Here is a 50,265-nt window from a genome sequence, read left to right as displayed (position 1 = left end):
GCTCCCATGCAGAACCTGGCCCATAGTGCATCCTTTGATTCGGACGACAATGATGAACCATCAAAGCCTGGGATCAAACATCTAGAGAAACGGGCGCACGAGCGAGCGCAGCAAAGGCGAGGGCTCGTCATCGCCGGTCGAAGCGAGCGCGCGTTCATAGCGCCGGTAATCCTCGATGGCACCGGCATGGTCGTTCCTGGAGAGGCTCTCCTGGATGAGCGTCCCATGGAGTTTGGCCGATTCCGGGTAGAAATCGAGGGCACGCCGGCACGCCTGGCGTGCCCGATCCGCGTTGCCTTGGCTCTGCCAGTGTTTGGCGATTCGCACGGCAAGCTCCACCAACCCGTCCCGCACCCGGTCGGCCGCGGCGTTCGACCAGGCGGGCGCCGGGCCATTCGAGAAAAGCGGACCGAAAAAGCTTTCCAGCAGCGCTTCCTTCTCCTCGATCGTGCTGTCTCCTTGGCCCGACAGCACACGTTTCAGCCGGTCTTCCCAATCCTGTAGATCGACCCAGACCTTGTCGGCAGCGAGTCGCAAACGGCCTTCTCTCAGCGTTACGAAATCGCCTTGCCCGAGCAATTTGCGCAGACGATGCAGCGCCTGCTCCAGAGCCGCCTTGGCCTGGTCGCCGTCGAGGTCGGGCCAGAGCCAATCCTGCAGGGTTTCCACAGAAGAGACCTGGTCCCTCGACAGGCAGATAATGCGCAATATGTCGAGCGCGCGGGTAGGTTTGGCACCGGGCGCGACCTCGGCGCCATCGATCTCGAGGCGGTAGCCTCCCATCAAGTGGATCCTGAGCGGCCAAGGCCACTGGGCGGGTCGGCCAGCGGGCGGGACCAGATATCGCGCCCGAACGACGCGGCGGCACAGATCGACGTCGATCTTTCGCTCCAGCGCATCGGCGACCAGATCGGCCAATAAGTCCGGCAGGTTGAGCAGGATTGCGGAGGGGTTGACCTGGCGCAGCGCCTCCATGAATTCAGCCAGACGAGCGCCATAGGACGCGCCGCCGTTCCACTTCTGCTCCAGAGCCTGGGCGGCCAGAATGCTCAGTTCGACACGCTGGCGGGGGCCGCCGCTCAGCCTTTCGACGATCTCCTGGAGTAGCGTAGTCGCCTCCGCCGGACGCCGGTCGGCAAGCAGAACCTGGTATTTGGTGACGTAATGCGGCCAGCGTTCGATCATCGGCTCATTCGCCCGCTCGATCGCATCCATGAAGACATCGCAGTCGAGATAGGCCTTGGCGAAGTCGCCATTGCGCGTGTGCATCGCCGCGTGGCAGTCGGCGACCACCGCGACCTGGGTGGTGAACCTGCTGTCCGCGATCTCGCCCAGCCGGGAGACAAGCGCATTGAATTCCGAGAACTTGTTGTGAAGCTTCATCAGCAATTGAAGCTGATAGAGGGCGCTGAACTCGACGCCCCGTAAGGCGTGCTGCTCGCCTATCGCCGTTGCGCGTCGCAACGCATCCTCGGCCGATGCATAGACAAAACCGCGCCGCGAATAGGGGAAGTAACGGCCGCTGGCCGAGCCAAAGGACACCAGCCACATGCCGAGCACCAGGGGCGGGATATCCGGATGTTCGAGATCGGCGGCAACGCTGTCCACGGCATTGGCAAAAATGTCGCGCTGCCCCGACGAGGTCGCGTAGTCGATGAGCGCTTCGCTTGCCAGCAGGCGCAACTCGACCGAATCTTCTATCGGCAGACGTGTCAGGCGCTGCTGGATATCATTCACGAGGCGCTTGGCGTCGTGGGCTTCGAATTCGCCGGGTTCGGCGAAATCGATGGCCCGCAGGATGCCGAGCCTGACCATCATGAGTTCCTCCGGATCCAACTCCGGCAATCCCTTGGCAAGAAGCTGTGAGGCTCGGCGCGTCCAGTCCGCCAGCCCCTCATGCGTACGCCAGCTGGCGGTCTTGACCACGACCGCCCGCGCGACGGTCAGGCATTGGCCGCGCATGTCGGTGTTCTCGAATGCTTGCCATGCCTTGGAGAAGTGCGGTTCGGCCTTCGCATCGTCCGATGCGAAGGCGACGCCCAGCCAATAATGAACCCACCCGTCCATCTGGTCGGGGGGCAGCCTGTTGCACCATTCGACGAAGCTGGCCCGGCGCCCTTGCGAGAGAACGCCGTTGGCGCACACCAGAATGAGCTGGCGTGCCAGCGGCCAGGCGCCCGCCTGCAACGCCAGGACGATTGCCGCGTCGGTTTTGCCTGCCTCGTGCAGGACCTTTGCAGCCTGCTCGCGCAGCCTGGAACGGTCCGCTTCCGTCACGCGCCGGTCCAGTAGGCCGGCAAGGTATTCGCGCAACAAGTCATGCAGCTGGAAGGCGGCGCCGCCCGGACCGTCGCGCGTGATCAGCAGCTGGCGATGCTGCAGCCGCACCAGCAGGCGAGCAGCCTGCGGCGAGCCCAGGAACGCATCGGCAAGCTCAGTGCTGATCTCCGGCAGAACGTTGAGCCTGATAAGCAGATCCTGGTCCTCCGGCGCGATGTCGCGCAGGAAATAACGTCCGACAATCTCCCGAAGGCCGGCGCCTCCGGCAAGGCCGGTCTGCGAAAGCGGGTAGTACATTCCGGCGTTGGCCAGCAGGAGAAGGCCCACCGCCCAGCCGCGCGCCTCCGAAATGTCGCCGACCTCGGACGGCGATTGCGAGCGGGCGGCGACGAGGTTGCGTGCCTCCGCAGGCGAAAACTCCAGCAGCGTTTGGTTGAGGACCGGCAACTGTCCCGACAGCACGAGGTCGGCGACATCGCCCTCGGGCAGCATCCGCGATGTGCAGATGCAGCGGATGGTGTTGGGGCGTTCGCGCAACAGGATCGCCAGCGTCCGGCGGAAGCCTGGCGCGTCGGCACGATGCAGATCGTCGAGGACCAGGATCGTGCCGGGATCAAGCCGCGAGAAATAAGTGCGGAAGAACAGCCGCGCGAAATCGTCGGAATTGTCGGCATATTCCGGACCGAAGACGGGCATGCCGGCATGCCCGCCGTCGAGCGACAGCGTCAGGTAGTGGAAAAGGCGCGCAACGTCCTGGTCCTCGGTGTCGACCCGATACCAGTTGTACGCCGATTCGCCTTGCTTCAGCCCGCCTCGCTTCAGCCCGCCTTGTTCCAGAAAGTCGATCACCGCGGTGGTCTTGCCGTATCCACCAGGCGCAGCCAGCCAGCATGCACCGCTGTCGAGGGCCTGCGAAAGCAGCGCCACTACGCGCGGACGGCTGACAATTCCCACTGGCCGGGGTGCCGAGAGCTTTGCTATCTCGCGCGGCGCGTCCCGGAAGGATTTATCCATTGTGAGGACTCTCGCAGCGCAGTCGCCTCGCGAAAACAGGTAATCGGTTCGCCCGCAACAACAAATCGCCGGCCGGCGTTGTGCTCGCCTGACGTGCCGTGCTCGCCGGCAAGGTCGCGGTTATCCCTTGTGTGACATGATATGCGAAACCCCGACACTCACGTCGGCGGTGTGTCTTGCCATCACTGCGTTCATTCGCATTGCAATCGTCGCATAGCCGCTTCGTTCCTGGTCGGTAACTTCCGAGGGCTTGAAGAGCCAAGGAAGGGGTGCAACCTGCGCGTCCTCGAAATTGGCCGGCAGATTCGATGGCAGGGCCTTTTTTCCCAAAGGCAGCTCTAGCCCAAGGTCACTAAATTCCTCCTCGAGGCTGGCGTGCAGATGAGAAAGCACCACATAGATCGCCAGCCTTGATCTAGTCCTTTCTGTGTTGTTTTGATTGTACTCTTGAAGAACCTCATCGAACGATGGCGATACGTCGGTTTCAGCAGCGGTAGCTCGTGTTGCAACAGCACCGGCCAGGGCAGTCGCTGCCACTCCTGTAAGACCTACAAAATCACGTCTTGTCGTGCTGGTCATAGTGAATTCCCCTCGGTTTTGAAGACGGGCCAAGTCTGGCAAGGACGAGGCGCAGTGGCAATAGGCCGCATACGCTACTGGTGTAGAGGACCTTTACGCCGCCGATGTGAATCCACCCGACGATGACAGTGCCAAGCCGGCAGAGGGCCCGCGATGCATTCGGTTGCTTCAGCTGAGGATAGCCATGAAATCCAAGCGGGTCTTCGGCATGCAACCAGGTAAGGGATTCGAAAAATCCGCTGGTGGAGCTGAGGAGGATCGAACTCCTGACCTCGTCATTGCGAACGACGCGCTCTCCCAGCTGAGCTACAGCCCCGTCCAGCGGATGGGGCTTTTATCGGCCGCTGCGGTTTCCTGTCAAGGCTGCGCTTGCTGCCGAAATGCCGTTCGGCCGTTTGTCCGGCTTCGCCATGCTGCGGAAGGCGGCTCTTGCCGCTTTCCCCTACAGTGGCTACATGTCGGCAACAATCGGAGACCGGCATGATCGCCCTCATTCAGACCATTGTCATGGCGCTTGACCTTTACTGGTGGATCATCATCGCCTCGGCGATATTTTCCTGGCTCTACGCCTTCAACGTCGTCAACTCGCGCAACCAGTTCGTCGACACCATCAGCAACATGCTCTATCGGCTGACCGAGCCGGCGCTGCGGCCGATCCGCCGCTTCATGCCCGATCTCGGCGGCATCGACATCTCGCCGATCATCCTGCTGCTGATCCTGTTCTTCATCCGGCAGTTCCTGCTCACCACCGTGCTTTCGCTGGTCGTCTGAGTTCAGGCGTCCCATGAGCGCGCCGTTCCGCACGCGCACCGACGGCATCGACCTATTCGTCCGGCTGACGCCGAAAGCGGCGATGGACAGGCTGGAGGGCATCGAAACATCGGCGGATGGGCGAAGCTATCTAAAAGCCCGCGTCCGCGCCGTGCCGGAAAACGGGGCCGCCAATCGAGCGCTGGAAAAGCTGGTCGGCAAAGCGCTTGGCGTGCCGGCATCGGGCGTCTCGATCGCCGCCGGCGGCACTGCTCGGCTGAAGACGCTGCGCGTGCTTGGCGATCCCGCGGCGCTAGCGAAACGCATCGATACGCTGGGCACGCCTGCGCCATGATCTCGGCTCGCTCACTTACCCCGCAAAAAAGGCCGGGCTGCAAAGCCCGGCCAGATGTGAAGGTCGAAAACCTTCAGAGGGGAACGCGCCGGACGAATGGGAGGAAACATCCGGCGCGGATTGCATATGGGTCGGCATTGCTGACGTTTTAATGACCGGAGACCACTATAACAGCTTCGTGAACCCAGGCTGGAGCCGTTGTCTAGGCCGCAATCACTCCTTACGCGATGTCGTCGCGGATGCAGGCCTTCAGATGGCGGTCGGCTGTCGCCCGCAGCGGCGGTACAGCCCCGGCGCAAGCCTCCAGCACAAACGGGCAACGGGTTCGGAAAACACAGCCCGACGGCGGGTTCGCCGGACTGGGAATGCCGCCTTTGAGCACCTGCCGGCCTTGCCTGGCCAGCGGATCGAGCGACGGAATGGCTGACAGCAGCGCGCGCGTGTAGGGATGCTGCGGCCGGGCATAGAGTTCGACCGCCGGCGCAACCTCCATGATGCGCCCGAGATAGAGCACGATGACCGTGTCGCAGATGTACTCGACCACGGCCAGATCGTGCGAAATGAACAGCATGGTCAGACCGAGCCGGAGCTGCAGGTCGCGCAACAAATTGATGATTTGCGCCTGGATCGAGACGTCGAGTGCCGAGACCGGCTCATCGGCGACGATGAATTCCGGCTCGAGCGTCAGCGCCCGGGCGATGCCGATGCGCTGGCGCTGCCCACCCGAGAATTCGTGGGCGTAGCGGTGATAGGCGTCGACCGGCAACTCGACCGCAGCAAGTGCCTTCTTCGCCTTCGCCCGCCGCTCGGATTTCTTGCCAATGGCTTGAATGTCCAGGCCTTCGGTGAGGATCTGCCCGATCGTCATGCGCGGCGACAGGCTGGTGAAGGGATCCTGGAAAATATACTGCATCTTGCGGCGCTGGCGGCGCAACTGGGCCGCACTCAGCCTGGTGATATCGGTGCCGTCATAGTTGATTTCGCCGGACGTCGGCTCGATCAGACGCAGCACCGAGCGGCCGATCGTGGTCTTGCCGGACCCGGATTCGCCGACCAGGCCGACCACCTGGCCACGCCTGATATCGAAGGAAATATCCTCCAGCGCCCTAACGACGGGTCCGCGCGAGAATGCAGTCGGCGCAAAATGCTTGGTCAGGTTTTTGACCGTGAGAAAGGGGGCGTCGGCCATCAGAGCTCCTCCCAGCGCAGGCAGCGGCTTTGTTGGGTCGGCGTCGCCGCAAACAACGGAGGAACCGCGGCGCGGCAGGCGGCGATGGCCATCGGGCAGCGCGGCGCGAAGGAACAGCCCTTGGGCAGCAAGGCGAGCGAGGGAACATTGCCGGCAATCGTCGGGAGCGGCGTTCCCGCCGCCTTCAGCGCCGTGGCCTCACCGAGCCGCGGCACCGAGCGCATCAACCCGGCCGTATAGGGATGACGCGGACGGGTGAACACTTCGCTCACCGGACCTGTTTCGACGATACGCCCGGCATACATCACCGCCACCCGGTCGGCGATTTCGGCGACGACGCCGAGATTGTGGGTGACAAACAGGATGCCCATGCCGCGCTGCGCCTGCAGCGCCGCCAAAAGATCGAGGATCTGGGCCTGGATAGTGACGTCCAATGCCGTTGTCGGCTCGTCGGCGATCAGCAAGCCCGGATCGCAGGACAGGGCCATGGCGATAGTGGCGCGCTGGCGCATCCCGCCCGAAAGTTCGTGTGGATACTGCCGCGCCCGCCGCTTCGGATCGGGAATGCCGACCTGCTCCAGCAGCCGCACCGCGTCTGCTTCTGCCTCGCGGTGCGATTTGCCGAGATGGATGCGGATCGGTTCGGCGATCTGCTCGCCGATCGTGTAGACCGGGTTCAGGCTGGTCATCGGCTCCTGGAACACCATGCCGATCTCGTTGCCGCGTATCTTGCGCAGCGACTCGGCGTCGAGGCTGGTCAGCTCGGTGACCGTGCCGTTCTTGCGCCGCAGCGCGATCGATCCCTCGGCAATATGTCCGACCCTTTTCGGCAACAGGCCGATGATCGACAGGCTGGTGACGGACTTGCCGGATCCGGATTCGCCGACGAGCGCCAGCGTCTCGCCGAAGCCGATCGTCAGGTCGACATCCGTTACCGCCGCGATGTCGCGCCCCGCAATGCGGAACACCGCGCGCAGGCCGGAAATCGAGAGGATCGGCGCGACACTCAGCGGAGCAGCCCCACGTCGCGAAGGATCATGTCGATCTTCGCGGTTTCCTCCCCGTTCAGGCTGCGTTGCGGCCGCGCCATGGTGTTCGAGGCGATGATGCCGAGGCTCTTCATCGCTGCCTTGAATGCGCCGACGCCGGCCGAGCCGGCGCTTGTCCTGCCAAGCGAGATCCAGACGATCTCGAACAGTTTCAACAACCGCTCCTGCTCCAGGCGGGCTTCAGCGTACTGGCCCGCCTGGGTCAGCTTCCACAGCTTGACATAGCCATGCGGGTCGACATTGGCGAGGCCCGGCACGACGCCATGCGCACCCATGGCCAGCGCGCTGTCGACCAGGATCTCGGATCCGGTCATGCCGAAAAAACCCGGGTCGTTTGCCATGTCCTTGAGCACGTAACGCAGATTGCCGTCATCGCCGCTGGAATCCTTGATGCCCGCGATGGCGCCTTCCCTGGCGAGGCCGACCGTGGTCTTGCGCTCCAGCTTGACATGGACGCAGACCGGGATGTCGTAGGCGATGACAGGGAGATCGATCGCATCCTTGATATAGCGGAAGTGATCGGCGATCTCGGGCTGGCTGGTGCGGGTGTAGAAGGGCGCGGTGACAACGACGGCGTCGGCGCCGGCCGATCTGGCGATGCGGGCGTGGTTGATGACACGATCGGTCGTCGGATCGATGACGCCGGCGAAGATCGGAACCCGGCCGTTATTGACCTTGACCGCATGCTCGAGGATGGCCCTGCGGCCCGCTTCGTCGTGGAAGACCACCTCGCTGGTCGAGCCGAGCACAAACAGCCCGTGAACACCGCCGTCGAGCAGGTTCTCGATAGTGCGCGTGAACGACGGGAAGTCGATGCTGAAATCGGCATTGAGCGGGGTGACGACAGGTGGCACGACGCCGGTAAACAGGGGCATTTTGATGAACCTTTGAGGTCAGTTGAGATCGGAGCGAGGGTCGAATGCGTCGCGCAAGCCGTCGCCGATAAAATTGATGGCGAGCACGGTGAGCACCAGTGCGGCGCCCGGGAACAGCCATTGCCAGGGGTAATTTTCCAGCACGACGGTGGAGCGGGCGAGGTTGAGCATGTTGCCCCAGCTGGCTTCGGGCGGTGCGATGCCGAGGCCGAGGAAGGACAGGCCGGCCTCAAGCAGGATGGCGTTGGCGATCTGCAAGGTGGCGTAGACGACCAGGATATCGATGCAATTGGGCAGGCCGTGCCGGAACAGCAGATGCGGCAGCCCCGCCCCCATGCCGCGGGCGGCGACGACGAAGTCGCGCTCGCGCAGTTCGAGCAGCCGGGCACGCACCATGCGCGACAGCACCGGCCAGGAGAGCAGGGAGATCACCAGGATGGTCGGGGCGATGCCGGTGCCGGCGATTGAGGCCAGCACCAGCAGGAAGATCACCGGCGGCAGCGTCATCGCCAGGTCGACCAGGCGCATCACCGTGCCGTCGACAAGCCGCCCGCCAAAGCTGGCGACGGCGCCGACCAGGAAGCCGATGACGGTCGAAATGGCGACCGAGCTGACGGCAACCAGCAATGAGATCCGCCCGCCTTGCAGCAGCCGGGCCATGACATCACGCCCGACGCCATCACTACCCAGCCAATGAATGGCCGACGGCGCCTTGTTCATTGCTCGGAGGTCGATGGCGTTCGGGCCGAGCGGCCACCACAGAGGATAAGTCGAAACCGCCAGCAGGATCGGGATGACGATCAAAAGCCCGGCACGCGCCGCGCGGTTTTCAAAGAAGCGGTCGAGCGCGCGGCGAAGCGGCCCTTTGGTTTGCGGCGCGGCTATCGGGTCAACTGTAGGATCTGGCGCGGTGATTGCCATTAAGCCACCTGAATGCGCGGGTCGACGACGGCATAGACGACGTCAGTCAACAGGTTGACCAGGATGACGCAAACGCCGATCACCAGGGTAGCGCCCATGATCACCGGGTAGTCGCGGGTGCCGACGGCGTTGACCAGAAGCAGTCCCATGCCCGGCCAGTTGAACACGCTTTCCAGGAAGATGGCGCCGCCGATGGCGATGCCGACCGTCGAACCGATCAGGGTAATGACCGGCAAGAGCGCATTGCGGGTGGCGTGCTTGATGATCACCCAGAACTCGCGCACGCCCTTGGCGCGCGCCGTCCGCACGTAGTCCTGGTTGAGCACTTCCAGCAGCGAGGCGCGCATGTAGCGCATGATCAGCGCGGCATGGCCGATGGACAGCAGGCAGGCGGGCAGGATGAGGTGTGCAAGCACATCCGTCGCCGAGAACGGCCCACCCGCGGTCTGCATGCCGCCGGACGGCGCCCAGCGCAGCAGCACCGAGAAGAAATAGAGACCGAGCAGCGCCGTCAGGAAAGCTGGGCTGGAGATACCGATGAACGACAGCACCGACAGCGCGATGTCGGACGGTTCATTACGGCGCACGGCGCTGAAAATGCCGGCGGAAATGCCGAGCACGATGGCGATCGCCAGGCCCGTGCCCATCAGCAGCGCCGTCGGGCCGATGCGTTCCATGACCAGTGGCAGCACGGCAACGCCGCTGCGCTGGATCGAATAGCCGAAGTCACCGCTCAGCGCCGCGCGCAGCCAGGCGAGATATTGCACGGGAAGCGGCCGATCGAGCCCGAGCCGTTCGCGCAGGCCCTCGAGGTCGGAAGCCGACATGGGGACCGATGGGTTGATATAGGCGTCGATCGGATCGCCCGGCGCCAGCCGCAACAGGATGAAGATGAGGACGCTGAGCGCGACCAGCATCAGCAGTCCGGTGGCGCCGCGGCGGGCGATGAAGCTCAACATGGGCTTTCCGTGGCGGTGGCAGACGGCGCCAAAGTGGTCCCGCCTGCTCGCTTGGTTGGGTTTCTTACTGGATGTCCCAGCGCTCGGGGTGAGCTGCGTAGGGGCCGCCGCCCGGCGCAGGCGTCCAGACGAAGTCACGCAGCTTGTTGGAGGCCACACCATAGCGGTTGGCCACCCACAACGTCGCCCAGGGCAGCTCCTTGTTCATCACCTTGCAGACCTCCTGCCAGGAGGCGTCGAGCTTGGCCGGATCGGTCTGGCCGAGCGCGGCGTCCAACGCGGTGCTCAGGTCGTCGAACTCGATGCGCATGGTGTTGAAGCCTGCCGGCGGGATCTGCGACTTGTTGAGGCCGGGATTGAGGCCGGCCGGGTTGGGGCCGTTCTGCAGGCCGGCATAGACCATCGGAAAGGCGTTCCAGTCCGGCGTGCCTTGCTTGTAGACGATGCCGTTATAGGTCGGCGTATCGACAACCCGCGGCACCACATTGATGCCGACCTCGGCCAGCATCGACTGGACAGCGGCGATCACATTGGCCGCTTGCGGCGAGCCGTAATAGGTCAGCAAGGTGATCGGCTTGTCGCCGTTGATCTTGTCCCAGCCCGCCTCGCTCAGCAGCGCCTTGGCCTTTGCCGGATCGTAGGCATAGGGTTCGAGGCCTGCGGGAACGAGATGCGGCGCGACATAGCCGCAATTGGCTGGCTTGGCGGCACCCCCGTAGAGGCTGTCGATGATGGCGTTGCGATCGATCGCGTGCATGATCGCCTGGCGGACACGGATGTCCCTAAACAGGTCGACCTTCTGGTTCAGGCCGATATAGTTGACCACGTACGAGGCACCTTCGATCACCTTGAAATTGCTGTCGCTCTTGAACGATGCCGCATCGTCGGGCTCGACATAGGTGAACTGTATCTCGCCGGCACGGAGCGCGGCAACGGCCGCCGCCGGCGACTCGAAATAGCGGTTGATGAGCGCGTCTACCTTCGGCTTGCCGCCGCGATAATCGTCATCGGCTGCCAGTTCGACATATTGATCGGTCACGTACCGCTTGAACTTGAACGGGCCGGTGCCGACCGGAGCGGTCGACCACCAGGTGCTTGTCGCCAGCGATTCTGGCGGCAGAGCGGCCAGGGCATGCTCCGGCAGGATCATCAGCTGCGAGAGAATGGATAGAAACGAGCCGTTCGGTTTCGATAGCTTCACCACTGCGGTGTGGTCATCCGGCGCATCGACCGAGGCGATGTTGGCGAGGCGGGCGGCAAACAGGCTGCCGGAGGCCTTGTTCTTGGCAAGCTCGAGGGTGAATTTGACGTCCTTCGACGTGAACGGCTTGCCGTCATGCCAGGTCTCGTTGACCAGGTTGAACGTATAGCTCAGCTGGTCGTCGCTGATCTTGTAGTTCTTGGCGAGGTCGCCTTCGATATCGGTCAGCCCGACATTGTAGATGACCAGCGGTTCAAAATAGGTGCTGAGCCAGGTGTAGCCGCCGGTCGCGACCAGCGGGTTGAAGTTCTTGGGAAAACCACCGGGGCCGACGTCGAAGCCGCCCGTAATGGTCTTGGCGCTTTGTGCCTGGACACTGGTCAACGGGGCAATGCTGGCGAGCAGCAGCCCGGCGACTGAGAATGCGATGATCCTGATGCGCATGGTTTCCTCCCTCGGCATATTCAGGTTGTTCTTCAGCTTGCTCGGTTTTTGGCGATAACCTGCTGGATCCCCCGGTAATGGTCGTCGAGCCGCCCACGCGCCTGGTCGACATCCTTGGCGGCGACAGCCTCGACGATCTCGTGATGGTCGCGCCATGTCGCCAGCGGCGTCGGATTGTCGAGATTGGTGAAATTCGAGGCCTTGTTGAACGCTATCCAGAAGATGTCGATCAGCGCGCTCAGCATGTGATTGTTCTGGCAGCGGAACAGCAGCTGATGGAATTGCTGGTCCTCTTCGGCGAAGCTCTCGTGGCGCTCGGCACGTTGCCGCATGCGCTCGGTCAACTGGCGCAGCGCCTCGATGTCCTCGGCACTGATCATCTCGATCGTCTTGGCGATGAGGCCGGTTTCCAGTACGCGGCGGATTTCGCGCAGCTCTTCGACATCGCGCAGCGAATCCTGCAAACCGTATGCCAGGTTATCCAGCAGCGGCTTGAATGAGAACTCCTTGACGAACACGCCGATGCCGCGCCGCGTCTCCAAGATGCCGATCGACTCCAGCGCCTTGATGGCTTCCCGCACGGAGTTGCGGCCGACGCCGAGCCGCTGCGCCAGGAACGTCTCCGGCGGCAGGGGATCGCCTGCCTTGAGCTGGTTGCTTTCGATATAGGCCCTGAGGCTTTCCTGCACGGTGACGTGAAGCAGCGGCGGTCTACTCAACGGTTCGATCGACTTCAGTTCCGCCATCCCACTGCTTTCATCGTCCGCCGGATTAGTCTGCCCGCCGCTTGTCGTATAGCTACTTGTAGGATATCCTGCAAGCCCATAACAAACCTGCTGCCTCCGAATGAAGATTGCCCTCGCCGGCTCGAGCCACTGGCACGCCGAAATGCACCTCGACGCCGCACACATTTACGGTGCGGAGATCGCCGGTATCTGGGACGAGGAACCTGGCCAAGCGCATGCGTTCGCCGCACACCACGACCTGCCGTTTATCGAAGATTTTGCGGAGATACTCTCCAGCCCGCCGGATGTGATCCTGTTGATGGGGCACCCTTCGATGGTGCCGGCGCGGGCAGGCGCGATCATCGCGGCAGGGATACCGCTGATCCTGGAGAAGCCTGCGGCCAGCCGTACGAGCGAACTGATAGCGCTGCGCGAGCTTGCCAGGCAGCACCAGGCTTTTGTCGCTGTTCCCCTGCCCAACCGTTTCGGGCCGGCCGTTGCCGGCTTTGAACGGCTGCGCCGGCAAGGTCGCGCTGGCCCGGTGGCGCATTGCCAGTTCCGGCTGGTCAACGGCCCGCCGCAACGCTACATCGCCGACGGTGTCGCCTGGGTCCTCGACCCGGCGGTTGGTGGCGGGGGTGCGTTGAGGAATCTCGGCATACACGGCGTCGACGCGGCACTCAGCCTCGCAACCGGCAAGCTCGGCCTGAAAAGCGTTTCGATCGCGAACCGCATCCATCCCGGCCCGGTCGAGGATCACGCTCTTCTGGTGCTGGAAGACGAAGCCGGAGCGCTGTTCATCGTCGAGGCCGGCTACACCTTTGCTTCGATGCGCCCCGGCGGTGACTTCGAGTGGCGTATCGTCAGTGCCAATGCCACCCTCATCGATCATGGCGACCATGCCACCTGCGTAACGCTCGACGATGCAGCAATCGTCGACTTGCCGGTTGAACTGCCGGCAATGCGCTATCGTCTGTTCATGCGCGATACGCTTGACCGGCTGGCCAGAGAGGCGCCTCCGCCGGTGTCCATCGAGGATTATGTTGCGGCGATGTCGCTGATCGACGCCGCTTATGAAAAGGCACGACCATGATTGGAATAGGAATTATCGGCGCCGGCGATTTCGGCGCAGCCCATGCGCGGGCAATCGGCGAGGTTGGAGGCATTCGCCTCGTCGCCGCCTCTCGAGGAAATGCCGACGCGCTGCAGCGCTTCACCGCCGAGCATGGCGGCCGCGGTTACGCCGACTGGCGCAAGCTGCTGGACGACAAGGAGGTGAACACGGTGCTCATCGCCAGCCCGCACCACCTCCATGCGGAAATGGCCATCGGCGCGGCAAACGCCGGCAAGCATATCCTGCTCGAAAAGCCGATGGCGCCGACGGCGGCTGCCTGCGATGCGATCAATGCCGCTGTGGCCGAGAGCGGCGTCAAGCTGATGGTCGCCCATCTCATGCATTTCGCCCTGCCCTGCATCGCAGCCAGGCAAATTCTTGAGGGAGGCGAGCTCGGCCGGCCGCTCGCCGGATCGAGCTGGATCATCAAGCTGTGGATGGAGCACAATCGCCGCGACTGGCATCTGCGCAAGGCGACCGGCGGCGGCATGCTGTTGACTGCCGGCATCCACGCGCTCGACCGCCTCGTCTGGCTGATGGATGACGATGTCGTGTCGGTGAGCGGCATGCTCGGCGCCAAGTTCCATGACCAGGAAGCAGACGACAGCGCCTTGCTCGGACTGCGCTTCGCCGGCGGCGGCATCGGCCAGGTGCAGAGCGTCGGCTATCGCACCGGTGCTACCACCTACGCCATGGACCTGGTCTGCGAGCAGGGAACGCTGCGCATCGACATGGACCGCGCCACGATGCTTGGCCGCGATACGGTCTGGACCGAGTTGCCCGGTTCCTTTGAGCCGAACTGGATGCATAACGCGCTGGTGCGCGAATGGAGCGCAATGCGCGATGCCATTGCCGATGACACGCCGGTGCCGGTCGACGGCTCCTATGGCCGCAAGATGATCGCCATTATCGAGGCTGCCTTCGCGTCGAACGAAACCCGCCGCGAACACGATATCGCCGGTGCACGCTGACCTCGACGACCACCTGGCCCGCTTGCCCGCACATGCGCCGCGCGGCGTATGGGGCGCGGTGATGCTGGCCATCGACGATCGCGGAGCGATCGACTGGCAGGCGACGGAAGAGACGATCGCCCGGCTCTGCGCCTCAGGCGTCGACGGCGTCTATTCCAATGGCACGGCCTGCGAATTCCATTGCCAGACCGAGCCCGAATTCGACCGGCTTTGTGAGTTGGTCGCAACCATAGCCGGCCGCGCGCGCCTTCCTTTCCAGATCGGCATCAGCCAGTCCAATCCACGCGTCGCGCGCGAGCGGTTGACGCGGGTGGCCGCGCTTCGCCCGACAGCGGTGCAATTCACGCTGCCCGACTGGTGGCCGCCCAGCGACGACGAGGTCATGCGCTTTGCCGGCGGCCTCTGCGACGCTGCGCCCGAAACGGCGCTGGTGCTCTACAATCCGCCGCATGCCAAGCGCCGCCTGACGCTCGACGGCATCGCCAGGCTGCGTGCGGCCGTGCCATCGCTGGTCGGCGCCAAGCTGCCGGGCGGCGACGCGGGCTGGTATGCGGATATGCGCCGCAAACTGGACGGATTTTCCGTCTTCGTCCCCGGCCATACGCTGGCAACGGGCTATGCTGGAGGGGCTCACGGCAGCTATTCCAACGTTGCCTGCCTCAACCCGAAGGACGCGGTGCAGTGGTGGCGGATGATCCGTACCGATATGGTCGCCGCTGCCGAGGTCGAGGCCCGCATACAGGCCTTCCTCGCCGCACATGTCCTACCGTTTCGCACCCGTTACAATGTCAGCGATGCGGCACTTGACAAGGCGATGGCGGCGGCTGGCGGGTGGGCGCCGCTCGGCCCGCGACTGCTCTGGCCTTACAGCTCCGTTCCCGATCAGGAAATCCCGACACTGGCCAGGGCAGCTCACGCAGCTTTCCCGGAATGGTGGTAGCGCTCGATTTCACGAAACCGGTTTAGTAAAGCGGTTTACAAGCGTAAATTCCTGTGCTGAACTCTGCCCATCGGCAACGCTGGGCGAAGTCGCCTCATGAAGAAACCCACAGCATCCACGATCAGGAACGTCGCACATGCGGCCGGCGTCTCGGTCACCACCGTGTCGCGTCACCTGAACGGCCGCATCAAGCTGCCGGCGGAAACCAGCGAACGCATCAGGGCGGCGGTGGCGGAACTGGAATATCGCCCCAACGCCATCGCGCGACGGCTGAGCAAGGGTCGTAGCGAAACCATCGGCCTGATCGTTTCCGACATCTCCTACCCATTTTTCGCCGCCATCGCGAGTGCGGCCGAAGAAGAGGCAAGCCGGCTCGGCTACAGCCTGGTGATGTTCAACAGCCGCAACATCGCCGCCAAGGAACTGAGCTTCCTGTCGCGCATCGACGACGCGCAGGTCGACGGTATCCTGCTGATGACCAACCATCCGGACGATGGCGCGCTGGTCCAGAAGATCAATGCCTGCAGCAACGTCGTCCTGGTCGACGAGGACGTTCCCGGCGCCATTGCGCCGCGCCTGTTTGCCGATAACCGTCGCGGCGCCAGGCTGGCGACCGAGCATCTTCTGGATAATGGCCACCAGGCGATCGCCTTTGTCGGCGGCCCGCCGGCGCTGCTCAGCAGCAGGGAGCGGTTCGGAGCCTTCGAGGAATGCCTCGAACGCAGAGGCCTGCAGCTCGATCCCGGCTACGTCTTTTTCGGCGACTATGACGAGGAGTCCGGCCTGCGCGCGATCCGGCGGTTCGCTGCACTGGACAACCCGCCGACCGCAATCTTCGCCTCTGCAGACATGCTGGCGCTGGGGATTTTGCAAGGCTGTCGCAAGCTCGGCATCAGCGTGCCCGCCGATCTGTCGCTGGTCGGTTTCGACGACATCCGCAATGTCGACCTGCTCGATCCGCCGCTGACGGCCATCCGTCAGTCGGCGGAGGAATTCGGCCGTCGAGCCGTCGGCCTGTTGATCGACCACATCAACGGCGTCGACATACCGGACGCGGCGCCGGTTGCGGTGAAACTTGTCGTGCGCCACTCCGTGGGCGCGCCGCGCAAGACGCATTGGAAACTGGCTGGAAACGCCTCAGCGGAAAACCGACCGCCGGCAAGAGTGGGAATTTGAACAGAGACGGATCAAATCCGCGAAGACATGCAGTCCACCATCAACAATGGGAGAATGAAAAATGACAATCTCGCATTTCGCACAAGACGCGGCGCAGATCGCGCTGGAAAAATTCAACCGCGGTGAGATCGATCGCCGCTCTTTCCTCTTTGCTCTCGGCGGCCTCGGACTTGTGACCGCCTTCAAGCCCGGCGTTGCCCAGGCCGACGCCTCCGAAATCGTCGTCTGCAACTGGGGAGGGGCTGCGGCGGACGCCTTCGCCAAGGCCTATGGCAACCCTTTCACCCAGAAGAGCGGCATGAAAGTGGTGATCGACGGGGCAGGGCCTGCGATCGGCACAATCCGGGCCATGGTCGAGTCCGGCAAGGTCATCTGGGATGCCACCGACGGCGGCATGATCGATTCGCTGACGCTGGGCAAGGGCAATCTGGTCGAGAAGATCGACTACACGATCGTCGACAAGTCGCAGGTGCCCGAGAATTTCGCCGGCGAGTTCGGCATCTCGAACTACGTCTATTCGAACGTGCTCGCCTACGATGCCGACGCAACCAAGGGTGTCGCGCCGACAGGGTGGGCCGACTTCTTCGACACGGCCAAATTCCCCGGCAAGCGCACAATGTGCAAATGGATCCAGGGCCAGCTCGAATTCGTCCTCATGGCGGACGGGGTCGCGCCCGCTGACCTCTACCCACTCGACGTCGACCGGGCGTTCAAGAAGCTGAAGCCGATGCTCGCCGACATCATCTTCTGGGAAGGCGGTGCGCAGACCCAGCAACTGTTCCGCGAGGGCGAAGTGGCGATGGGCAACATCTGGCACACCCGCGCCAATCTCCTGCACAAGGAGACCCCCGACAAATTCAAGTGGATCTGGGAACAGAACATCCTTTCGGCCAGCGCGTGGTCGGTTCCGAAGGGCAATCCCGCCGGCAAGAAAGTGTTCGACTTCATCAATTCGACGCTCGATCCGGCCGGCCAGCTCGTGCTGCTGCAGATCATGGGCAATGGACCGTCCAACCCCAAGACGCTCGCCTTGATGACGCCGGAGGACGCCCTCGTGAACCCGACGACGAAGGAAAATGCTGCCTCGCAGATCATGCTCAATCCCGCTTATTACGCGGAACACGAGACCGAGCTCCAGAACAAATACCTGGACTTCATCTCGAGCTGAGAGGGCGAGCCAACAAGGAAAGGCCGCCTCCGGCAAAGTTGGCGGCCTATGTCCGATGCGAAATTTCAAAACAACAGCTCTGCTGCTGACGGTTCCCGCCAGCGTGGTGGCAATCGGCCTGTATGCGGCGCCGATCCTGCAGGTTCTGGCGTTGAGCCTGACCGAGCCGAAGCTCGGCCTTGCCAACTACCAGAACCTGTTCGCCAACGCAGCGGTCGGCCGTGTCGTCATGACGACGCTCAAAGTGTCCGTCATGACGACGGTGATGACGGTGCTGGCAAGCTATGTCGTCGCCTTCGCCATCATCCATATGTCGGCGGGCTGGCGCCGCATCTCGCTGTTCCTGGTGCTGGTGCCGTTCTGGATATCGGTGCTGGTCAGGGCGTTTTCCTGGATCACCATCCTGCGCCGGCGGGGCGTCCTCAACAGCGCCTTGATGGATATGGGCGTGATCTCCACGCCGCTCGACCTCGTCTACAATCTTTTCGGCGTCACCATCGGCATGGTGCACTATATGATGCCGTTCGCCATCCTGCTGCTCTATGCCAATCTGTCCGATATCGACCGCCGCATCATTCAGGCGGCACGGTCGCTGGGCGCGCGTCCGGCAACGATCTTCTGGCGCGTCTGGCTGCCGCTAAGCCTGCCCGGCATCGCGTTGGCGACACTGTTCGTGTTCGTTTTCTCGCTTGGCTTTCTCGTGACGCCGGCCCTGCTCGGCGCCGGCAAGACCCTGATGATCGCCGAATACATCTCGGTGCAGATCTCGAGCACCTCGCGCTGGGATCTAGCGACATCGCTGTCGACCATGCTGCTTCTGGTGGTCGGCATCATCGTCTTTGCCGCCATGCGCAGTCCTGCGCTGCGCGCCGCCTTCGTCGCCAGGCCGCAGCAATGAAGCCGCGGCGCATCCTCGAGATCGGACTGCCGCGCCTTGTGGCATGGTGCTTGCTCGGCTTCCTGTTCGTTCCGATCCTGGTGGTGATCCCGGTCGCATTGACCGACCGCGATTATCTGTCGTTGCCGCAGGACGGCATTTCGATGGAGCATTTCGCGGCGCTCGCCGACTGGAGTAAGGGTTGGCTACCCAGCATGCTGACCAGTGCCGGTATCGCGCTTGCCTGCGCTGCGATCGCCACCGCGCTCGGCGTCGCTTTCGCCGTCGGCGCCTGGGCGGCAGGAGGCTGGTGGCCATCCCTAATGCGCATACTTCTGCTGTCGCCGATGATCGTGCCGCCGATCATATACGCCGTCGGCATGGTCAAGTTGTGGGCGCGTCTGTCGCTGCTCGACAGCTATACCGGCGTTATCCTTGTACATGTCGTGCTGGCCTTGCCGTTGACCGTGCTGGCGATCGGTGCCTCGCTCTCCAATCTCGATCAGAAGCTGGTACAGGCCGCCAGAAGCCTCGGCGCCAGGCCGATGACCGTGTTCGGCAAGGTGATCTTGCCGAACATCGTGCCTGGCGTTGCCGCGGGCGCGCTGCTCACCTTCGTCGCCTCCTGGGACGAGATCACGGTGACGCTTTTCATCACCGGGCGCGCCGTCGTCACGTTGCCACGCCGCATCTGGACCAGCATCCAGGATGCGGTCGATCCGGCGCTGGCGGCGATAGCCACCGTCCTGCTCGTCATAACGGTGCTGGCGCTTACCGCACGCGCGCTGGCCGAACGCCGGCAACAGAAATCCTAGTTCAAGCACCCGGTCGCCGGGAACAATCGAGGAAAGGAAGACCAATGAGCACCGCAATGAGCGACAACGAGTACCGGGAGAATAAGTTCTTCAGCATATTCGGCTCCGTCCCTGAGCCGGGCTTCGATACGGCTGAGGAACAGATCCCGGTATGGGGGCGCCATTGGGGCTGTTCGAACGATGTCGGCCGCTTGCGTGCCGTCCTGATGCACCGGCCCGGCGACGAGCTCTCCGTCGTCGAAAACAAGCCGATGCCCGAAGTCGGCGGCTTCGGCGATCCGGAGAAAGGCTGGTACTGGATGGGCCGCACAATGCCCGATTTGCCCGCCATGCAGCGCGCCCATGACGAGTTCACCAATTTGCTGCGTGCGGAAGGCGTCGACGTCATTCTCGTTGACAGGGCCGCTCCCGGAGCGATGAAACAGATCTATACGCGCGACAGCGTCATCGGCGTTCCGGGCGGCGCCATCGTCACGCGCCTGGCGCGGCGGGTGCGCCGCGGCGAGGAACTGCCGGTGACCCGGGCGTTGGCCAAGGCCGGCTGCCCGATCCTCGGCACCATCCACGGCTCCGCCGTCTTCGAAGGCGGCGGCTTTGCCTTCATCGACGCCAAGACCGCCGTTTGCACGGTCAGCATCGCCTGCAACCCGGAAGGCGTGCGGCAGGTCGAGAGCATCCTCGCCGGGCTGGGCGTGGAGCTGATCAAGGTGCCTATGCCCGGATACCGCATTCACATCGACGGCGCCTTCATCATGGTCGATGTCGAGACGGCGATCGTCAACGTCAACGAACTGCCCTATCCATTCATCGAATATCTGCAGAAGCGCGACATCAAAATGATCGAACTGCCTCCCGAGGACAGCGCAATGTCGCTCAACTGCCTGGCCGTCGCGCCCGGTCGCGTGATCATGCATGGCAGCCGCTCGCAGCGCCTGTCGGACCGGCTCGACGCCGCCGGCATCACCGTGCTGACCTGCAATTACGAGACGGTCGAGCTCGGCGGCGGCGGCCTGCATTGCTCGACCGCGCCGCTGATCAGGGACCCGATCTGATATGGTCTCGAACTGATGGCGTTGCTGGTCATCGACGATCTGACAAAGACCTATGACAAGGTCACCGCATTGACCGGGATCAACCTCTCGGTCGAAGCGGGAGAGTTCGTCACTTTGCTCGGGCCTTCCGGGTCCGGCAAGACGACCTTGCTGATGTCGCTGGCCGGCTTCACCACGCCGACCAAAGGGGCGATTCGCCTCGATGGCACGGACATAACCCACGTCGACCCCGAGGACCGCAATTTCGGCTTCGTCTTCCAGGGTTATGCGCTGTTTCCGCATCTCACGGTCGCCAACAACATCGCCTTCTCGCTTCGCGTCCGCAAATGGGACAAGGCGAAGATAGCCGCACGGGTTGCCGAGATGCTGTCGCTGGTCGGCCTCGACAATCTTGCCGAGCGCAAGCCGCGCGAATTGTCCGGCGGCCAGCAGCAGCGCGTCGCCATAGCCCGCGCTTTGGCCTTCGGGCCGCGGATCCTGCTTCTGGACGAGCCGCTTTCGGCGCTCGACCGTATGCTGCGCGAAGCGATGCAAAAGGAGTTGAAGCGGCTGCATCGCGAGACCGGGGTGACGTTCGTCTACGTCACCCACGACCAGGAAGAGGCGATCGCAATGTCCGACCGGATCGCGGTGTTCAACCACGGCCGGATCGTTGAAGTCGGGCCGCCGCGCGAGCTCTACAAGAAACCCTCGACGCGTTTTGTCGCCGGCTTCCTGGGCGAAAACAACTTCTTGTCGGGGCACTGCGCCGACGACGACGAAACGATGATCGAGGCGTTCGGCACGCGCTTCGGGTTTCCGAAGGGAAAGGGCCGCCGCGAGCGGCCCGGCGATATCCTGACTGTGTGGGTGCGGCCCGAGGACATCCGCATTGGCCAGGCAACGGGTGACGAGATCGGCTTTCGGGCGATGGTCGTCGAGAATTCCTTTGTCGGCGCGCTTGAACGCATCCTGCTCAGGACGGCGGCGGGCGAAGAGATGGTCGCGACGCTGCGCTCGGAAGCGGCTATCGCCGCCGCGCCCGGACAGGTCGTCGATTGCCGCATACATCCCTCCGCCGTCGGCGTCCTGCCGAACGAAGCCTCGATATCCTGAATTCTACGAGAGTCATCATGATCAAGGCAGAACCGTTCGACTTTCCCTATGACGGCAGGCTGATTGCCGAAACCACTGCGCTCATCGTCATTGATCTGCAGGAGGATTTCCTGTCGACGACAGGCTATTTCGCCAGGCAGGGCTCCGATCCTGGCCCGCTGCGGGCCATTCTGCCGACTGTGAACCGTCTGATTGCGGCCGCGCGGGCGGCCGGCCTCAGGATCATCCACACCAGGCAAGGCTATCGGGCGGATATGGCCGACATGACGCCCTATGAGAAATGGCGGCGCAAGCGGGCAGGCCTCGAAGGAACCGAAATTCTGCTGCGTTCGAGCCCCGGCTTCCAGATCGTTGCCGAGATCGAGGTGGCGCCTGAGGACATCGTCGTCGACAAAACCTGCAACGGTGCCTTCACCTACACGGATTTCGAGCATGTGCTGCGCGCGCAAGGCATCACGCATCTCCTGTTTTCGGGATGCACGACCGACGTCTGCGTGCACACGACCTTGCGCGAGGCCTGCGACCGCAATTTCCAGTGCCTGACAATCTCGGATGCCTGCGCCAGCGGCGACAGATATGCGCATGAGGCCGCGCTGCACATGGTGACGGTCGAAAACGGCATCTTCGGCGCGCTGACCGATTCGACCGCCGTCATTGCGGCACTGTCGCAATTACCGGGCAAGGGGCGCTGATATGTCCGAGGAGACTAGCAACAAGGTGGCGACCAAGCGCCTGTACGTGTCGCTGATGCGGCTGACCGATAAAGGGCTGGCAGAGCTGGCCGGCAGCCCCGATCGCAGAAAGGTCAGCGAGGAGCGCGTTGCAGCACTCGGCGGACGGTCGGTCGCCTTCTATGCCACCCTCGGCGCCTATGATTTCGTCCAGGTCTTCGAAATGCCTGATAACGAAGCCATGCTGCAATATGTACTTACGGCCCGGCGCGATGGTTTCGTCGAGCCGCTGATCCTGCCGGCATTCGACCCGTCGGCATTCGGCGAGATCGTCGGACGGGTCCTGAGATGACCAGCGTTCAACCGGCGCGTGCTCCCTGTGTCGCGCGTGACGCAAACGCCCCCGGCTGAGGGACATCGGCCTCGCGCCGTGCCAGCGAATTGCACAGCAGTGCGATCGCCTCGCGGCCGGCGGTCGCAATCTCGCGTGGCCTGTCGACGCCGACGATCATGAACTCCTTGATCCCCAAAGCGGCGTAGGAAAGCAGCGACAGCGCGACCTGCGCCGGCGGCCCGGCAAGTTCGAGCGCCTTCTGGCAGGAAGCGGCCGGCCTATCTTCCGAACGGATTCGGTCTTCCGTACGGATTCGGACGGGAAGCGCGAAACGCAGCTTGCCGGCCCGGCCGTGTTCGGCGGCGGCGCGGCGTACGCGCTCCATTGACTGGCGGATTTCTGCAAGCGAGCCCGGCGCCAACTCGAACACGTCCGCATGCCGGCCCGCGACCCTGAGCGCAGTGCCCGACTGCCCACCCATGCGGATGGTCACATCGGCACCATGCGGCCCCTTGCGCGGCACATAGCCGCCTTTGATGCTGTAAAAGGTGCCTTCATGGTCGAACGGCATGTCGTTTGACCACAACCGCTTCAGCAGCACCAGATATTCGTCGATGCGTTGCCAGACCACTGTGTGGCCGGCGGGACGCGTCTCGGCATCGTCGTCGCTCAGCGGCTCACTGAGCATCCTGAGCGACAGCCGGCCACCGCTTCTCTGGTCGAGGGCAGCGAGCTGCCGCGCCGCCACGGTTGGTTCGATCACGCCCGCCCAATGCGTTAGCACGACTTCGAGGGAGGAGGTCCGGTCCAGCGTCTGGGCGGCAAGGTCCATATTGGTCAGCAGTCCGGCTTGGTCGTCGATGACGATCCTCTGGAATCCGGCATCCTCGATCAGTGACAGCTTCGTCGCGGTCTCGACAAAGTCGTAGAAAAAGCTGGCGTCGGCGGCGTGGATCTTACCGGGAACATGCGTGAACTCGATCGGCATTGCCATCTCCTCCATCACGTTGGAATCAGGGCGCGCAAAAGCGCACCGGCATTCGGTTCATCAACTCCGGAATTTCTGCAAACGGCAGGCCGCTATCCCGAGGAGGCCTCGACGATCAAAGCCTCAATAATCAGGGGATCAGCCCCAGTACCACTGCCCCGGTGAATACAAACGCAAGGGCAAAGACGAGATAGGCGAAAGCGCCGGCATAGGCCGGCCGCCACACCTGGTCGGAACCCAGCCTTTGGCCTTTGCGGGCAGTCTGAGCGTTCTGGCTATAGGACATATCGACCTCCGTCTCGGCGCTTAATCTATAAAATCAGTAGACTTTGTCGAGTGCTATTTTCGTGCGATCCTTAGAACAATTTTCTCCAAACGGCGGACAAATTAGTGCTTTTACTGCTTAGCGCTCCCTTTTGAGGCACGCCGGGGTAGCGGCAGAAAACGTCAAGTCCATGTGTCTGTGGCTCCTTGGCCATCCCACGGATGCGGGATAGCATCGCTGCTTCAGCGGAAAGCCGCGACGTCACGGCAAGGCAGCAAGGAGCAAAACATGGGCACAAGACTGGCTGGCAAGGTCGCCATCATTTCGGGCGGCGCGACGGGAATGGGCGGTGCGGCCTCGGAGCTTTTCGCGGCCGAGGGCGCCAAGGTGGCGATTATCGACCGCAACGGGGAAGCCGCCGCTGCCACCGCAGCGGCAATCAGGCAACGCGGCCATGTCGCCGAACACTGGGTCGCCGACGTATCGGATGAGGCGCAGGTCGAAGCGGCGGTGACGGGCGTGATGGAAAAATTCGGCCCGGTCACGGTTCTGTTCAATCACGCCGGCACCATCGTTATCAAACCCTTCCTGGAGACCACGCTGCAGGAATGGGACTGGCTGCATGCCGTCAATGTGCGTTCGATGTTCCTGATGACGCGCGCCGTGTTGCCCGGCATGATCGCCGCCGGCGGCGGTTCCATCGTCTGCACTTCGTCGATCTCGGCGGTGGCGGCGACGCCGATGGAGGTGCTTTACGACACCACCAAGGGCGCCTGCCACATGTTCGCGCGCGCCATTGCCGTCGAATTCCGCGACCGCAACATCCGCTGCAATGCGGTCTGTCCAGGCTTCATCAGGACACCGCACGGCCTGCGCGAGGTCGCCGATCTCGACAAACTCGGCGTCGATGTCTCCGACGCGGCAATGGCTGCGCAGCAAGGGCGGATCGGCGAGCCGGAAGAGGTGGCGAAGGCAGCCCTGTTCCTGGCCAGCGACGAGGCCAGCTTCGTCAACGGCGCCCATCTGTTCGTCGACAACGGCTTTACCGCTATGTGAGAGGCGAAGCGCCGCTACCGCTCTTCGCGCCTAAACGGCTTGAGCAGCGCCGACGGGGCCACCGCATTGCGCGACATCACCGCCATAGCGACGATGGTGAAGATGAACGGCAGCATCAGGAAGGCCTCGTAGGGGATATGGCCAAGCCCGCTCGCCTGCATACGCAACTGCAAGGCATCGACGAAGGCAAACAGCAGTGCCGCGCCTGCCGATCGCCATGGATCCCAGCGGCCGAAAACGACGAGCGCTATTGCCACCCAGCCACGCCCCGAAACCACGCCGAAGGTGAACGCGTTGAACTGCGCCATCGACAGGAAGGCACCGGCCAGCCCCATCAAGGCACCGCCGAGGATCACCGCCTGGAAGCGCGTGGCGATGACGCTGACGCCGGCCGAATCGGCGGCACGCGGGTTTTCACCGACCATGCGAACCGACAGGCCCCATGGCGTGCGGTAGAGCACGAAGGCGGCCAGGGGAATAGACAGCATCGCCATGTAGACCAGCGAAAACTGGTTGAACACCGCCGGCCCAAGCACCGGAATGTCGGACAGGATCGGGATCGGCAGCGTCTCGAACCCCTTGATGTTCGGTGGCACCGATTGCTGGCCGAAGATCAGCCGATAGAGGAAGTAGGCAAGGCCTGAACTGAACAGCGTCACGCCGATGCCGCAGACATGCTGGCTGAGGCCGAGCGCCACCGTGAACAGCGCGTGCACGGCGCCCATCAGCGCCCCGGTCAGCACGGCGGCGAGCACGCCGAGCCAAAGGCTGCCGCTGAGGCTCGCCGCGGTGAAGCCGGTCATCGCCGACAACAGCATGATGCCTTCGATGCCGAGATTGAGCACGCCGGCGCGTTCGGAAAACATTTCGCCCAGCGTCGCGAAGGCAAGCGGCGTGGCGATGCGAATGATCGCGGCCAGGAAGCCGACCTGGAAGATTTGCTCCAGCACCACGCTCATTTGGCTGTTCCCACGCGGCGGATGCGATAGGCGGTGAACAGCAGCGCCACCAGCATGGCGAGCAGCGCCGTTCCCTGAATAACGTCGCTGAGGAAGGCCGGAACGCCGGTCGCCCGCGACATCGCCTCGGCGCCGGTCATGACGGCAGCAAGGAAGATCGCCGCCGGCACCACGCCGAGCGGATTGAGCCTTGCCAGCATGGCGACGACGATGCCGGAATAGCCATAGCCCGGCGAGATGTCGCTCATTACCTGGAAATGCACGCCGCCGACCTCGCCGACGCCCGCAAGGCCGGCCAATGCGCCGGACAGCAGCGCCGTCGAAATCAGCACCCGCTCGACATTGATGCCGCCATAGCGCCCAGCCTCGGGGTTTTCGCCGGTGACCCTGATGCGGAAGCCGAGCGTAGTGCGCGCGACGACGAACCAGATCAGGGGTGCTGCGACCAGCGCCGCGACGACGCCGAGATGCAGCCGCGTGCCTTCGAGCAGCACCGGAAAATTGGCCGTATCCTCGATCGGCGGCGAGATCGGGTAGCCGCTGAAACTATCCTTCCATGGCCCCTCGATCAGCGCCATCAGTGCGTAGAAAATGACCGAATTGAGCAGCAGCGAGCTGACCACGTCATCGACCCTGAATTTCACCCGCAACGTCGCGGGGATCAGGGCGACGGCCGCGCCGGCGGCGGCACCCGCCAGCGCCATCAGCAGCATGGCGAGCGGTCCCGGCATCGGGATTGCACCGACCGCACAGCTCGCCACCGCACCGGCCAGCAATTGCCCTTCGGCGCCGATGTTCCAGAATTTGGCGCGGAAAGCGACGGCCACAGCCAGCCCCGTGAAGATCATTGGGGTGGCACGCACCAGCGTTTCGGTGACGGCGTAGCTGTCGCCCAACGACGCCGAAAACATCACACCATAAGCCTCGACGACGCCGGCGCCGGCCAATGCGATGAGGCCGCTGCACAGGATCAGCGTCGCCCCGATGGCGAGCAGCGGCAGCGCCAGATTGAACCAGGCGGGCGTTGAGGTGCGAGCCTCGAGACGGAACATCAAGCCTTTCCCTCCGCCCCGGTCATCATCAACCCAAGTCTGGCGACGCTGGCATCTGCGCTGTCCAGCGTGCCGACGATGCGGCCTTCATACATCACCGCGATACGATCCGAGAGCATCAGCAACTCTTCCAGATCCTCGCCGATGACGATGATGCCGCAGCCCTTGGCGCGCATGTCGAGGAATTTTTCGTGGATGAAGCGCGCCGCGCCGATGTCGAGGCCGCGCGTCGGCTGCGAAACGATCAGCACCTTCGGATCGAAAGCGAGCTCGCGCGCCAGAAGCGCCTTTTGCAGATTGCCGCCGGAAAGCGCCCCGGCGCGCGTCATCGGCCCGGGGCAGCGTATATCGTAGGCCTTGATCTGCGCCTCGGCGAAGGCGCGGATCGCATCCGGCTTGAGCAGGCCGTTGCGGCTGAACGCCGCCGTACCTATGCGCGGCAGCACCATGGAATCGGCAAGCGGCAGATTGGTGACCAGCCCGGTCGTCATACGGTCTTCCGGGATGCGGCCGAGGCCGAGCGCCTGGACTGTGCTCGGCGAGAACCGCGAAACCGTTTTGCCGGCTATGGTCATCTTCCCGGCATCGGGCGCTCGCACGCCGGAAATCACTTCGGCAAGCGCGCGCTGGCCATTGCCGGAGACGCCGGCGATGCCGAGTATCTCGCCGCCACGAACCGATAGCGAAACATCGCGCAGCGCCATGCCGGAATGATGCGATGTCGAGATGCCGTCGAGGGTCAGCACGGCCGCACCGGGCATCGACGGTCCCCTGGCCGGAGGCACGATCTCGTGGCCGCACATCAGCCGCGCCATCTCCGAGGACGTGGTGCTGGCCGGCGCATCGACCCGGCCGGCAACGCGCCCATGCCTGAGCACGACGCAGCGATGCGTCAGTGCCCGCACCTCGTTGAGCTTGTGCGAGATGAAGATGATGCCGAGCCCTTGTGCCGCCATCGAGCGAAGCGCCGAAAACAGTCCGTCGACCTCTGTCGGCGCCAGCACCGCCGTCGGCTCGTCGAGGATCAGCAGCCTTGCGCCGCGAAACAGCGCCTTGACGATTTCCAGCCGCTGCTGCTCGCCGACCGCCAGCGCCGAGACGGGAAGGTCCGGGTCGAGCGTCAGTCCATGCTGGCGGCCGATCTCGGCGAGCCGTGCCAGCCCGCCGGCGCGGTCGATCCGGCCCGATCTGCCGGGAATGCCGATCAAAAGGTTCTCCAGCACCGAAAGCCGCGATGCGAGATGAAAATGCTGGTGCACCATGCCGATGCCGGCGGCCAGCGCATCGGCCGAACTGTTGATCGCCACCGGCAGGCCCTGCACCAGGATCTCGCCGGCATCGGGCGCATAAGCACCGAACAGCACATTCATCAGCGTCGTCTTGCCGGCGCCGTTTTCGCCGAGCAGCCCGAGGATTTCACCCGGCGCGACGCTGAGATCGACGGCTTCGTTCGCCTTGACGGCGCCGAAGCTCTTGGAGATGCCGCGCATTTCGATGAGAGGGGCAGGCGTTGACAAGGCGGGATCCTGGTGGCGTTGACGCCGATATCCCTCCCCCTTGAGGGGAGGGTGCCGAGCGAAGCGAGGCGGGAGGGGTAACCTCAGCTGCCTCGACTTTTGACTTAAGACGACGGAGCGCGTCGCCGAGGACCCCACCCGGCCCTGCGGGCCACCCTCCCCTTAAGGGGGAGGGATCTCAGTCCGAGACCGGCGTATTCTCATCGACGTCGACGCGGAAATTGCCGTCGAGGATCTCGGCCTTCTTCTTCTCGACCAGTTCCTTGACCTCGGCCGGCAGCGTCTTGTCGAACTTGTGGTAGGGCGCGAGATACGAGCCGCCCTTGGCCATGCGCGAGAAATCGCCGTAATCCTGCGCGGTGAAGACGCCGGCCTTGACCAGCTTGATCGCCTGCTCGACGGTCGGATACATATCCCAGACCGGCCCGGTGATCACGGTGTCGGGGCCGAGGCTCGACTGGTCCGACATGTTGGAGATGGCGAGGATCTTCTTCTCCGCCGCCGCTTCGATGACGCCGAAGCGCTCGGCATAGATGACGTCGACGCCGGCATCGATCTGGGCGACAGCCGCTTCCTTTGCCTTCGGCGGATCGAAGAACGAGCCGATGAAGGCGACCTTCTTCTTGATGTTGGGATTGACCTCCCTGGCGCCGGCAAAGAAAGCGTTGACCAGCCGGTTCACTTCCGGAATGCCCATCGCCGCGACGGCGCCGATCGTGCCCGATTTCGACATTTTTCCGGCAATCATCCCGGACAGATAGGCCGGCTCGTGGATCCAGTTGTCGAAAACGCCGAAATTCGGCTCGGCCGGCCCGGCGCCGGAGCCGAACAGGAAGGCGGTCTTCGGGAATTGCTTGGCGGTCCTGCGCGATTCGCGCTCGGCGGCGAAGGCATCGCCCAGCACCAGCTCATAGCCGCCCTGCGCATATTCGCGCATGACGCGGCTGAAATCGGCGGTCTGCACCTTCTCCGACCATTTGTACTCGATGCCGAGTTCCTTCTCGGCCTTCTGCAGGGCAACGTGGATCTGGTTGTCCCACGGCTCCTCGATCGGCGTGGCGAAGATCGCCGCCACTTTCAGCTTCTTGGTCTTGGCAAAGGCGCTGCCCGGCAGTATCGCCGCCGCCAAGCCGAGCGCGCCCAGTTCCAGCACGTTGCGGCGCGAAAGCCCGTCGCGTTTCGATTGGATTCTGCTCTTCCCGTTGTTCATTGCATGCCCCTCTGATTGGCGCCGTGTCGAGCCGGCTCTCTTCTCTGGAATATCGGCGAAGGAACTATGGAGCGGTGCCCGGCTTTTGTCCACATGGTCAAATTTGAGTGGGCGGAACGCGCCATTAAATGGCCCGGCAAACCCACGCTTGCTCACAATCTCTCGAGCGCCACGGCGATGCCTTGGCCGACCCCGATGCACATGGTCGCGAGGCCGTAGCGGCCGCCGCGTTCGCGCAGCTCCAGCGCCGCCGTGCCGGTGATGCGCGCGCCGGACATGCCGAGCGGATGGCCAAGCGCGATGGCGCCGCCATTCGGGTTGACGTGCTCCGCGTCTTCGGCAATGCCGAGTTGGCGCAGCACGGCGATGCCTTGCGAGGCAAAGGCCTCGTTGAGCTCGACGACGTCGAATTGCTGCGGCTTTAGACCCAGCCGGGCACACAGCTTTTGCGTGGCCGGCACCGGGCCGATGCCCATGATGCGCGGCGCCACGCCGGCGGTGGCACCGCCGAGAATGCGGGCGATCGGCGTCAACCCGTATTTTTTCACGGCGGTTTCCGAGGCGACGACCAGCGCCGCGGCGCCGTCATTGACGCCCGACGCATTGCCGGCCGTGACCGTGCCGCCTTGCCGGAACGGCGTCGGCAACTTGGCCAACGCTTCGATCGACGTGCCCCCGCGGGGATGCTCATCTCTGTCGACAACGACCGGATTGCCCTTGCGCTGCGCGATCATCACCGGCGTGATTTCCTTTGCCAGACGGCCATTGGCTTGTGCGGCTACGGCCTTGTCCTGGCTGCGCACCGCAAATGCGTCCTGGTCGGCGCGAGAGACAGCGAACTCTTCCGCCACGTTCTCGCCGGTCTCCGGCATCGAATCGACGCCGTATTGCTTCTTCATCAGCGGATTGATGAAGCGCCAGCCGATCGTGGTGTCGTAAATCTCGGCATTGCGCGAAAACGCGGTCTCTGCCTTCGGCAGCACGAACGGAGCGCGGCTCATCGATTCGACGCCGCCTGATATTATCAGCTCCGCCTCGCCGGCCTTGATGGCGCGGGCAGCAATCATCACCGCATCCATGCCCGAACCACAGAGACGGTTGACGGTCGAGCCGGAAACCTCCTTGGGCAGGCCGGCCAGCAGCAGCGCCATGCGCGCGACATTGCGATTGTCCTCGCCGGCCTGGTTGGCGCAGCCATAGACGACGTCGTCGATGGCAGCCCAGTCGACGCGGGGATTACGCTCGACAAGCGCCCTTAGAGGGATCGCGCCGAGATCGTCGGCACGGACCGCCGACAACGACCCACCAAAACGTCCGATCGGCGTGCGGATGTAGTCGCAGATATAGGCCTCGGCCATTTATGCAGCCTTCCCTTTTGCGCTGACGATTTCTGCTCCCGGCCCAGCCATGTTGGCCGCATTCTCCTTGAGACGAAAGCACATCTCGGCGCCGGCCGTTAGGCCAAGAGGATATCTTCCGCTCCTACATGCGGGGAGTAGCGGATCAGCCGATGCTTTCGCCGCCGTCGATCACCAGCGCTTGGCCGGTCATGAAGGACGAGCGGTCGGAGACGAGGAACAGGATCGCTTCGGCGATTTCCTCCGCGCTGGCCCAGCGCTGCATGGGAATCTTGGTGCGGACATAGTTCTCGATCGCCGCCCGCCCGCCCATCTGCTTGATGAACGGCTCGTTGAAGGGCGTATCGACCCAGCCGGGGCACAGCGCGTTGATGCGGACATTGTGTTTGGCATAGTCGAGCGACATCTGCCGGGTCATCGCCACCACGGCATGTTTTGACGTTGCGTAGGCGATCATTTCGCGGTCGTAGAACACACCCGAATTCGAGGCGGTATTCAGGATCACCCCGCCGCCCTGCGCGATCATCGACGGCATGACCAGCCTGGCCGCGAGGAACTGCGCCCGCACATTGATCCGCCAGGAGGCATCCATGCCGTCGGCGCCGACTTCGGTCAGCGTGCCGCCGACCTGGATCCCGGCATGGTTGTGCAGGATGTCGATCCGCCGATGCCGGCTCAACGTTCCTTCAATGAGCTGCTCGACCGCCGCATCCTCGCCGACATCGGTGGCGACGGCCTCGGCCCGACCGCCGGCCGCACGAATGTCGGAAGCGGTTGCTTCCCCCGCCGCCTGGTCCCTGTCGGCGATCACCACGAGCGCGCCTTCCCTGGCCATCATCATGGCGCCGGCACGCCCGATCCCCGACCCGGCACCCGTCACCACGGCGATGCGATCTCTCAGAATCATGTTTTTTGTCTTTCAGTGTGATGGTTTTCGTTGCCGCAACTGCCATTGGGCAAGCACCACGAGCAGAACGGAGGCGACAAGAACGATCGTCGCAATGGCATTGATCTCCGGCGTGACCCCGCGCCGAATCGAGGCAAAGACATAGATCGGCAATGTCGTCTGTGCGCCGGCGACGAAGAAAGCGACGATGAAATCGTCGAAGGAGAATGTGAAGGCGAGCAGGAAGCCGGCGATCACCGCCGGCATGATCTGCGGAAACACAATGCTGCGGAACGTCGTCAGCGGGGTGGCGTAAAGATCGCTCGAGGCCTCGACCAGATTGCGGTCGAGGCTGCCGAGGCGCGTGCCGACAATCATCGCCACCAGCGCCATCGAAAACAGCCCGTGCGCGGCGATGATCGAGCCATAGCCAAGCGCCAGACGCGGTGGTTGGTCGTTCGGCCACAGTGAAGCGACAAACGGGTTGACCACCCCGAATAGCTGGACCAGCGCGACAAGCGTCGAGATGCCGATGACGACGCCAGGAACGACGATCGCAGCACCCAAAAGCGCATCGAACACGGCTCGCGTCCGTGCGCCGACACGCGCCAGGCCAAGCGCGGCCGCCGTGCCGCACAGCGCCGCCAGCAAGGCGCTGGTCGTGGCGATGAACAGGCTGTTCTTCAACGCTTCGACCAGGAACGGGTTTGCCAGGGCCTTGCCGTACCATTGCACAGAGAAGCCAGTGAACTCGCTGGCGTGATGGCCGGCGTTGAACGAAAACAGCACCACCAGCGCGATCGGCAGGTAGAGAAAGGCAAAGACCGCAACGACGAAGGCACGCATCAGATCAGGTCCACCCGGCGGGCACCCGAAAGCCGGGTCGAAATGCGGTTCGCGACAAGCAGCACGACCACGGAAACAGCCACAAGCGTGATGGCGATTGCCGATCCGAATGGCCAGTTTCGCGATTGCAGGAACAGATCGACCAGCGCGTTGCCGATGAAGAAGACCTTGCCGCCGCCGAGCAACGTCGGGATCAGATATTCGCCGAGCAGCAGGATCATGACCAGCGAGAAGCCGGTCATCACACCTGGCAGCGACAGCCGTAGCGTCACGCCGAGGAATGTCGAGATCGGCGTCGCGCCGAGATCGGCGGAGGCCTCCAGCAAGCGGCGGTCGAGCCGCTCGAGGCTGACATAGATCGGCAGGATCATCAGCGGCAGATAACCATAGACGATGCCGAGTAGAACCGCGCCCGGCGTGTTGATCAGCCGCACGTCCTCCATCCCGACATAGGCCAGCAGAGCTGGGATGCCGCGCCCGCCAAGCACATACATCCAGGCATAAGTTCGCATCAGCAGGCTGGTCCAGAATGGGATGACGACAAGCGCCAGCAGGATCAGCCGCCACCGTTCCGGCGCGCGCAAAGCGAGGTAATAGGCGACCGGATAGGCAACGAGAAGACAGGCCAGTGCGCCCGCCGGCGCCAGCACCATGGTGTTCCAGAAGGCGGTCGCCCGCGCCGGAAGATTGGCATATTGCGCCAAGGTGAAAGCAGCCTGATAGCCGCCTTCCGGCGCCCGATCGCCGACGCTGAAAACGGCGATCGCCACGAACGGCAAAACTAAAAACACCACCAGCCACGCGGTTGCTGGACCGAGCAGCAGGGCGGTCAGGAGATTGTGACGAAGGGCATTGCTGCGCATTGAAAAAACCGCCCCGGTGCCGGCGGACATCTGTCCGCCGGGGAGTTGCCTGTGGCCCGCCCGGTTCAAGCCGACTTGAAGCGTGCCATCAATTCGGCCCGGCCCGGATCGGTTAGCGTCGCAGCCGCACCGAATTCGAGCGGCTTCAGCAGATCCACCGCCGGATAGAGGATCGGATTGTCCAGCACCTCCTTGGGCAGCAGCGCATTGACCCGCGCATCGGTGGAAGGCGCACCGTTGGCCAGGTGCTCCTTGACCGCAACTTTCGGGTTCATCAAGTAGTTGAGCAAGGCATAGCCGGCAGGCTTGTTCGGCGCATCCTTGGGGATTGCGTAGAAGTCGGTCCAGATCTCGCCGCCTTCCTTGCCAAGCACATAAGCGATTTCGGGGATGTCGCGGTGGAGCTGCGCCCCGTCATTGGTCCAGCACATCGTCATCCAGGCGTCGCCGGCACGCATCGACGGCTGGTAGTCGCTGGAGACCGCGAACAGATGCGGCTTGACCTTCAGCAGCAATTCCTCCGCCTTGGCGAGTTCGTCCGGCTTCAGCGAGTTGAACGAGAAGCCGAAATATTTCAGCGCGTTGCCGATCGTGGTCAGCTGGTAATCATGAACCATGGCCCGGCCGTCGCCCTCCGCCATGGCCGTGTCCCAGAATTCCTTCCAGCTCGTCATCGGCTTGGTCAGTTTCTTGGTGTTGACGGCAAAGCCGGTGGTGCCCCAATTCTTCGGCACAGCGTAGATCACGCCGTCGATGGTGCCTTCCCCAGTGAAGCGCGGGTCTTCTTGCGAGCCGTCATCATTGGCAAGCTTGGCCATATCGAGCGCTTCGATGATGCCAAGCTTCTTGTAAGTCGAGATCGTGTAGTTGGTCGGAACGAAAAGGCTCCAGCCCGAGGCGCCGGCCTGCAGCTTGGCCAGCATCTCCTCGTTTGACCCGAACACGTTGACCTCGACGGCAACGCCGGTCTCGGCCTTGAAATTCTCGAACGTCGCCGGGTCGTGATAATTGGGCCAGGTGGCAATCGACATGCGGTCGCCAAGCCCCTCCTGGGCGAAGGCTGGCGACGGCATGATGCCGAGTTCGCGGGCCATTACTGCCGTTGCGATGCCTAGGCCGGTGAGGCCAAGGAACTCGCGGCGGCCGATGGAACCGCGCTTGAGGCGCATCAATTGGTCGACGAAGTTTTCAGGGCTTATCGGCAGTCCGTCACGATACGATTTCGACATTTTTGTTTTCCCTCTGGTTGGTCCCGTTATTCTCCGGAAACGCCAGCGGCGTTCCGGCTGTAAAGCCGACGGCGACGGGTTCACCCGGCTTGAAGAGATTTCCACCGCCGACCAGATGATCGGCCTTTGCGAGCAGTGTCCCGATGCCCTGGACCTCGATTGCATATTCCGCGGTCGAACCGAGAAAGATCCGGTTGCGGACAAGGCCGTCCAGCCGGCCGCTTCCGGGCGCGCCGAGGCTTAGTGATTCAGGGCGCAGGCTGACCGAAACGGCTTCACCCTGAGCTAGCGGAGTGCGCTTGCGCGCGGCAATGACTGTGCCGTCGGCGAGCGCCACCTCGACGAGCTTGCCCGAGAGCCCGACGACCTTGCCGCTCAAGAGATTGGTCTTGCCGACGAAGTCGGCGACGAAGAGGTCGGCGGGTTCGTCATAGATTTCGCTCGGCTGCCCAAGCTGGACGATGCGCCCGCCATTCATGACGCAGACGAAATCGCTCATCGACAGTGCCTCTTCCTGATCGTGGGTGACCAGGACGAAGGTGATGCCGATTTCGCGCTGCAGGTTCTGCAACTCTATCTGCATGTCGGTGCGCAGCTTCTTGTCGAGCGCCGCCAGGGGCTCGTCGAGCAGCAGCACCGCCGGCTTGTTGACCAGCGCCCGCGCCAGGGCGACACGCTGCTGCTGGCCGCCGGAAAGCTCATGGATCTTGCGGCGTCCATAGCCGGCAAGCCGAACCATGGCGAGCGCCTCGCCTGCCTTCAGGCTGATCTCCCGCGACGACAGGCGCGGCCGCGCCTGTCGCAGGCCATAGGCGACGTTATCCTCCACATCCAGATGCGGAAACAGCGCATATTGCTGGAACACCATGTTGACCGGCCGCCGATAGGGCGGCGTGCCGGCCATGTCGTGGCCACGGATGAATACCGCACCTTCGCTTGGCTGTTCGAAGCCACCGATCATGCGCAAGCAGGTTGTCTTGCCGCAGCCGGACGGCCCGAGCAAGGCGACAAAGGCAGACGGCGGGATGGCAAGATCGATGCCGCTGACCGCGGTCACGCTGCCGTAGCGTTTGGTGACCCCGCGAAACTCGATGTCGGGCACTGCGGTCAAAGCTGCGGGCTCCTGCGGGTAGCTAACCTCGAAACGCTATCAGAGCCAATGGCAGCTAGTATATACCTCCCAGGTGGTATATTTCGTCTATTTTCTCGTTTGGAGGGGTATGAATTGGGCGTTTCGCGCAGCGATGAATACAGCCTGCTCGCTGCGCTCATCGCAGCGACGCGGGAGACGAGCGACGAGCTTTTCGGCAAGGCAATGGTCGCCTGGCTCCGCCAGCATGTCAGCTTCGATCATTGCGTGATCTTCGGCTATCGCGGCGCCTTACGCCCGCCGCTGCTGTTCGAGACATTCTCGCCGGCCGAAAGCCACGTCTTCGTCGCGCTCTATCAGGAAGGGCCTTATCTGCTCGATCCGTTCCACCATGCGGCAGTCGAGCGCAAGGAAGGCTTTTGGCGCATGCGCGAACTGGCGCCGGACCGCTTCTATGCCAGCGAATATTACCGCTCCTATTACAGCCAGACCAGGCTTGCGGAGGAGGTCGGCTTCTTCGTGCCGCTGCCGGGAAAGGACGCGCTGGTGGTCTCGCTAATGCGATTGCGCGCTTCGGGGCCGTTCGGAACCGCCGATGCCAGGTTGCTGCGCGACATGGCGCCTGCGGTGATCAGCCTCGTCAGGCTGCGCTGGCCTACCCTTCCGGCTGACGGACCGGTTGGGACGAAGCAAGACGAGGCGATTGCTCCGGTCAGCGAGTTCGAACGTGCTCACATCTGGAAGAGCCTTTCGCTCACGCCGCGCGAACAGCATGTCGTCGATCTGGTGCTTCAGGGCCATTCCACGGAATCGATTGCCAGGGCGATGCGCATCGTGCCGGGAACCGTAAAAGTCCATCGCCGCAACATTTACCGCAAGCTCAAGATAAAGTCGCAGGCGGGTCTGTTCGCGCGTTTTGTCGAGATCATGGACACTCGGATTCGGTAGTCCCAAGTTCAGCCGGCAGCGCCGTCCCAGGAACCAGTTTCAGCCATCTGCCTGAGCCGGCGCGCCACCCGAAAGACGTCCTTGCCGGTCTGCTGGTAACAGTGATCCAGCCGCCGGATGATCTTGTCCACGCCTTCGAGGCTTGCCCAGAACATCGGTCCGCCCTTGCCGACCGGGAAGCCATAGCCGTTGACCCAGACGACGTCGATATCGGAGGCCCGGGCGGCAATCTTTTCCTCGAGGATTTTGGCGCCCTCATTGATCATCGGATAGACCGTCCGCTCGATGATCTCCTCGGCGCCGATCGCGCGCGGTGCAATGCCGCGTTCGGCAGCCTTGTTGCGGATCAGCGCCTCGACCTCGGGATCGGGCAGCGGCGTGCGCGAACCGTTCTCATAGCGATAGAAGCCGCTGCCGGTCTTCTGGCCGAAATGCCCCTGTTCGCACAACGCATCGGCGATCACGGCCGTCTGGCCACGCGCCTTGCGGTTGCGCCAGCCTATGTCGAGGCCGGCGAGATCGCTCATCTCGAACGGCCCCATCGGCCAGCCGAAATCGGTGAACACCTGGTCGACCTGGCGCGGCATTGCACCTTCCAGCAGAAGCGTCTCCAGTTCCGCACCGCGCGCAGCCAGCATGCGGTTGCCGACGAAGCCGTGGCAGACGCCGACGACGACCGGCACCTTGCCGATCCGCCGTGCCAGATCGACGATGGTCGCCAGCACGTCGGGTGAAGTCTTGTCGGCGCGGACGATTTCCAAAAGCTTCATGACGTTAGCCGGCGAAAAGAAATGCATGCCGAGGAGATCTTGCGGCCGCGACGTCGAAGCGGCGATTTCGTTGACGTTGAGATAGGAGGTGTTGGTGGCGAGGATCGCGCCCGGTTTGGCCACGGCATCGAGCCTGCCGAATACCTCCTTCTTGACCGCCATTTCCTCGAACACGGCCTCGACGATCAGATCGCAATCGGCGAGGTCGGCATAGTCGGTGGAACCCTTGAACAACCCAAGCCGCTGGCGCTTGGCGTCTTCGCTCAGCGATCCGCGGGTGACGGAAACGGCATAATTCTTGTTGATCGTCGCCAGTCCGCGCTGCAACGCCTCCTGCGTCGTTTCCAGCAAGGTTACGGGAAGACCGCCATTGGCGAACGCCATGGCGATGCCACCGCCCATCGTGCCGGCCCCGATGACGCCGACCCGGGCGATCTTGCGCCTGACGACATCCTTGCCGGCAATCTTTGCCGCCTCACGTTCTGCGAAGAACAAATGCCGCTGCGCGCGTGATTGGTCACCGGCGACAAGCTTGAGAAACAGGTCGCGCTCCGCCGCCAGCGCTTCGTCGCAGGGCAGCGTCAGGGCGTTGCGGACCGACTGCGCACAGGCGATCGGCGCCTCGAGACCGCGCGCTTTGCCCGCAAGCGCTGCGGCCTGCTTGTCGAAAGCCGGCAAGTCGGCCTGGTCGAGGCGATCGTTGCGATCGCGCACCGGCGTGAAGAGACCGCCTTTGGCGGCCATGTCTGCCGCAAAACTCACCGCTTGCGCCATCAGGTCGCCATCGAAGACGGCATCCACCAGGCCGTCGGCGAGCGCCTCGGCCGCACCGACCGGCGTTCCCGAAACGATCATGCTGAGTGCCTTCAGCGGACCAACCAAGCGCGGCAGGCGAACCGTGCCGCCGCCGCCCGGCAGCAGGCCGAGCTTGACTTCCGGCAGGCCGAGCCTTGCCGCTCGGTCGGCAACACGGAAATGGCAGCCGAGCGCCAGTTCCAGGCCGCCGCCGAGCGCAGTGCCGTGAATGGCGGCGACCGTCGGCTTGGTGATGGTTTCCAGCACGGCGACAATGGCGCGCAATTCCGGCTGCTGTGCCGGCCTGCCGAATTCGGTGATGTCGGCGCCGGCGACGAAGGTCCGCCCGGCGCATGCTATCACGATTGCTCCCACCGACGGCTCGTCGCGCAGGGAAACGAGCGCCCGCATCAGCGGCTCGCGCACATGGAAGCTCAGCGCGTTGACAGGTGGATTGTCGATGCTCACCAGCGCGACGTTGCCGTGTCTTGTAGTGCTGACGAAATCGGACACGCAAACCTCATGCAATGATGTTGGCCAATATCGCGACGGGATTTACAGCGCTGGCATGCGGATGGGAACCACGTGTTGCGGGCCGGATCGATATCCTCGCGCCGTCGGGTGTCCTTGCCTCAGCGCAGCGCTTTCTGCCCACCGGCGGCGGTAATGACGCCGACGATGATCAGCCCTGTCAGCACCAGGCGGACGCCGACGCTGACGCCGAACGTGTTGAGCATGGTCAACAGCAGCACCAGGAACAGCGCCGCGCCCCAGACCCCCGGCACATTGGCCTTGCCGCCCGCCACCGACGTGCCGCCGATGACAACGATCGCGATCGAGGCCAGCAGATACTCATTGCCGATATCGACGTTGGCGCCGCGGAAATAACCGGCGAGCAGTGCGCCGTCGAGGCCGCCGAGCGCGCCCGACAGCGTGTAGGTAAGGAAGCGGGTGCGGCCGACCTTGACGCCTGCCAGCCAGGCGGCGCGGATGTTCTGGCCGATCGCCAGCACCGAGCGTCCGTAAATCATGCGCTGCAAAACGATGCCGGCGCCGATGGTGAACAGCACGGTTAGGATCGCCAGCACCGGGATGCCGAACACCTGCCAGTTGGTGAAATCGGCAAAGCCCGGCGGCGGCTTGATCTGCAAGCCGCGCCCATAGCTGATATCGACCGACTGGATGACGAAGCTGGCCGACAGCGTCGCGATGATCGGCGGAATGCGCAGCGCCCAGATCAGCAGGTAGTTGACGGCGCCGATCGCCATGCCGCAGGCAAGCGCTGCCAGCAGTCCGACCGCGATCATCGCATCATTGCCGTCCATGACCTTCATGGCGACGGCGCTGGCAAGGCCGATATTGGCCGGCAGCGACAGGTCGACATTGCCCGGCCCGAGCGTGATGACGAACATCTGCCCGACGCCGACGATGACGGTGAAGACGGCGAGCGACAGCGCCGCCGTGATCATGCCGCCGCCGCCATAGCCGCCGGTGAAGGCGATGGTCGCCAGCCATACCAGCAGCGCCCCGAAGAACGACCAGATCCAGGGTCTGGCGAGCAGTGTCCGCAGCGAGGCCATGCTCACCTCTCCCTGCGGCTGATCAGCACCCGCGCCGCCAGCACGATGATCAGGATGGCGCCATTGGCGGCGACCTGCCAGTCGGGCGGAATGTGCATGAAGGTCAAGAGCGGCGATGCCGCCAGCGCCAGCGTCAGCGCGCCGATGACGGCGCCGATCGGCGACACCCGGCCGCCGACGAACTCGCCGCCGCCGAGGATGACGCCGGCGATCGAAAGCAACGTGTAGCCATTGCCGATATTGGCATCGGCCGAGGTGGTGATGCCGATCAGCGCCATGCCGGACAAAACGCCGAACAGGCCGGTCAGCGCAAACAGCGCGATCTTGGTGCGCAGCAGCGACCAGCCGGCGCGCTTCAATGCAGCTGAATTGCCGCCCGATCCGCGCAGGATGACGCCATAGGAAGTGCGCATCAGGCCAAAGTGGACGACGGCCGCGATCAGCAATGCGGCGATGATCGGGAACGGAATGAAGGGTGGCTTGAAGGCCATCAGCGCCAGCAGCCAGTCCGGCGCCTTGCCGCCGGGCTTCGGCAGGATGAGGATGGCCATGCCCTGCCAGACAAAACTCATGCCGAGCGTCACCACGATAGAGGGCAGGTTGCGCAAATGGATCAGCGCGCCGAGCAGCGCGTAGACACCGATCGACCCGAGCAGGATGATGACGCCGAGCAGCGGCGCGTCCTTCAGCCATGTCGCCGTCACGCAGCCGACGAAGCCGACAAAGGTGCCGATCGACAGATCGAGCTCGTTGCCGGCGATGACGAACATCTGCGCGATCGTCGCCAGCGCGATCGGGATCGCCAGATTGAGCATCAGGCTGAAACCGAAGTAGCTGATGGCGCGCGGGTTGAGCCAGGCGATGGCGATGAGCACCAGCGCCAGCGACAGTGCCGGCAGCAGGCTGCGCAGCATGCGCGCCCGCCTCGTGGCGCGAGCCGAAGATTTTAGCCCATTCTCGATGGATACCGCTGTCATCTCAGGCCGCGTCGCCGAACGAGGACTGGATGATCTTTTCCTCCGTCAGTTCGTCGCGACGAAGGTTGGCGACGATCCGGCCGTTCTTGAACACATAGATGTGGTCGCAATTGTCGAGCTCTTCGGTTTCGGTGGTATACCAGAGGAAAGTGCGGCCATGGCGAGCCTCCTCGCGCACCAGGTCGTAGACTTCGAGCTTGGTGCCGATGTCGACGCCGCGCATCGGATCGTCCATCAGCACGATCTTGGCGTCGGAGCCGAGCGCCCGCGCGAACAGCGCCTTCTGCTGGTTGCCGCCGGACAGCGAGAAGATGTTGTTGTTCATGTCGGGCGTACGGATGCCGATTTTCCGCTGCCACAACTCGGCGAGCTCGGCTTCGCGCTGCGGCGAGATCAAGAGGCCGTTGCGCAATCGCGCAAGCGAACGGATGCCGATGTTCTCGGCAATCGACCATTGCGGAAAAATGCCGTCCGACTGGCGGTCGCCGGCAACCAGCGCCACCGGCGCGGTGACCTCGATGCCGGTTTTGGCACGCGAAGCCGCGGCAAAGATCGCCAGCAAAAGGTCGGTCTGCCCATGCCCGGCAAGTCCGGCAAGGCCGATGATCTCACCGGCATGGGCGACAAGCTCGTTGCCGTCCTGCTGTCGCGCCGGACGCGCCCGGACCCGCAGCGGACCGGGCTCCGGCTTGCCGCTCGCAATCTCTGCGGCGGCCTTCTCGCGCGCCTCCGCTCCGCCCATCGCCGTCACCAGCCTGTCGCGGTCGAATTGATAGGCCTGTCCGGCGGCGACCACCTTGCCGTCGCGCATCACCACGATGCGGTCGGCGTTTCCGAGCACTTCGCCCAGCACATGCGAGATCAGGATGCAGCTCTTGCCGGCGGCGATGAAGCGGCGCACGAACGCCAGCAGCTGGCCCGCGGTATGCGCATCGAGCGAGGAGGTCGGCTCGTCGAGGATGACCAGTTCGAGCGGCTCCTGCGTGACCGTGAAGGCGCGTGCCACCTCCACCATCTGCCGGCTGGTGATGGAAAGGTCGCCGACGATGTCGGATGCCGAGATGCTGTGGCCGGGGAAGATCTCGTCGAGCTTGGCGGCGATCAGATCGGCCGCCTTGCGCCGCCAGCCGAAGCCATTAAGCGACGCGTGGTTGATCCGCGTGTTCTCGGCGACGCTGAGGTTCGGGCAGAGCGACAGTTCCTGGAAAACGCAGCGTATGCCGAGCTGCTGTGCGCGCGGCACCGAATAACTTGCCTCGACGCCGCCGCGGACCGCGATCCGCCCGCCGTCCGGGGTAAGCGTGCCCGCCACCATATGCATGAGCGTCGATTTCCCGGCACCGTTATGGCCGACGAGACCGACGCATTCTCCGGCACGAACGCTGAAATCGACACCGGCAAGCGCCCTGACGGCACCGAAATGTTTTTCGGCGCCGTCCAGTCTTATGATGTCCAAACTGACGGCGCCGAAAGGTTTTACGGCGCCGTCAGGCCTGATGATGTCTGCATTGGCCTCGGGCATCCCTCAACGATACCCGGTTATCTGTGGCGGCAACAATAGTGCCATGCTCACTTGATGTTGGCCTTGATCGCCGCGATGGCGTCTTCCTGCGTGTATTCGTGGCTGGCGACGCCGCCCTTCGGAATCTTCGGCAGTGCGGTCTCGAAATCGTCCTGCGTGAAGGCAAGATAGGGCACCAGCAGGTCGTGCGGCACGTCGGTGCGGCCGTCGAGCACCTGCTGCGCCACCCAGAAGGCAAGCGTCGATACGCCCGGTGCGATCGATGCCGACCAGGTCTGGTAACCGTCCTTTTCCTTCTGCTCCTTCCACCACTGCAACTCGTCCTGGCGATTGCCCATGATGATGGTCGGGCGTGGCTTGCCGGCGGCGGCGAAGGCCTGCGCCGCGCCGTAGCCGTCACCGCCCTGGTCGACGACACCGACCACATCCGGCAGCGACGGCAGGATCGTCGCGACGGCCTTCTGTGCCGTGGTCTGGTCCCAGTCGCCGGTCACCGAGCCGACGATCTTGAACTCGGGGTGGGCGGCGACACCTTCGAGGATGCCGGCATGGATGGCATCGTCGATCGAGGTGCCGGCGAGGCCGCGGATTTCCAGCAGGTTGCCGCCCTTCGGCTGGAACTTGGCCATCTGCTCGACTTCCTGCTTGCCCATGTCCTTGAAGTCGACGACGACGCGGTAGGCGCAGGGTTCGGTGACGATGCCGTCGAAGGAGACGACGACGATGCCGGCGTCGCAGGCCTGCTTGATGGCGCCGTTGAGCGCATCCGGAGACGCCGCGTTGATCACGATCGCGTCATAGCCCTGCAGGATCAGGTTCTGCACCTGGGCTGCTTGCGTCGGCACTTCCTTGTCGGCCGTCGTGAAGACGTCCGCGGCGCCGACTACCTTGTCGGCAACCGCCTTCTTGGTGACGATGGCGTAGCTGTCCAGCATCGCCTGCCGCCACGAATTGCCGGCGTAATTGTTGGAGAAGGCGATCTTCTTGCCGCTGGTGTCGGCAAGCGCGGTGCCTGCGGCGAGCATTGCCGCAAGGGCGCCCAAAACGAATATTTTCTTCATGTCATACTCCTCCCGTGAGTTGCTGTCTTACTGGTGGTTAATGGCTGGCTGGTGGGTAATGGCTGATACGCTCACAATCTTGTTTTTTATCTATTATCAGACAAATGCAGATAGGCGACAAGCTGTCAACAGCAATCCATGGCCGGCGATCAACTTGCGGTGCAATCATTGAAACCGGTTCGACTCCTGGTCTAGGGATGGCACTGGAGATCGATTGAATGGCAGCGAATCTTGCCCCGGGTGCACCCGGCATTCCGGCGCGCTGGACGTCGAGCGCCAAGAGCGGCGTCGGCACCGCGCTCTCGCTGGCCTGCCCGATCTGGTTCACCATCAGCCACGGTATCCTCAACGAGATCTACTATCCCCGCCTCGATAGCGCCTGCACCCGCGATCTGGGGCTGATCGTCACCGGACCCGACGGCTATTTCTCGGAAGAAAAGCGCGACGCCGAGCATCACATCGAACCCCTCGAGGACGCGGTGCCCGCCTACCGGCTGGTCAACACCGCAAGCGATGGAACCTACCGGATCGAAAAGCGCATCCTGACGGATCCGGAACGTCCCGTCCTGCTGCAGGAGATCATGTTCACGCCGCTCAAAGGCGCTGCCGCCGACTACCGCGTCCACGCGCTGCTGGCTCCACACCTCGTTAACGCCGGCATGGGCAACACCGCCTGGATCGGCGACCATGAAGGACAGCCTGTCCTGTTTGCATCGGGACGCGGCACCTGCCTGGCGCTCGCCTCGTCGCTGCCGTGGAAGGCGTGCTCGGCCGGCTATGTCGGCGTCTCCGACGGCTGGCAGCAGCTTCGTCAAGGCGGCCGGCTCGATCCGGCCTGCCGCAGGGCCGAGGACGGCAATGTCGCGCTGACCGGCGAGATCGGCTTTTCGGCCGCGAACCCAAAAATATTGCTGGCGCTCGGCTTCGGCACGACGCCGCAACAGGCGGCGGAAACGGCTTTCGCCAGCCTGAGGCAAGGTTTTGGGCCCGCAGCCAGATCCTACATCGACAAATGGCGCCAATGGCAGGCCGGATTGCTGCCGCTGGACCGGCATGCGGCGTCCTGCCTCAACAGCTACCGCCTCAGCACGGCTGTGCTGGCTACACACCGGTCGTCGGCGGGAGCCGCGGTTGCCAGCCTGTCGATCCCGTGGGGCTTCAACAAGGGCGACGACGATCTCGGCGGCTATCACCTGGTCTGGCCGCGCGATCTGGTCGAAACCGCCGGCGGCTTCCTCGCCGCCGGCGACCCGGCGGAAGCCTTGCGCATCCTTGGCTATCTGCGCGCGATCCAGCAGCCGGACGGCCATTGGCCGCAGAACGCCTGGCTCGACGGATCGGTCTATTGGCCGGGCATCCAGATGGACGAATGCGCCTTCCCGCTGCTGCTCGCCGACGCGCTGCGCCGCGCCGGGCATTTGCCGGCTGCGGTACTCTCCTCCTTCATGCCGATGATCGAGCGCGCTGCCGCCTATGTCGTTCGCAATGGCCCGGTCACCGGCGAGGACCGCTGGGAAGAAGACGCCGGCTACAGCCCGTTCACGCTTGCGGTCGAGATCGCCGCGCTGCTTGCGGCTGCCGACATGTTCGATGCCGCCGGCAAAACAGAGCCGGCAAACTATCTGCGCGAGACTGCCGATGTCTGGAACGATCAGACCGAGCGCTGGACCTACGTCGCCGGCACCGCCGCATGCGAGCAAGCCGGCGTCGAAGGCTATTATGTCCGCATCGCCCCGCCCGACACCGCCGGCGCGGCATCGCCGAAGGACGGCTTTGTGCCGATCAAGAACCGCCCACCCGGCGATACGGATCGGCCGGCCGAAGCGATTGTTAGCCCGGATGCGCTGGCGCTGGTCCGCTTCGGCTTGAGGGCAGCCGACGATCCGCGCATCCTCGACACGGTCAAGGTCATCGACGCGCAATTGCGCTGCGAACTGCCGCAGGGCCCGCTCTGGTACCGCTACAATGGCGATGGCTATGGCGAGCATGCCGACGGCGCACCCTTCGATGGAACCGGCCAGGGTCGGCCCTGGCCTCTTCTGGTCGGCGAGCGCGCCCATTACGAGCTGGCGGCCGGACGCGAGGACAGCGCGGCAAGCCTGCTCAGGACGTTCGAGAACTCTGCCGGACCGGGCGGCCTGCTGCCGGAGCAGGTCTGGGATGGTCCGGACATGCCGGAGCGCGAATTGCGGCATGGCGGGCCCTCCGGCAGCGCCAAGCCGCTGGTCTGGGCGCATTCCGAGCACATCAAGCTGCTGCGGTCGCTGCGCGACGGCACGGTGTTCGACATGCCGCCGCAAGGCGTCAAGCGCTATATCGAGGGCAGGACGGTGTCGCGCTTCAGGGCATGGCGCTTCAACCACAAGATCCGTACCATGCCGACAGGCAAGGCGCTGCGCATCGAACTTCTGGCCCGGGCGGTGGTTCATTGGAGCAGCGACAATTGGGCAACCGTCCATGACACCGAGACCGCCGCGAACGCTTTCGGCATCCATCTTGCGGAATTGCCGGTTGCCGAGCTTGCTCCGGGCAATAGCATTGTCTTCACATTCTTCTGGTCCGATGCCGACGGTTGGGAGAACGCTGATTTTTCTGTCGGCATCGGCGATACCGGATAGAGCATGATCCCGCAAAGTGGAGACCGGTTTTCGGAAAAGATCATGCTTCAATAACAGCGCCACTAGATCATCGATCCCTCAAGTAAGGCAGGACGAGACCATGCAGATAGGAATGATGGGACTGGGCCGGATGGGCGCCAACATGGTTCGGCGCCTGCTGCGTGATGGCCACGAATGCGTCGTCTACGATATCAACCCGGCGAGCGTCGCCGCGCTTGTGAGCGCCGGCGCGGTCGGAGCCGCCTCGATGGAGGAGTTCGTCGGCAAGCTGGCGAAGCCGCGCAGCGCCTGGCTGATGCTGCCGGCGGCGATCACCGGCAGGATCGTCGACCAGGTGGCCGCGTTGATGGAACCTGGCGACATCATCATCGACGGCGGCAATTCCTATTATCACGAGGCCGTCGACCACGCCGCGCGCCTCGCCTTGAAAGGCTTGAGCTATGTCGATGTCGGCACCAGCGGCGGCGTCTGGGGCCTCGAGCGCGGCTACTGCCTGATGATCGGCGGCCCCGACAGCGCGGTCCAGCATCTCGACCCGGTCTTCGCAACGCTGGCGCCCGGCGTCGACGCCGCTTCGCCCGTCCCTGCCAAGGATGCTGGAACCGCGCCCTTCGGCTATCTCCACTGCGGACCAAGCGGCGCCGGCCATTTCGTCAAGATGGTCCATAACGGCATCGAATACGGCGTCATGGCCGCCTATGCCGAGGGCATGAACATCCTGAAGTCGGCAAATGCCGGCAAAAGGCAGCGCACCGCCGACGCCGAAACCAGCCCGCTCGAAAACCCGCAATATTACCAGTTCGACATCGACATCGCTGAGGTGGCGGAGGTCTGGCGGCATGGCAGCGTCATCGGCTCGTGGCTGCTCGACCTGACGGCCGGCGTGCTGAAGGCCGATTCGTCGCTGACGCAGTTCGGCGGGCGGGTCTCGGATTCCGGTGAAGGCCGCTGGACGCTGAAGGCGGCGATCGACACCGGCGTGCCGGCGCCGGTGCTGTCCTCGGCGCTGTTCGACAGGTTCTCCTCGCAAGGCGAATCCGAATTCGCCGACAAGCTTCTGTCCGCCATGCGCTATGCCTTTGGCGGCCATGTCGAAAAACCCAAGGCCGGCGCGTGACGGGCGACAGGGAGGCACGCTCATGAGCCAGGAACGATCGGACACGCTGGTGCTTTTCGGCGCCACCGGCGATCTCGCCCACAAGAAGATCTTCCCTGCCCTTTACGCCATGGTGGCCAAGGGGACGCTGAACGAGCCGGTGATCGGCGTTGCCTTCGATCCCTGGGACCTCGCCAAGCTGCAGGCGCGCGCCCGCGACGGCATCGTCAACGCCTTGGGCAGCATCGACGACAATATCTTTGCCAGGCTTGCATCGCTGCTGCGCTATGTCAGCGGCGACTACCGGGCGCCTGCGACCTTCGAGAAGCTGAAGACCGCGCTCGGCAGCGCTGAGCGGCCGCTGCACTATCTGGCGGTGCCGCCGCCGATGTTCGAGGTGGTCGTCCAGGGGCTGGAGCAGTCGGGCGCCGCCCAAGGCGCGCGCCTGATGGTGGAAAAGCCATTCGGCCACGATCTGCAGTCGGCGCGCTGGCTGAACCGGGTGCTGCATCTGGTCTTCGACGAGAAGTCGATCTTTCGCATCGACCACTATCTCGGCAAGGAGGCGATCCAGAACCTGCTCTATTTCCGATTCGCCAATTCCTTCCTCGAGCCGATCTGGAACCGCAATTACGTCGAGAGCGTGCAGATCACCATGGCCGAGGATTTCGGTGTCGAGGGGCGCGGCCGCTTCTATGACGAGGTCGGCTGCATCCGCGACGTCATCGAAAACCACCTGCTCAATATCCTGTTGCTGCTCGCCATGGAGCCGCCGGTCGGCCGCTCGGCCGACGATCTGATCGACGAGAAGGTGCAGGTGCTGCGGGCGATCCGGACGCTGACCAGGGACGATGTCGTGCGCGGCCAGTTCGACGGCTATCTCAACGAGCCGGGCGTGGCGCCGAACTCGCCGGTCGAGACCTTCGCGGCGGTGCGCTTTTTCGTCGATACCTGGCGCTGGCAGGATGTGCCGTTCTTCATCCGCGCCGGCAAATCCCTGCCGGTGCACGCCACCGAGGTCATCGTGCGGCTGAAGCGGCCGCCGCTCGACGTCTTCGATCCAATCAAGCCCGGCGACTGCAATCACGTGCGCTTCCGCATCGATCCGCAGGTGGCGATCTCGATCGGAGCCCGGCGCAAGGCACCCGGCGACGACATGGTCGGCGAACAGGTCGAGCTCACCGCGCTCGACGATTCGAAGGGCGACATGCCGCCTTACGAGCGGTTGATCGGCGACGCCATGAACGGCAACGGCCAGCTGTTCACCCGCCAGGACGCCAGCGAGCTCGCCTGGCGCATCGTCGGCCCGGTGCTCGGCGACACCACGCCGCCTCCCGTCTACGCGCCAAAGACATGGGGGCCGGCCGAAGCCATGGCTGGATTCGGGCCGCCGAACGGCTGGATCAATCCAGCGACATGATTTCTGGGAGGCGACGGCCATGGCGAAAGCAGTAAAGCAACCGGCACCCGATGCCGAAAAGATCGTGCTTGCGATCGATATCGGCGGCTCGCACGTCAAGATCCGCACCAGCGCCGCCGCAGAGGAGCGCAGAACCGCTTCCGGACCGGAGCTGACGCCGCAGCAGATGGTCGCGGCGGTGAAGACGCTCGCCGAAGGGCTGCACTACGATGTCGTCTCGATGGGCTATCCGGGCCCGGCGTACCACAACCGGCCTTTGATCGAACCCGCCAATCTCGGCAAGGGCTGGGTCGGCTGCGATTTCGCCGCTGAGTTCGGCAAGCCGGTGAAAGTCGTCAACGATGCGCTTATGCAGGCCATCGGCAGTTATGAGGGCGGCCGCATGCTGTTCCTTGGCCTCGGCACCGGCCTGGGCGCCGCGATGATCGTCGATAACGTCGCCCAGCCGATGGAGCTTGCCCATCTTCCCTACAAGAAGCGCGGCAGTTTCGAAGACTATGTCGGCGAACGCGGCCTGCAAAAGCGCGGCAAGAAGAAATGGCGCAAATACGTCTTCGACGTCGTCGACCGGCTTCGCACCGCCATGCAGCCGGATTACGTGGTCATCGGCGGCGGCAATGTCGATGAACTCACCGACTTGCCCGCCGATTGCAGACGCGGCGACAACACACGCGCCTTCGAAGGCGGATTTCGACTGTGGCGCGACAAATCCCTGATTATCTGATATTGCTGATTGCCTGATATTATCGAGCACCGGCTCAGGGTTGTTAATCCCGCGCTGCCGTTAGTATTATTATTCAAAATAATGTGTGACGTGGTGCGGCGTCATTGCATTGCGCAGATTTGCCGACTAGGAATTTCTGCGACCCCCACGGACGGAGAAATAGATTGATCGACGACACCAACAACGCTCGCAAAGACATCGACCTGCTCGAGCTGACCGCCCATATCGTCTCCGCATATGTCGAGAAGAACCGCTTGCCGGCTTCCGGCCTCGGCGATCTCATCGCCAGCGTCAGCGCTTCCATAAGCGGGCTCGGGCAACCGGCAGTGCCGGTCGCCGCGCCGCTGACGCCTGCCGTCAATCCCAAGAAATCGGTGACGCCGGACTACATTATCTGTCTCGAGGACGGCAAGAAGTTCAAATCCTTGAAGCGCCATATCGGCGTTCATTTCGGCCTGACGCCAGACGCCTATCGCGCCAAATGGGGCCTGCCGTCCGACTACCCGATGGTCGCCCCCAACTACGCGGCCTCGCGTTCGCAGCTCGCCAAGGCGATCGGCCTCGGCCGCAAAGCCGCCCCGCCCGCGCCCGTCAAGGGCAGAGGCAGGAAGGCCAAGGCGACGGCTTAGGCTTCGTTGGTATTTGATCGGCCTGCGAACGGCGGTCTCTGCATCCCGTAGCAGCACCAATTGCCATCGTGGCGCTGCCCCTCATCGCCCTGCCGGGCACTTCTCCCCGTAAAGAACGGGGAGAAGGGGCTTGGCCGCAACGCTGGCGACCCCTCTCCCCGTCCTTCACCTATCGCATTCACACATCTGGGTTGCGCTTTGCGGCGAAGCTCGATTCTATTTCGGCCGGAAAAGCCGAAGGAGGGTTGAATG

The 50,265-nt window shown here is 63.7% G+C and carries 46 protein-coding genes and 1 tRNA gene; 20 read left to right on the top strand and 27 right to left on the bottom strand.

Translation table 11 applies throughout. The annotated features are described in order from the left end of the window. Positions 1–81 precede the first annotated feature (81 nt). The 3 genes from NKJ46_RS28150 to NKJ46_RS28140 form a co-directional block, all read right to left on the bottom strand. Positions 82–3,294 (bottom strand): AfsR/SARP family transcriptional regulator, encoded by a 3,213-nt coding sequence (locus NKJ46_RS28150; RefSeq protein WP_352669420.1) that lies wholly within the window; start codon positions 3,292–3,294, stop codon positions 82–84. Positions 3,295–3,414: 120 nt separating this feature from the next. Next, positions 3,415–3,873 carry a hypothetical protein gene (locus tag NKJ46_RS28145; protein WP_352669417.1) on the bottom strand — a complete coding sequence of 153 codons (459 nt, stop codon included), beginning with the start codon at positions 3,871–3,873 and terminating at the stop codon, positions 3,415–3,417. A gap of 240 nt (positions 3,874–4,113) precedes the next feature. After that, positions 4,114–4,189, bottom strand: a tRNA-Ala gene (locus NKJ46_RS28140). Positions 4,190–4,353: 164 nt separating this feature from the next. Here NKJ46_RS28140 and NKJ46_RS28135 point away from each other — a divergent pair. Next, the gene (locus tag NKJ46_RS28135) at positions 4,354–4,644 is read left to right on the top strand and encodes a YggT family protein (RefSeq protein WP_023678162.1); all 291 of its coding nucleotides are present in this window, start codon (positions 4,354–4,356) and stop codon (positions 4,642–4,644) included. 13 nt (positions 4,645–4,657) lie between these two features. After that, positions 4,658–4,978, top strand: a complete 321-nt coding sequence (locus tag NKJ46_RS28130; RefSeq protein WP_352669414.1) for a DUF167 family protein — start codon at positions 4,658–4,660, stop codon at positions 4,976–4,978. A 220-nt stretch (positions 4,979–5,198) separates the two neighbouring features. Here the strand turns inward: NKJ46_RS28130 and NKJ46_RS28125 are convergent, their stop codons facing one another. The 7 genes from NKJ46_RS28125 to NKJ46_RS28095 all read right to left on the bottom strand — a co-directional run bounded on the left by NKJ46_RS28125 (position 5,199) and on the right by NKJ46_RS28095 (position 12,362). Then, entirely contained in the window at positions 5,199–6,167 is a 969-nt protein-coding gene (locus NKJ46_RS28125) for an ABC transporter ATP-binding protein (protein WP_352669412.1), read from the bottom strand. Beyond that, positions 6,167–7,177: an ABC transporter ATP-binding protein gene (locus NKJ46_RS28120; RefSeq protein WP_352669423.1), complete on the bottom strand. Its 1,011-nt coding sequence runs from the start codon at positions 7,175–7,177 to the stop codon at positions 6,167–6,169. The genes NKJ46_RS28125 and NKJ46_RS28120 overlap by 1 nt, the downstream gene beginning before the upstream one ends. Then, complete coding sequence (locus NKJ46_RS28115; RefSeq protein ID WP_352669410.1) at positions 7,174–8,091, bottom strand: dihydrodipicolinate synthase family protein; 918 nt, start codon at positions 8,089–8,091, stop codon at positions 7,174–7,176. The genes NKJ46_RS28120 and NKJ46_RS28115 overlap by 4 nt, the downstream gene beginning before the upstream one ends. An 18-nt stretch (positions 8,092–8,109) precedes the next feature. Next, complete coding sequence (locus tag NKJ46_RS28110; RefSeq protein WP_352669407.1) at positions 8,110–9,012, bottom strand: ABC transporter permease; 903 nt, start codon at positions 9,010–9,012, stop codon at positions 8,110–8,112. Further along, on the bottom strand, positions 9,012–9,971 hold the full coding sequence (locus NKJ46_RS28105; protein WP_352669404.1) for an ABC transporter permease: 960 nt from the start codon (positions 9,969–9,971) through the stop codon (positions 9,012–9,014). The genes NKJ46_RS28110 and NKJ46_RS28105 overlap by 1 nt, the downstream gene beginning before the upstream one ends. 64 nt (positions 9,972–10,035) lie before the next feature. Next, on the bottom strand, positions 10,036–11,616 hold the full coding sequence (locus tag NKJ46_RS28100) for an ABC transporter substrate-binding protein (RefSeq protein WP_352669401.1): 1,581 nt from the start codon (positions 11,614–11,616) through the stop codon (positions 10,036–10,038). A 32-nt stretch (positions 11,617–11,648) separates the two neighbouring features. Then, positions 11,649–12,362: a FadR/GntR family transcriptional regulator gene (locus NKJ46_RS28095; RefSeq protein ID WP_352669398.1), complete on the bottom strand. Its 714-nt coding sequence runs from the start codon at positions 12,360–12,362 to the stop codon at positions 11,649–11,651. 100 nt (positions 12,363–12,462) lie between these two features. Between NKJ46_RS28095 and NKJ46_RS28090 the strand changes: the two genes are divergently transcribed. From NKJ46_RS28090 to NKJ46_RS28040, 11 genes are all read left to right on the top strand, one after another. Further along, positions 12,463–13,434, top strand: a complete 972-nt coding sequence (locus NKJ46_RS28090; protein WP_352669397.1) for a Gfo/Idh/MocA family protein — start codon at positions 12,463–12,465, stop codon at positions 13,432–13,434. After that, positions 13,431–14,426 (top strand): Gfo/Idh/MocA family protein, encoded by a 996-nt coding sequence (locus NKJ46_RS28085; RefSeq protein WP_352669395.1) that lies wholly within the window; start codon positions 13,431–13,433, stop codon positions 14,424–14,426. Before NKJ46_RS28090 ends, NKJ46_RS28085 begins: the two co-directional genes overlap by 4 nt. Further along, complete coding sequence (locus tag NKJ46_RS28080; protein WP_352669393.1) at positions 14,416–15,366, top strand: dihydrodipicolinate synthase family protein; 951 nt, start codon at positions 14,416–14,418, stop codon at positions 15,364–15,366. The genes NKJ46_RS28085 and NKJ46_RS28080 overlap by 11 nt, the downstream gene beginning before the upstream one ends. A gap of 96 nt (positions 15,367–15,462) precedes the next feature. Further along, positions 15,463–16,542, top strand: coding sequence for a LacI family DNA-binding transcriptional regulator (locus NKJ46_RS28075; protein WP_352669391.1), 1,080 nt, complete (start codon positions 15,463–15,465; stop codon positions 16,540–16,542). Between the two features lie 61 nt (positions 16,543–16,603). Beyond that, positions 16,604–17,710, top strand: coding sequence for an ABC transporter substrate-binding protein (locus NKJ46_RS28070; RefSeq protein ID WP_352669389.1), 1,107 nt, complete (start codon positions 16,604–16,606; stop codon positions 17,708–17,710). 55 nt (positions 17,711–17,765) lie between these two features. After that, positions 17,766–18,608, top strand: coding sequence for an ABC transporter permease (locus NKJ46_RS28065; RefSeq protein ID WP_352669387.1), 843 nt, complete (start codon positions 17,766–17,768; stop codon positions 18,606–18,608). Further along, complete coding sequence (locus NKJ46_RS28060) at positions 18,605–19,402, top strand: ABC transporter permease (protein WP_352669385.1); 798 nt, start codon at positions 18,605–18,607, stop codon at positions 19,400–19,402. Before NKJ46_RS28065 ends, NKJ46_RS28060 begins: the two co-directional genes overlap by 4 nt. A 44-nt stretch (positions 19,403–19,446) precedes the next feature. Continuing rightward, complete coding sequence (locus tag NKJ46_RS28055; protein WP_352669383.1) at positions 19,447–20,454, top strand: dimethylarginine dimethylaminohydrolase family protein; 1,008 nt, start codon at positions 19,447–19,449, stop codon at positions 20,452–20,454. 15 nt (positions 20,455–20,469) lie between these two features. After that, positions 20,470–21,549, top strand: coding sequence for an ABC transporter ATP-binding protein (locus NKJ46_RS28050; RefSeq protein WP_352669380.1), 1,080 nt, complete (start codon positions 20,470–20,472; stop codon positions 21,547–21,549). Positions 21,550–21,566: 17 nt separating this feature from the next. After that, positions 21,567–22,241, top strand: coding sequence for a cysteine hydrolase family protein (locus NKJ46_RS28045; RefSeq protein ID WP_352669377.1), 675 nt, complete (start codon positions 21,567–21,569; stop codon positions 22,239–22,241). Between the two features lies 1 nt (position 22,242). After that, on the top strand, positions 22,243–22,572 hold the full coding sequence (locus NKJ46_RS28040) for a GYD domain-containing protein (RefSeq protein ID WP_352669375.1): 330 nt from the start codon (positions 22,243–22,245) through the stop codon (positions 22,570–22,572). 7 nt (positions 22,573–22,579) lie between these two features. Here NKJ46_RS28040 and NKJ46_RS28035 read toward each other — a convergent pair whose 3' ends face one another. Continuing rightward, positions 22,580–23,542: an LLM class flavin-dependent oxidoreductase gene (locus NKJ46_RS28035; RefSeq protein WP_352669372.1), complete on the bottom strand. Its 963-nt coding sequence runs from the start codon at positions 23,540–23,542 to the stop codon at positions 22,580–22,582. A gap of 130 nt (positions 23,543–23,672) precedes the next feature. Beyond that, positions 23,673–23,828 (bottom strand): hypothetical protein, encoded by a 156-nt coding sequence (locus NKJ46_RS28030; protein WP_023678176.1) that lies wholly within the window; start codon positions 23,826–23,828, stop codon positions 23,673–23,675. 267 nt (positions 23,829–24,095) lie between these two features. Between NKJ46_RS28030 and NKJ46_RS28025 the strand changes: the two genes are divergently transcribed. Next, entirely contained in the window at positions 24,096–24,863 is a 768-nt protein-coding gene (locus NKJ46_RS28025) for an SDR family NAD(P)-dependent oxidoreductase (protein ID WP_352669369.1), read from the top strand. 14 nt (positions 24,864–24,877) lie between these two features. Here the strand turns inward: NKJ46_RS28025 and NKJ46_RS28020 are convergent, their stop codons facing one another. The 10 genes from NKJ46_RS28020 to NKJ46_RS27975 all read right to left on the bottom strand — a co-directional run bounded on the left by NKJ46_RS28020 (position 24,878) and on the right by NKJ46_RS27975 (position 35,894). After that, positions 24,878–25,822, bottom strand: coding sequence for an ABC transporter permease (locus tag NKJ46_RS28020; protein ID WP_352620589.1), 945 nt, complete (start codon positions 25,820–25,822; stop codon positions 24,878–24,880). Then, positions 25,819–26,874 carry an ABC transporter permease gene (locus NKJ46_RS28015; protein WP_352669367.1) on the bottom strand — a complete coding sequence of 352 codons (1,056 nt, stop codon included), beginning with the start codon at positions 26,872–26,874 and terminating at the stop codon, positions 25,819–25,821. Before NKJ46_RS28015 ends, NKJ46_RS28020 begins: the two co-directional genes overlap by 4 nt. Further along, positions 26,874–28,364 carry an ABC transporter ATP-binding protein gene (locus NKJ46_RS28010; protein WP_502903466.1) on the bottom strand — a complete coding sequence of 497 codons (1,491 nt, stop codon included), beginning with the start codon at positions 28,362–28,364 and terminating at the stop codon, positions 26,874–26,876. The genes NKJ46_RS28015 and NKJ46_RS28010 overlap by 1 nt, the downstream gene beginning before the upstream one ends. A gap of 205 nt (positions 28,365–28,569) precedes the next feature. After that, positions 28,570–29,601: a BMP family protein gene (locus NKJ46_RS28005; protein ID WP_352669365.1), complete on the bottom strand. Its 1,032-nt coding sequence runs from the start codon at positions 29,599–29,601 to the stop codon at positions 28,570–28,572. Positions 29,602–29,753: 152 nt separating this feature from the next. Then, positions 29,754–30,959, bottom strand: coding sequence for a 3-oxoadipyl-CoA thiolase (gene pcaF, locus NKJ46_RS28000; protein ID WP_352669362.1), 1,206 nt, complete (start codon positions 30,957–30,959; stop codon positions 29,754–29,756). Between the two features lie 145 nt (positions 30,960–31,104). Then, entirely contained in the window at positions 31,105–31,866 is a 762-nt protein-coding gene (locus NKJ46_RS27995) for an SDR family NAD(P)-dependent oxidoreductase (RefSeq protein ID WP_352669360.1), read from the bottom strand. A gap of 12 nt (positions 31,867–31,878) precedes the next feature. Continuing rightward, positions 31,879–32,691 carry an ABC transporter permease gene (locus NKJ46_RS27990; protein WP_352669357.1) on the bottom strand — a complete coding sequence of 271 codons (813 nt, stop codon included), beginning with the start codon at positions 32,689–32,691 and terminating at the stop codon, positions 31,879–31,881. Then, positions 32,691–33,554, bottom strand: coding sequence for an ABC transporter permease (locus NKJ46_RS27985; protein WP_352669354.1), 864 nt, complete (start codon positions 33,552–33,554; stop codon positions 32,691–32,693). The genes NKJ46_RS27990 and NKJ46_RS27985 overlap by 1 nt, the downstream gene beginning before the upstream one ends. Before the next feature lie 65 nt (positions 33,555–33,619). Beyond that, the gene (locus NKJ46_RS27980; RefSeq protein ID WP_352669351.1) at positions 33,620–34,783 is read right to left on the bottom strand and encodes an ABC transporter substrate-binding protein; all 1,164 of its coding nucleotides are present in this window, start codon (positions 34,781–34,783) and stop codon (positions 33,620–33,622) included. Then, positions 34,764–35,894, bottom strand: coding sequence for an ABC transporter ATP-binding protein (locus tag NKJ46_RS27975; protein WP_352669348.1), 1,131 nt, complete (start codon positions 35,892–35,894; stop codon positions 34,764–34,766). The genes NKJ46_RS27980 and NKJ46_RS27975 overlap by 20 nt, the downstream gene beginning before the upstream one ends. Before the next feature lie 114 nt (positions 35,895–36,008). Between NKJ46_RS27975 and NKJ46_RS27970 the strand changes: the two genes are divergently transcribed. Further along, entirely contained in the window at positions 36,009–36,821 is an 813-nt protein-coding gene (locus tag NKJ46_RS27970) for a helix-turn-helix domain-containing protein (protein WP_352669345.1), read from the top strand. A gap of 8 nt (positions 36,822–36,829) precedes the next feature. On the opposite strand, the gene NKJ46_RS27965 is transcribed toward NKJ46_RS27970, so the two are convergent. The 5 genes from NKJ46_RS27965 to NKJ46_RS27945 all read right to left on the bottom strand — a co-directional run bounded on the left by NKJ46_RS27965 (position 36,830) and on the right by NKJ46_RS27945 (position 43,526). Beyond that, the gene (locus NKJ46_RS27965) at positions 36,830–38,899 is read right to left on the bottom strand and encodes a 3-hydroxyacyl-CoA dehydrogenase NAD-binding domain-containing protein (RefSeq protein ID WP_352669343.1); all 2,070 of its coding nucleotides are present in this window, start codon (positions 38,897–38,899) and stop codon (positions 36,830–36,832) included. A gap of 119 nt (positions 38,900–39,018) precedes the next feature. After that, positions 39,019–39,966 carry an ABC transporter permease gene (locus NKJ46_RS27960; RefSeq protein WP_352669341.1) on the bottom strand — a complete coding sequence of 316 codons (948 nt, stop codon included), beginning with the start codon at positions 39,964–39,966 and terminating at the stop codon, positions 39,019–39,021. Positions 39,967–39,968: 2 nt separating this feature from the next. After that, the gene (locus NKJ46_RS27955) at positions 39,969–40,943 is read right to left on the bottom strand and encodes an ABC transporter permease (RefSeq protein WP_352669339.1); all 975 of its coding nucleotides are present in this window, start codon (positions 40,941–40,943) and stop codon (positions 39,969–39,971) included. Between the two features lies 1 nt (position 40,944). Next, on the bottom strand, positions 40,945–42,465 hold the full coding sequence (locus NKJ46_RS27950; protein WP_352669338.1) for a sugar ABC transporter ATP-binding protein: 1,521 nt from the start codon (positions 42,463–42,465) through the stop codon (positions 40,945–40,947). Between the two features lie 47 nt (positions 42,466–42,512). After that, positions 42,513–43,526 (bottom strand): ABC transporter substrate-binding protein, encoded by a 1,014-nt coding sequence (locus tag NKJ46_RS27945; protein WP_352669335.1) that lies wholly within the window; start codon positions 43,524–43,526, stop codon positions 42,513–42,515. A gap of 218 nt (positions 43,527–43,744) precedes the next feature. Here NKJ46_RS27945 and NKJ46_RS27940 point away from each other — a divergent pair, with 218 nt between their 5' ends. The 5 genes from NKJ46_RS27940 (at position 43,745) to NKJ46_RS27920 (ending at position 50,013) form a co-directional block, all read left to right on the top strand. Continuing rightward, the gene (locus NKJ46_RS27940) at positions 43,745–46,144 is read left to right on the top strand and encodes a glucan 1,4-alpha-glucosidase (protein WP_352669333.1); all 2,400 of its coding nucleotides are present in this window, start codon (positions 43,745–43,747) and stop codon (positions 46,142–46,144) included. 100 nt (positions 46,145–46,244) lie between these two features. Continuing rightward, positions 46,245–47,261: a phosphogluconate dehydrogenase (NAD(+)-dependent, decarboxylating) gene (gene gnd, locus NKJ46_RS27935; RefSeq protein WP_352669330.1), complete on the top strand. Its 1,017-nt coding sequence runs from the start codon at positions 46,245–46,247 to the stop codon at positions 47,259–47,261. Between the two features lie 22 nt (positions 47,262–47,283). Then, entirely contained in the window at positions 47,284–48,660 is a 1,377-nt protein-coding gene (gene zwf / locus NKJ46_RS27930; RefSeq protein WP_352669327.1) for a glucose-6-phosphate dehydrogenase, read from the top strand. Positions 48,661–48,679: 19 nt separating this feature from the next. Beyond that, on the top strand, positions 48,680–49,384 hold the full coding sequence (locus NKJ46_RS27925; RefSeq protein ID WP_352669325.1) for an ROK family protein: 705 nt from the start codon (positions 48,680–48,682) through the stop codon (positions 49,382–49,384). Between the two features lie 164 nt (positions 49,385–49,548). Then, entirely contained in the window at positions 49,549–50,013 is a 465-nt protein-coding gene (locus NKJ46_RS27920; RefSeq protein ID WP_352669322.1) for a Ros/MucR family transcriptional regulator, read from the top strand. The last annotated feature ends 252 nt before the right edge of the window (positions 50,014–50,265 follow it).

Origin of the sequence: Mesorhizobium sp. M0166, from assembly GCF_040322255.1 — a bacterium.
Classification (GTDB): Bacteria; Pseudomonadota; Alphaproteobacteria; order Rhizobiales; family Rhizobiaceae; genus Mesorhizobium.
The sequence above is the reverse complement of the archived record's forward strand: the minus strand, read 5'-3'. Positions and strand labels throughout refer to the sequence as shown.

Excerpts from the sequence above, each read along its gene's own strand:
- NKJ46_RS28030 (WP_023678176.1), bottom strand. The coding sequence starts at position 23,828 with ATGTCCTATAGCCAGAACGCTCAGACTGCCCGCAAAGGCCAAAGGCTG.
- NKJ46_RS28115 (WP_352669410.1), bottom strand. The coding sequence starts at position 8,091 with ATGCCCCTGTTTACCGGCGTCGTGCCACCTGTCGTCACCCCGCTCAAT.
- NKJ46_RS27995 (WP_352669360.1), bottom strand. The coding sequence starts at position 31,866 with ATGATTCTGAGAGATCGCATCGCCGTGGTGACGGGTGCCGGGTCGGGG.
- NKJ46_RS27985 (WP_352669354.1), bottom strand. The coding sequence starts at position 33,554 with ATGCGCAGCAATGCCCTTCGTCACAATCTCCTGACCGCCCTGCTGCTC.
- NKJ46_RS28095 (WP_352669398.1), bottom strand. The coding sequence starts at position 12,362 with ATGGCGGAACTGAAGTCGATCGAACCGTTGAGTAGACCGCCGCTGCTT.
- NKJ46_RS28070 (WP_352669389.1), top strand. The coding sequence starts at position 16,604 with ATGACAATCTCGCATTTCGCACAAGACGCGGCGCAGATCGCGCTGGAA.
- gnd (WP_352669330.1), top strand. The coding sequence starts at position 46,245 with ATGCAGATAGGAATGATGGGACTGGGCCGGATGGGCGCCAACATGGTT.
- NKJ46_RS28050 (WP_352669380.1), top strand. The coding sequence starts at position 20,470 with ATGGCGTTGCTGGTCATCGACGATCTGACAAAGACCTATGACAAGGTC.
- zwf (WP_352669327.1), top strand. The coding sequence starts at position 47,284 with ATGAGCCAGGAACGATCGGACACGCTGGTGCTTTTCGGCGCCACCGGC.
- NKJ46_RS28075 (WP_352669391.1), top strand. The coding sequence starts at position 15,463 with ATGAAGAAACCCACAGCATCCACGATCAGGAACGTCGCACATGCGGCC.
- NKJ46_RS28035 (WP_352669372.1), bottom strand. The coding sequence starts at position 23,542 with ATGCCGATCGAGTTCACGCATGTTCCCGGTAAGATCCACGCCGCCGAC.
- NKJ46_RS28150 (WP_352669420.1), bottom strand. The coding sequence starts at position 3,294 with ATGGATAAATCCTTCCGGGACGCGCCGCGCGAGATAGCAAAGCTCTCG.
- NKJ46_RS28020 (WP_352620589.1), bottom strand. The coding sequence starts at position 25,822 with ATGAGCGTGGTGCTGGAGCAAATCTTCCAGGTCGGCTTCCTGGCCGCG.
- pcaF (WP_352669362.1), bottom strand. The coding sequence starts at position 30,959 with ATGGCCGAGGCCTATATCTGCGACTACATCCGCACGCCGATCGGACGT.
- NKJ46_RS28110 (WP_352669407.1), bottom strand. The coding sequence starts at position 9,012 with ATGGCAATCACCGCGCCAGATCCTACAGTTGACCCGATAGCCGCGCCG.
- NKJ46_RS28090 (WP_352669397.1), top strand. The coding sequence starts at position 12,463 with ATGAAGATTGCCCTCGCCGGCTCGAGCCACTGGCACGCCGAAATGCAC.
- NKJ46_RS28040 (WP_352669375.1), top strand. The coding sequence starts at position 22,243 with ATGTCCGAGGAGACTAGCAACAAGGTGGCGACCAAGCGCCTGTACGTG.
- NKJ46_RS28015 (WP_352669367.1), bottom strand. The coding sequence starts at position 26,874 with ATGTTCCGTCTCGAGGCTCGCACCTCAACGCCCGCCTGGTTCAATCTG.
- NKJ46_RS28065 (WP_352669387.1), top strand. The coding sequence starts at position 17,766 with ATGCGAAATTTCAAAACAACAGCTCTGCTGCTGACGGTTCCCGCCAGC.
- NKJ46_RS27990 (WP_352669357.1), bottom strand. The coding sequence starts at position 32,691 with ATGCGTGCCTTCGTCGTTGCGGTCTTTGCCTTTCTCTACCTGCCGATC.
- NKJ46_RS28060 (WP_352669385.1), top strand. The coding sequence starts at position 18,605 with ATGAAGCCGCGGCGCATCCTCGAGATCGGACTGCCGCGCCTTGTGGCA.
- NKJ46_RS28010 (WP_502903466.1), bottom strand. The coding sequence starts at position 28,364 with ATGCGCGGCATCTCCAAGAGCTTCGGCGCCGTCAAGGCGAACGAAGCC.
- NKJ46_RS28055 (WP_352669383.1), top strand. The coding sequence starts at position 19,447 with ATGAGCACCGCAATGAGCGACAACGAGTACCGGGAGAATAAGTTCTTC.
- NKJ46_RS28125 (WP_352669412.1), bottom strand. The coding sequence starts at position 6,167 with ATGGCCGACGCCCCCTTTCTCACGGTCAAAAACCTGACCAAGCATTTT.
- NKJ46_RS28100 (WP_352669401.1), bottom strand. The coding sequence starts at position 11,616 with ATGCGCATCAGGATCATCGCATTCTCAGTCGCCGGGCTGCTGCTCGCC.
- NKJ46_RS28005 (WP_352669365.1), bottom strand. The coding sequence starts at position 29,601 with ATGAACAACGGGAAGAGCAGAATCCAATCGAAACGCGACGGGCTTTCG.
- NKJ46_RS27980 (WP_352669351.1), bottom strand. The coding sequence starts at position 34,783 with ATGTCGAAATCGTATCGTGACGGACTGCCGATAAGCCCTGAAAACTTC.
- NKJ46_RS27955 (WP_352669339.1), bottom strand. The coding sequence starts at position 40,943 with ATGACAGCGGTATCCATCGAGAATGGGCTAAAATCTTCGGCTCGCGCC.
- NKJ46_RS28045 (WP_352669377.1), top strand. The coding sequence starts at position 21,567 with ATGATCAAGGCAGAACCGTTCGACTTTCCCTATGACGGCAGGCTGATT.
- NKJ46_RS27925 (WP_352669325.1), top strand. The coding sequence starts at position 48,680 with ATGGCGAAAGCAGTAAAGCAACCGGCACCCGATGCCGAAAAGATCGTG.
- NKJ46_RS28025 (WP_352669369.1), top strand. The coding sequence starts at position 24,096 with ATGGGCACAAGACTGGCTGGCAAGGTCGCCATCATTTCGGGCGGCGCG.
- NKJ46_RS28145 (WP_352669417.1), bottom strand. The coding sequence starts at position 3,873 with ATGACCAGCACGACAAGACGTGATTTTGTAGGTCTTACAGGAGTGGCA.
- NKJ46_RS28105 (WP_352669404.1), bottom strand. The coding sequence starts at position 9,971 with ATGTTGAGCTTCATCGCCCGCCGCGGCGCCACCGGACTGCTGATGCTG.
- NKJ46_RS27950 (WP_352669338.1), bottom strand. The coding sequence starts at position 42,465 with ATGCCCGAGGCCAATGCAGACATCATCAGGCCTGACGGCGCCGTAAAA.
- NKJ46_RS27945 (WP_352669335.1), bottom strand. The coding sequence starts at position 43,526 with ATGAAGAAAATATTCGTTTTGGGCGCCCTTGCGGCAATGCTCGCCGCA.
- NKJ46_RS28135 (WP_023678162.1), top strand. The coding sequence starts at position 4,354 with ATGATCGCCCTCATTCAGACCATTGTCATGGCGCTTGACCTTTACTGG.
- NKJ46_RS28085 (WP_352669395.1), top strand. The coding sequence starts at position 13,431 with ATGATTGGAATAGGAATTATCGGCGCCGGCGATTTCGGCGCAGCCCAT.
- NKJ46_RS27960 (WP_352669341.1), bottom strand. The coding sequence starts at position 39,966 with ATGGCCTCGCTGCGGACACTGCTCGCCAGACCCTGGATCTGGTCGTTC.
- NKJ46_RS27940 (WP_352669333.1), top strand. The coding sequence starts at position 43,745 with ATGGCAGCGAATCTTGCCCCGGGTGCACCCGGCATTCCGGCGCGCTGG.
- NKJ46_RS28130 (WP_352669414.1), top strand. The coding sequence starts at position 4,658 with ATGAGCGCGCCGTTCCGCACGCGCACCGACGGCATCGACCTATTCGTC.